Below are 45,932 nucleotides of genomic sequence, written 5' to 3'. Positions count from 1 at the left end.
CAGTTTATGTCTGGTGGCCATAGCGAGGTGGTCCCACGCCTTCCCATTCCGAACAGGACCGTGAAACGCCTCAGCGCCGATGATAGTGCAGATACCTGTGTGAAAGTAGGACACCGCCAGACTCCCCCACAAGAAGCCCAGCTTGAGAAATCAAGCTGGGCTTTGTGCTTTGGGCATGGGGAAAGCAGTAGCTCGTGCGACGCGGCACTGTCCTGTGCTGACGACGTCCACCAACGCACGCGGTGGCCAACCTTGCCCGCAAGCCGCCACCAAACAGAAAGCCCGCATACGCGGGCTTTGTTATTTGTGGCGCAGGCCGGATCTGGGCTTATTCGTCACGGGTCAGCACTTCCAGCAGTTCGATCTCGAAGATCAGATTGCTGTTCGGCTTGATATGGGCGCCGATCTGGCGGTCGCCATAAGCCAGGTGGGCCGGTACAAACAGCTTGCGCTTGCCGCCGACCTGCATCCCCATCATACCGAGATCCCAGCCCTTGATTACGCGGCCGGTACCGATCACGCACTGGAACGGTTTGCCGCGATCGTAGGACGAATCGAACTTGGTGCCGTCTTCCAGATAGCCACTGTATTGAGTGGTGATGAGTGCGCCTTTGACCACGGCCTTGCCGTCGCCAACTACGATGTCTTCGATCTGCAGTTCCGTGTCCATACAGTTAATTGCCCGTGAAAGAGTGTGGAGCGGATTTTACCGTGCGATGCCGGATGCGAAAATGCCCGTCTGCGCAGGGCAGACGGGCGTGTGCTTACTTCCATTCAGGCTTGTAATCAGGCGGTGGTGGTCAGCTGCTGGCGCAGGCGCTTGGTGACGTTGACCATCGCTCGCAGTGCGGCTTCCACCTCCGGCCAACCGCGGGTTTTCAGGCCGCAGTCCGGATTTACCCACAGGCGACGGGCCGGAATCACATCCAGAGCCTTGCGCAGCAGGTTTTCCAGTTCGTGTTCTGCTGGGATGCGCGGGCTGTGAATATCGTATACGCCGGGGCCGATCTCATTCGGGTAGTGGAAGCTGCCAAAGTCGCGCAGCAGCTCCATGTCGGAACGCGAGGTTTCGATAGTGATCACGTCGGCATCCAGCGCGGCGATGGCCGGCAGGATGTCGCCGAACTCGGAATAGCACATATGGGTGTGGATCTGGGTGCTGTCGTCCACCTTGGCGCAGGACAGGCGGAACGCTTCACCTGCCCAGGCGAGATAGGCATCCCAGTCGCTGCGTTTGAGTGGCAGGCCTTCGCGCACCGCCGGCTCGTCGATCTGGATCACCTTGATGCCGGCGTTTTCCAGATCCAGTACTTCGTCGTTGATGGCCAGCGCAATCTGGCGGCATACCTCGCTGCGCGCCAGGTCGTTACGCACGAAGCTCCATTGCAGGATGGTCACCGGGCCGGTGAGCATGCCTTTTACCGGGCGACTGGTAAGACTCTGCGCATACACCGTCCAGCTGACGGTCATCGGCTGCGGGCGCGCCACGTCGCCGTAGATGATCGGCGGTTTCACGCAGCGGCTGCCGTAGCTCTGCACCCAGCCGTATTCGGTGAAGGCAAAGCCGTCCAGCTGTTCGCCAAAGTATTCCACCATGTCGTTGCGCTCGGCTTCGCCGTGTACCAGCACGTCGATGTCCAGCGCTTCCTGCTTGCGGATCACCAGTTCGATCTCCGCCTTCATCGCCGCTTCGTAATTGGCCGCATCGATCTCGCCGCGCTTGAAGGCGGCACGGGCAGCGCGAATCTCGGCCGTTTGCGGGAAGGAACCGATGGTGGTGGTGGGCAGCAGCGGCAGTTTGAGCCAGCTTGCTTGTGCCTCGGCGCGTACTGCATAGCTGCTGGCGCGCTGGTCGCTGCCCGCCGGCAGCCTGGCCAGTCGCTGGGCGACGTCGGCACGGTGAATACGCGGGTTGCTGCGGCGCTGGTCGCGGGCAAAATTGCTGGCGGCCAATTCATTGCCGATGCTGTCACGGCCTTGTTGCAGACCGCGTTTAACCAGCTTCAGTTCGTTGACCTTCTGTACCGCGAACGCCAGCCAGCTCTTCAGATCCACATCCAGTTTGATCTCTTGTGCTAGGTCGAACGGGGTGTGCAACAGCGAGCAACTTGGCGCCAGCCACAACTGCTCGCCCAGTTGTGCCTGCAGCGTCTCGGCCTGCTGCAGCACGGCGTCCAGATCTGCACGCCAGATGTTGCGACCATCGATCAGGCCGGCGGACAGTACTTTGTGTTGCGGCCAACCCTGGGTAAAGGCCGCCAGTTGCTGGGGAGCACGCACCAGGTCCAGGTGCAGGCCGGCCACCGGCAACGCTTTCAACAGTGCCGCATGGGCGGAGACATCGCCGAAATAGGTGGCCAGCAGCAGCTTCAACGGGCTGGTGGCCAGCGCGGTATAGGTCGGGGAGAAAGCTTGCAGCCATGCGGCAGGCAGATCCAGACTCAGGATCGGCTCGTCGATTTGTACCCATTCCACGCCGGCCGCGGGCAGGGCAGCCAACAGCTGGCGATAGCTGTCCAGCAGTGCCGGCAGCAGGCTGAGGCGGTCGAAGGCGGCGCCCTTGCACTTGCCCAGCCACAGCAGCGTCAACGGCCCGATCAATACCGGCTTGGCCGTGACGCCCAGCGCGCGCGCTTCGGCAATCTGCGCCAGCAATGGTGCCGGGTTGGCGGCAAAAGTGGTGTCGGCATGCCATTCCGGCACCAGGTAGTGGTAGTTGCTGTCGAACCACTTGGTCATTTCCAGTGCGTGCTGCTGGGCATTGCCGCGGGCCAGCTGGAAATACTGCGTGCTGGAAAGGTTGGCCGCATCGAAGCCGAAGCGGCGCGGAATGGCACCGACCAATACCTGTGCGTCCAGCACCTGGTCGTACAGCGAGAAATCGCCGACCGGGCTAATGTCGAGGCCGGCGCCTTTTTGCAGCAGCCAATGCTTCTGGCGCAGTTCCCGCGCGCCAGCCTGCAGGGCGGCATCGTCGATTTCGTTTTTCCAGAATTTCTCGACCAGGAATTTCAGTTCGCGTTTGGCGCCGATACGGGGAAAACCCAAAAGATGAATGTGGCTCATGTGGAATGCCTCTGTTGATTAAATTTGTGCATTCAGCATGCGCCATCTACAATCATGCGGCAAATTCATTATTTTAAAGATCAACATGAGGCATATTCATGCAACAGAGTCTGCTGGAACTGCGTCACCTGAAAACCCTGCTGGCGCTGGCAGAAACCGGTAGCGTGTCGCAGGCCGCCAAGCGGGTATTTCTTACCCAATCGGCGCTATCGCACCAGCTGAAGGCGCTGGAAGAGCACTATGGTCTGCCGCTGTTCGAGCGCAAGACCCAGCCGCTGCGCTTTACCCCGGCCGGCGAGCGCTTGCTGACGCTGGCACGTGAGGTCGGCGCCCGCATGGCCGCCGCCGAGCGCGACATTACCCGCCTGCGTGAAGGCGAGGCCGGTGAACTGCGCATTGCGGTGGAGTGCCATACCTGTTTCGATTGGCTGATGCCGGCGATGGACGCATTTCGCCGCCATTGGCCGGCGGTGGAGCTGGATATCGTGTCCGGCTTTCATGCCGATCCGGTCGGGCTGCTGCTGACGCGCCGCGCCGATCTGGCGATTACCTCGGAGGCGGAGCCACTGGATGGCATCAGCTACCAGCCGCTGTTCGCCTACGACATGGTGGTGATCATGGCCAACGACCATCCGCTGGCCGGCAAGGCGGTGTGGCAGGCCGAGGATTTTGTGACCGAGACCTTGATCCAGTATCCGGTACCGGATGCGATGCTGGATCTGCTGTGCAAGGTGCTGAAGCCGGCGGGGATCAATCCGGCACGGCGCACCTCGGAGCTGACCATTGCCATCATCCAGCTGGTAGCCAGCCGTCGCGGCGTGGCAGCGCTGCCGTACTGGGCGGTGCAGCCGTATCTGGACAAGGGCTACGTGGCCAGCGCCCGCATCGGTGCTGACGGGCTGCAGAGCGAGCTGTATGCCGCCTTGCGCAGCGACGATGCCGCGCTGGGCTATATGCAGGATTTTCTCGACACCGTGCGCGAACAGAGTTTTGCCACCCTGCCGGGTCTGAGCGTACTGGCTTGACGGGGCCGGCTGCGGCCAACGTTGGCCGCATCAGGCGGCGAGGTCGTCTGGCGCAAGCTTGTGTGTATCACGGCAGGCTTGCGCCGGCGGACGTCGCCTCACACCTTGCGCGCAAGGCGGGCGGTGGTGTGCGGCTTTAGCGCGTTTAACGCCTGCTCAGCCAGGCAACAATTTATAAAAGTAGCGCGTGGCATGCAGCACGCCATCCGGTCGGGCGGCGTAAGCGGGGATATCGCCGGCGGGCTGCCAACCCCAGCCGGGATAGAGGCTGGCGGCGACGGACTCGCTGTCGGTGTCCAGCACCAGCAAGCTGCGGCCAACCTCGCGGGCCGCCTGTTCTGCCGCCTGCATCAGTTGGCGAGCGATACCGCGGCCACGGTGGCGGCTATGCACCAGCAGCTTCTGGATTTCGCCACGGTGGCGACCGTTGGCCTTGCCGCACAACGCAAGCTGCACCGTGCCGACGATGCTGTCGTCGTGCAGCGCCAGCCAGCAGCGCAGGCTGGTGGGATGCAGCTCGCGCGCCAGCTGTTGCCAGTAATGTGCCGCTTCCTGGCCGGAAAGCGGCGCGAGAAAGCCTACCGAGGCGCCGCCGTTGACGCAGTCCTGCAGCAGCGCAGCCAGTTGTTGCTGCTGCGTGGCGTCTAGGTGCCGCGGCTCGATGATATGCATCACTCGCTGCCCAGCTCCAGGCCCAGCTCCTGGATCTTGCGGGTCAGCGTGTTGCGTCCCCAGCCCAGCAATTGCGCCGCTTCCACCTTGCGCCCACCGGTATGGACGAGGCCGCTGCGGATGCAGGTGCTTTCGAAGCGGGCGGTCAGGTCATCGATGATGCCGGTTTCGCCTGCTGCCAGACGCTGGCTGACTTCACGTGCCAGCAGCTGGGTCCAGTCACCAGCGACAGCGGGGCCGGCCGGGGGCGCTGCCGTTGCTACGGCCACGCTGCCGGAGGTGACGGCTTCGCTGGCGGCCGGCTCGTGCTCGTTGCGGAACTCCGGCGGCAGATCGGTGGCTTCTACGGTTTGGCCCGGTGCCATCACGGTAATCCACTGGCACAGGTTCTCCAGCTGTCGCACGTTGCCCGGGAACGGGTAGTGGCGTACCAGTTCCATCGCTGCCTCGGTGAGGCGTTTCGGTTCGACACCGAGGTTGGCCGCACTGCGGGCCAGGAAGTGGCGGGTCAGCAACGGAATGTCTTCATTGCGTTCGCGCAGCGCTGGCAGGCGCAGCCGGATCACGTTCAGGCGGTGGAACAAGTCTTCGCGGAACTTGCCCTGTTTGACGTGTTCTTCCAGGTTCTGGTGGGTGGCGGCGATCACACGCACATTGGCCTTGATCGGGGTATGGCCGCCGACGCGGTAGAAATGGCCATCGGACAGCACCCGCAGCAAGCGGGTTTGCAGCTCGGTGGGCATGTCGCCGATTTCATCGAGGAACAGCGTGCCGCCTTCGGCCTCTTCGAAGCGGCCGCGGCGGGTGCCCAGTGCGCCGGTGAAGGCGCCTTTTTCGTGGCCGAACAGTTCGGACTCCAGCAGGTCTTTCGGGATGGCGGCGGTGTTCAGCGCGATGAACGGCTTGCCGGCGCGCACCGAGTGGCGATGCAGTGCCTCGGCGACGCGCTCCTTGCCGGAGCCGGATTCGCCGGTAATCAGCACGGTGACGCTGGACTGGCTCAAGCGGCCGATGGCGCGGAACACATCCTGCATCGCCGGTGCCTGGCCGAGCAGGGTGGGCATATCCACCGCCGCCTCGTTGTCGTTCTCGCTGCTGCGGCTCTCTGCCAGCGCGCGCTCGATCAGCGCCACTGCCTGATCGACATCGAACGGTTTGGGCAGGTACTCGAAGGCGCCGCCCTGGAATGCCGCCACCGCGGAGTCCAGATCGGAGTGCGCGGTCATCACGATCACCGGCAGGTCCGGGTGCTCCTGTTTGACCTTGGCCAGGAATTTGAGGCCATCGGTGCCGGGCATGCGGATATCGCTGATGATGACGCTGGGCGTGCTGTCATACAGTGCGTTCAGCGCATCGTCGGCGGTGGGAAAGCTGGTATAGGCAATGCCGCTGCGGGCCAGGGACTTTTCCAGTACCCAGCGGATGGCTTTGTCGTCGTCGATGATCCAGACTGTTTGCGTCATGCTGGCTTGGCCTTGTGTATTGATTCGGGTTATTGATCCGGGCCGAACGGCAGCAGCACCGTGAAGCAGGTGTGGCCGGGCCGGGAGTCGAATTCGATGGTGCCGCCGTGCTGGTGCACGAAGGTCTGTGCCAGGGTGAGCCCGAGGCCGGTCCCTTCGGCACGGCCGGTGATCAGCGGATAGAACACGTGCTCGCGGATTTCCTCCGGGATACCCGGGCCGTTGTCGATGATTTGCAATTTCAGTGCCAGGTTATGGCGCTTGCGTGCCAGCGTGACCTGGCGTGCCACGCGAGTACGCAAAATCAGCTCGCCGCTGCCTTTCATGGCCTGTACCGCATTCTTGCCGATGTTGAGTACCACCTGGATCAGCTGCTCCTTGTCGGCGGCCAACAGTGGCAGGCTGGTATCGTAGTCGCGGCGGATGTTCAGGTTTTGCGGGTACTCGGCCAGCATGATGCTGCGCACCCGTTCCAGCACTTCGTGGATGTTGACGTCGCTGGCGACATGGCGGCGATGCGGCGCCAGCAGGCGATCGACCAGATGCTGCAGCCGTAGTGCCTCTTCGCGGATGACTTCGGTGTATTCCAGCAACTCCGGGCGGTCGGCAATTTCATGCTCAAGCAATTGTGCTGCGCCGCGGATTCCACCCAATGGGTTCTTGATTTCGTGCGCCAGATTGCGGATCAGCTCGCGATTGGCTTGCTGCTGCAACAGGTGGCGCTCTTCGTTGACGATGCGCAGTTGCTGGTCGATAGGGCGCATCTCCAGCAGGGCCAGCCGTGGCGGGCTGTCGATCGGGGTGACGGTGAGGCCGACGTGGATGGCTTCGGCGCCATCGGGCAGCAGCTCCAGATCGTGCTCGATAAAGCTGCCGGCGTGGTCCAGGGCCATTTGCACCGCATTGCGCAGCGGCTTGTTGTTATGGAAGCGTTCGTACAGGGTGAGCTTTTTCAGCTCTTTATGGCTGATACCAAGCAGGTCTTCACAGGCGGGATTGACGAAGTGCAGCAGCCCGCTGCGCTCGACGATCAGGACCGGGGTATCGAGCAGTTCCAGTCCGGAATATGCATGCGTTGTCATGTGGCGGATGCCCGATGTTGGTGTGGCATGCAACTAGCAAGAAGCAAGCCCACTTGCGGGTGCTACAAACTAGTGCAGAAAAGGCTTATGCACTAGTTTAGTGCATTTATCCGCCCAGTTCCCGCTTCAATGCCTCAATATTGCGCTCGCGATCGGTAACCTCGTCGCGCAGGCGCAGTAACTGCTCGGGCTTGCTGCTGTTTTTCTGCTGCGCATCAAGCAAGGCGCCACGCGCGATCAGTAGTGCCTTGTGCTCGTTGGCAAGCTCTGTCTCCAGAATGCGGCGGCGGCTAACATCGCGCTGGCGCTGGGTGCCGGCATCGATGCTGGGCATGCCGGGCGCTGCGGGGGGCTGGGATTCGAGCGCGGCCTTGCGGCGTGGACTTGTGCTGGGTGTCGTGCCATTGGGGCTGACCATAATGGCATTGGCGCCTACTCTGGGCACATTGGTGAAGGTGACATGCCCGTCCTTGTCGACAAACTTGTAGATGGTGTCGGCATTGGCGGTGGTGCAGCAGGTTGCCAGCAACAGGGCGGTCAGATAGCGGGGCATCGGCGTTACGGAAGGTGGACCTGTGCGGATGATAGTAAATTACCGCGCTGCCGTCATGCTGCCGGATATGAAAAACCCCGCACCGTTGCCGGTGCGGGGTTTCAGCTGTACGCGGGGTCGAGTCGCTTACAGGCTGTAGTACATCGCGAATTCTACCGGGTGGGTAGTCATGCGGGTCAGGTTCACTTCCTTCATCTTCAGTTCGATGTAGGCGTCGATCCATTCGTTGGAGAATACACCGCCACGGGTCAGGAACTCGCGGTCTGCATCCAGCGCGGCCAGGGCTTCATCCAGCGAGGCGCACACGGTCGGAATCAGCTTGTCTTCTTCCGGCGGCAGATCGTACAGGTTCTTGTCGGCAGCATCGCCCGGGTGGATCTTGTTCTGGATACCATCCAGACCCGCCATCAGCAGGGCGGAGAAAGCCAGGTACGGGTTGGCCAGCGGATCCGGGAAGCGAGCCTCGATGCGGCGGCCTTTCGGGTTGGCTACGTGCGGGATACGGATGGAAGCGGAACGGTTCTTGGCGGAGTAGGCCAGTTTTACCGGCGCTTCGTAGTGCGGAACCAGACGCTTGTAGGAGTTGGTACCCGGGTTGGTGATGGCGTTCAGTGCCTTGGCATGCTTGATGATGCCGCCGATGTAGTACAGGGCGGTATCGGACAGGCCGGCGTAGCCGTCACCGGCGAACAGGTTCTTGCCGTCTTTCCAGATGGACTGGTGAACGTGCATGCCGGAGCCGTTGTCGCCAACGATCGGTTTCGGCATGAAGGTCGCGGTCTTGCCGTAGCTGTGCGCTACGTTGTGTACCACGTACTTCAGGATCTGGGTCCAGTCGGCACGCTGGGTCAGGGTGCTGAACTTGGTGCCGATTTCGTTCTGGCCGGCGGTGGCCACTTCGTGGTGATGTACTTCAACCGGTACGCCCAGCTCTTCCAGCAGCAGCACCATGGCCGAGCGGATGTCTTGCGAGGAGTCAACCGGCGGTACCGGGAAGTAGCCGCCTTTCACGCCCGGACGGTGGCCGGTGTTGCCGCCTTCGAATTCTTCGGCGGAGGCCCAGGCAGCTTCTTCTGCCTTGATCTTCACGAAGCAGCCGGACATGTCGGTGCCCCAGGTGATGCTGTCGAAAATGAAGAATTCCGGTTCCGGACCAAAGAAGGCGGTGTCACCAATACCGGAGGCCTTCAGGTAGGCTTCGGCGCGCTTGGCAACGGAGCGCGGGCAGCGGTCGTAGCCCTTGCCGTCGGCCGGATCGATCACGTCGCAGGACATGAATACGGTCGGCTCGTCGTAGAACGGGTCGATCTTGGCGGTAGCCGGGTCGGCCATCAGCAGCATGTCGGAGGCCTGGATGCCTTTCCAGCCAGCGATGGAGGAGCCGTCGAAAGCGTGACCGCGTTCGAACCACTCGTCGGCATCTTCCAGCAGTACGTGTGCCGGGATGGTTACGTGCTGCTCTTTACCCATTGTGTCGGTAAAGCGCAAGTCGACAAATTTAACGTCGTTGTCTTGAATCAGCTTGACTACGTCTGCAACCGCCATGGATATCTCCTAGTGAGAAAGCTATGTGCCGGGGATAGAAAGGCACTAAATACAGGTGTGCCACGGGTAAAGCATGAAGCGTGCCAGATTATTACGGCGCTATTTCTGGGCGTTTACGCAAGCGTGGTCCGCATCTGCCCCATTATGATGCACCAAATTGGGGTTTGCATGATGTTGATGCCTCAAGTTGGTGCTTTGCTCTGAGGCTTGGACGCTGGTTAATGGTGGCCATTATCATGCAGGAAAGACTGTGATGTCCCGATGACAATCCATTCAACCGCGGCGCTTGGCGCCAGTACTAGAAGGAAAACGACATGACAACAGAAAACCTGCTGGCTACCGCGCGTGAACGCGGCGCGCAACTGGGTCTTGCTTACAGTGGTGCCTTGCTGCCTGCAGAAGCCTGGGCGTTGCGTCAGGCATCGCTGGGCTGCGTGATTGTCGATGTACGCAGTGCTGCCGAATGGCAGTTCGTCGGCGTGGTGCCAGATGCGGTACGGGTGGAGCTGCGCACTTTCCCCGGCATGCAGCCAAATACCCAGTTTGTCGCCCAGTTGGAGGCTCAAGTCCCCAAGGACGCGACCGTGCTGTTCATCTGTCGCTCCGGTGCCCGCTCGGATGAAGCCGCCAAGTTGGCCGCAGAGGCTGGCTACCGCGATGCCTACAATATTCTGGAGGGTTTCGAGGGGGATCGTGATGCCGCGCAGCATCGTGGTTGCGTCAACGGCTGGAAGGCAGCGGGGCTGCCGTGGATTCAGGGCTGACAGCAAGGCGGGGCAACGGTTGCAGTTTCCTGTCCGACAAGGCAAAGTGTGCCTTCGGCCAAGCGGCTGCCACCGGCTTGCCCAATTACCCTTATCGGAAGATGTAAACCATGATTGATCGTTATGCCGTCATCGGAAACCCTGTGTCGCACAGCCAGTCTCCGTTTATCCATACCGAGTTCGCCAATGCCACCGGTCAGGCGCTGCAATATGAAAAACTGTTTGCCGATCTGGGCAAGTTTGAAGAAGTGGTTTCCGCCTTTGCCGCTGCCGGTGGCAAGGGGCTGAATGTGACCTTGCCGTTCAAGGGTGATGCCTTCCGTGTCGCCGACGAAGTAAGCGACAACGCCCGGCTGGCCGAAGCGGTCAACACCCTGACTTTCCGTGATGGCAAGGTCTATGGCGATAACACCGATGGCGTCGGTCTGGTGCGCGACATCGTGGAAAACCTCGATGTGCCGATGGCCGGCCAGCGCGTACTGTTGCTGGGTGCTGGCGGTGCCGTGCGTGGCGTGCTGCCGTCCATTCTGGCGGAAAAGCCGGCTAGCGTGACCATTGCCAACCGTACCGTGATCAAGGCCGATGCGCTGGCGCACCAGTTCCGCGAACTGGGCCATATTAGTGCCTGCGGCTATGAAGCACTGGCCGGCCAGCAGTTCGATATCATTATCAACGGTACTTCTACCAGCCTGTCCGGCGAATTGCCGCCGATCCCGGCCGGCATCTTTAGTGGCCGTTCGCTGGCCTACGACATGGTGTACAGCCGCGGGCTGACCCCGTTCCTGCGCCGCGCCCAGTCCGAGCATTGCGGCATGCTGGCCGATGGCCTCGGCATGCTGGTGGAGCAGGCGGCAGAAGCGTTCCGCATCTGGCGTGGCGTGCAGCCGGAGACCCGCAAGGTAACCAACCAGCTGCGCGAGGTGCTGGCCTAAGTGTTGCGCCTGGTTTTTCGAATCGGGGCGGTGCTGTTGGCCGCCCTTTTTCTGTACAACTTGTGGATATTTGCCCATATCGTCTACTGGCGGACTAACAATCCCTCGGCCAGCGCCTTCATGACCGAGCGGCTGGCTGCGCTGCAGGAAGACGATCCGAACGCCGAATTGCGTCACAAGTGGGTGCCGTACCAGCGGATATCCGGCAATCTCAAGCGGGCATTGATCGCTGCCGAAGATGCCAAGTTTGTCGACCACGAAGGTTTCGACTGGGATGGCATCGAGGCAGCCTTTGACAAAAATCTGAAGCAGGGGCGCATTGTGGCCGGTGGCTCCACCATCAGTCAGCAACTGGCCAAGAACCTGTTCCTGTCGAGCCGCAAGACACCGTGGCGCAAGCTGGAGGAGGCGGCCATCACGGTGATGCTGGAGGCGGTGATGGACAAGCGCCGCATCTTCGAGATCTATCTCAACGTGATCGAGTGGGGTAATGGCGTATTTGGTGCCGAGGCGGCTGCCAGACATTACTACCGCAGCAGTGCGGCGACGTTGTCGGCCGGACAGGCCGCCAAGTTGGCCGCAATGGTGCCAAATCCGCGTTTTTATGACGAGCATCGCAATGCGCCGGGGCTGGGCCGCAAGACCCGCATCATCCAGCGGCGCATGGCCTATGCCGACACCCCTTGAGCCCTCCGCAAACCAACTGAACGGCCGCCGGCAGCCTGCCTGCGGCCGTTTTTCTGTCAACAATCGGTAACCGCTGCCAGCAGGCGGCATGGTACAATGCGCGCCTCTTTCGTGATGGCTGCGCAGGGAGCGCGGTTTAACTCATGGACTTACCCAGTTATCACTTGCCCTATCTTTTAACAGCCAGACTGGCTGACCAATAACCCCGCCTTTTGCCGGACTGCGCGTGCGCTCCGCCTTGGGCGGAAGGAGACGTGCATGACGGTTGTCGACAAGAAACAACCTACCGATCGTCTGCAGGAAAACCTGCTCCAGGTGCAGCGCCTTATCGAGCGCCAGCGGCTGGTGGAGGAGCTCGTGCATCGCCAGGATATGCCGCGGCATGACCTGGTGGAATCGCTGGTTCACAAACAGAATCTGGCCGAGCTGGAGCATAAGCTGCAGGGACTGCACCCGGCCGACATTGCCTACATTCTGGAAGCGTTGCCACTGGAAGACCGCCTGCTGGTGTGGGATCTGGTGGATGGCGACGATGAAGGCGACATCCTGCTGGAAGTGTCCGACGCGGTACGCGAATCGTTGATCGAGTCGATGGAGCAGCATGAGCTGGTGGCGGCTGCCGAACAGCTGGACGCCGACGAGCTGGCGGACCTGGCTCCCGACTTGCCGCGCCAGGTGGTGTACGAGGTGATGGGCAGCCTCGACGAGGAAGAGCGCCAGCAGCTGCAATCCGCACTGTCCTATGAAGAGCACCAGATCGGTGCGCTGATGGACTTCGATCTGGTGAGAATCCGCGCCGACGTGAGCTGCGAGGTAGTGTTGCGCTACCTGCGCCGCTTCGACGAGCTGCCGCACCAGACCGACAAGATTTTCGTTACCGATGAAGACGGCGTGCTCAAAGGCGTGCTGCCGATCCGCAAGCTGCTGATCTCCGATCCGGAAGCACTGGTGGCCGACATCATGGCCACCGAGGTGGTGAGTTTCAGCCCGGAAGAAGAAGCGGTGGATGCGGCGCTGGCGTTCGAGCGTTATGACCTGGTGACCGCGCCGGTCGTCGACGACAAGGGCGTGCTGGTTGGCCGCCTGACCGTGGACGAGATGGTGGACGTGATCCGCGAGGAATCGGACACCGAGGCGCTGAACCTGGCCGGTTTGAAGGAAGAGGAAGACCTGTTCGCACCGGTCATCGACTCGGTGAAAAACCGCTGGTCGTGGCTGGCGATCAACCTGTGTACCGCCTTTGTTGCCAGTCGGGTAATCGGCGCATTCGAAGGCTCGATCGAGAAACTGGTGGCGTTGGCGGCCTTGATGCCGATCGTGGCCGGTATCGGTGGTAACTCCGGCAACCAGACCATCACCATGATCGTGCGTGCCCTGGCCACTGGCCAATTACAGGCCGGGCAGGCGCAGCGGCTGTGGCGCAAGGAACTGGGTGTCAGTGTCATCAACGGGCTGGTATGGGGCGGCATGCTCGGCCTGCTGGCCTGGATGATGTATGGCAACTTCTCGCTGGGGCTGGTGATGCTGGCCGCTACCACGCTGAATCTGATGTTGGCCGCCACCATGGGGGTGCTGATTCCGACCACCATGGAACGCTTTGGCAAGGATCCGGCGGTAGGCTCCAGCGTGCTGATTACCGCCTGTACCGACTCCGGCGGATTCTTCATCTTCTTGGGGCTGGCCAGCCTGTTCCTGCTGTAAATCATGCCGACACTTAACGACGCACTGCGCCATTTCGAGCTGCCGCGCCTGGAGGCGCGGCTGTTGCTTAGTCACGTGACCGGCCTCAGTCATGCGGGCATGGTCTCGGCTGGCGCTGACGAATTGCCAGCAGCGCAGTGGCAGGCATTTTCCCAACTGGCATCGCGGCGGCTGGCCGGCGAGCCGGTTGCCTATTTGCTCGGCTGGCGCGAATTCTATGGCCGCGAATTTGCGGTATCGCCGGCGGTGCTGATTCCGCGGCCGGAAACCGAACATCTGGTCGAGGCGGTGCTGGACAAGGTTGGCCGCAAGCGTGCGGCCAACGTGGTCGACCTGGGCACCGGCAGCGGCATCATTGCCTGTACCCTGGCGCTGGAAGCGCCGCAGTGGCAGTTGTCGGCGGTGGATCTGTCGCCGGCGGCGCTGGCCGTGGCGCAGGGCAATGCGGCCAACCTGGGGGCGGCAGTGCTGTTCTATCAAGGCAGCTGGTTGACGCCGTTGCCGGAGTCGATGCGTTTTGATGCCATTGTCAGCAATCCGCCGTATATCGAGCGGCATGATCATCATCTGGCGGAAGGAGACGTGCGCTTCGAGCCGCGCATGGCGCTGACCGACGAGCATGACGGGCTGGCCTGCCTGCGCGAGATTGCGGCCACGGCGCCGGCACGCTTGCTGCCGGGCGGCTGGCTGCTGGTGGAGCATGGTTATGATCAAGGCGCGGCCTGCCGCGAACTGTTTGCCGCTGCCGGCTTGCAGCAGGTGGCGACCTTGCCGGATCTGGCGGGAAATGACCGGGTGACGCTGGGAAACAAGCCTTGAGCAATGTGCTGTTGGCCGCAGTGTGGGCCGGGCTGACGCTGCTATTGCTGGTCAGCGGGGCGAATCAGCCGGTATTCCTGTTACTGCATCACGCTTCGCATGCGCTGCCGGCAGTGTGCTGGCGCCTGCTGAGCATGGCAGGGGAGTGGACGCTGGTGATCGCGCTGCTGCTATGGCGTGCGGCTTTGGTGCCGGAGAAGTTGCCGCGTTATGTGCTGGCCGTGGTCGCAGGCATCGCTGCCGCGATTGCGCTGAAGGCGGGTTTTGCAGTGCAGAGGCCGCCATTGGTGTTGCCGCAAGGCAGTGTGCAGTTGCTGGATGTGTTGCCGGGAAATGGTTCGTTTCCCTCCGGCCATGCCATGGCGGTTGCGCTGATGTGCGGCCTATTGGCTGGCCGCTCGCATCGTGGCTGGCAAGTTGCGGGCTTGTTGCTGGTGGCGCTGGTGTGCCTGTCGCGACTGGCGATTGGCGTGCACTGGCCGCTGGATGTGTGTGCCGGCGCAGCGGTGGGATATTTGCTGGCAGTCGTGGCATCTTGTGTGCCGGCTAAACGTTGGCCGCGGGGGCGGCAACTGCTGGTGCTGCTATTGCTGCTGTCTGTCTCCGTGGCGCTGTGGAAGCTGCGGCTTGGCGTGCCTAACGAGGCCTACCTCGGTTACAACCTGATGGTGTTGGTGCTGGCACTGCTGGCGTGGCGGCAAAACAAAAACGGGGCCTGAGCCCCGTTTTGTCAGCAGGCCACTGGCTGCTTAGTGGTGATGGCCGTGTTCGCCGTGGGCGTGGCCGTGGGTGATTTCCTCCGGCGTGGCCGGGCGTACTTCTGCCACGGTGGCCACGAAGCGGATGGTCAGGCCGGCCAGCGGGTGGTTGCCGTCCAGTACGGCTTTGCCGTCGGCCACGTCGGTGACGCGGAACAGGATGATGTCGCCGGTTTCCGGATCATCGGCTTCGAACATCATGCCGACTTCGGCATCTTCCGGCAGCGCATCCAGCGGCTCGACGCGGATCAGTTCTTCTTCCGGATCACCAAAGGCATCGTCCGGGCTCATGGTCACGGTAACGGATTCGCCAACCGCTTTGCCGTGCAAGGCTTCTTCCACCATCGGGAAGATGCCGTCGTAGCCGCCATGCAGATAGGCGATCGGATCTTCGGTCTTGTCGAGCAGGTTGTTGTCAGCGTCGTACATTTCGTAATGGAGAGTCACGACCGAGTTTTTAACGATTTGCATGAGGCGGTACCGTCGTAAGGAAAAATGAAGGGAAGTTTGCGACATCGCATGCCGCAATGGCGGCGGATGCGCCAGACTTCTGCGAAAAAAACGCTGTTGATATTGTAAACCATTGCCTGATGGCACAACGAGAAATTGCCATGAAACCAATTGACCTTCTGGGCGGCATGTCTGCCGAGACCTTTTTGCAGGATTACTGGCACAAGAAGCCGTTGCTGATCCGTGGGGCGCTGAAGGATGTCGGCGAGCTGGTCGACTTTGACGTGCTGTCCGAGCTGGCCACGCAGGAAGAAGTCGAATCGCGCCTGATCGAGTTTCGCAACGGCCAGTGGAAGCTGGAACGCGGGCCGTTCCGGCCTACCCGCTTCAAGCGCCTGCCGGAAAGCGACTGGACCATCCTGGTGCAGAACGTGAATCACCACCTGCCGCATGTGGCCGAGATCCTGTGGCGATTCAATTTCATTCCGTATGCACGACTGGACGATTTGATGATCAGTTATGCGCCGCCCGGCGGGACGGTTGGCCCGCATTTCGATTCCTATGACGTATTCCTGTTGCAGGTTGGCGGGCGCAAGCGCTGGCAAATCTCCACCCAGCAGGATGAAAGCTTTATCGAGGATGCACCGATCAAGGTGCTAAAGGATTTCCAGCCGGAGCAGGAGTTCATTCTCGAGCATGGCGACATGCTGTATCTGCCGCCGCGCTGTGCGCATCACGGCGTGGCTCTGGAACCGAGTATGACTTATTCCATCGGCTTCCGTGCGCCGTCGGCACAGGAACTGGCGACGGAATTTCTGGTTTATCTGCAAGACCGCATTTGTATGGATGGCAGATATGCCGATCCGCAGTTGACGGTGCAGACCGATCCCGCTCGCATTGATAACGCAATGGTGGAACAGGTTGGCCGCATGTTGCGCGGGATCCGCTGGGATGAGGCGACAGTCGCCGATTTCCTTGGTCATTACCTTACCGAGCCCAAACCGCACGTATTCTATGATGCGCCGGATGAGGAGCTGGATGAGGACGAATTTGCCGATGCAGTTCAACAACATGGGGTGTGGCTTGACCTGAAGAGTCAAATTCTTTATGTCAATGGAATGCTGTATTGCAACGGAAGCGTGTTGGAATGCGAACCTGATGACTTACAAGCTTGGCAACAATTTGCCAATGCGAGACAGCTGGCAGGAGCGGCAATTGCAGACAGGATGTTGCCGACATTGTATGAAGGCTACCTGACTGGCTGGTGGTTGCCTCGGGCAAAGGCTGGCTAATTGCTGTATCATGCCAATATCCTTGCAGGATCGAAAACGAAGAAAATTAGCATAGCTGCGGTGTGGTAGAAGGGTTGTTTGCTGCGTCGCAACATAGATGTGCGAAATATCTGGAATAAATTAGTGCATCACCTCTTCCCAGCAATTTTATTCGTGCTACAATCCTGCGCACTGACAGTATCTACACCGCTTCTCAAGTAAGCGTATTACTGGGATGTGGTGAACCAGACGTCTTGTTCAACTTACTTTCAAAGGTAATAACCAAATGAAACAGTCGCTCCTCGTTGCTGCCCTGCTGGCCGTTGCTCTGTCCGCTTGCGGTAAAAAAGAAGAAGCTCCGGTAGAAGCTTCCGCTCCGGCCGTTGAAGCCTCCGCTCCGGTTGAAGCATCCGCTCCGGCCGCTGAAGCTTCCGCTCCGGCAGCTGACGCATCCGCACCGGCTGCCTCCGCAGCTCAGTAATCACTTTTGTGATTGCAAAAAAACCGGCCTCTGGCCGGTTTTTTGTTGTCTGTTGCTCGATTGAAACAGCAAAGGACAAAAGAAAAGCCCGCGCTAAGCGGGCTTTTTGTTATGGCGGAGCCGTTACTTAGTTAAGTTCGACAGCCATTTTTTGCAGCAATTGCTCTTTCTGCTTGGCGGGTAGTGGCGTATTGCCTTCCGGCCGTACATCGATGTTGACTTGCTGTTCGCCTACTGCGGTCAGCTGTACGCGCAAGCTGGCGCGTGCATCATCGGCAGGCTTGGTGTTGTCGCGCCAGAAAGCCAGGCTGCTCCAGAAGCCGCCGCTTTCTTTTTCTTTTGCTTTGGCATCTTCTTCCGACGGCGTGACAAAATAGACGCCCATGGAGCGGTCGCGATCGGTAATGGTCAGGCCATTGTGTTCCAGAACCAGGCCGACACGGCGCCAGGCGCGGTCAAAGCTGTCGTCAAGGCGAAGAACGCCATTCTCAATGCGGGTTTTGCTTGCTGGTGAGGCTGCGGTAGCCTGTGCCAGCTTTTGGGTGGCGACTTTCTCATCTACGCCCAAACGGACCAGGAAACGCTCAAGGAAGACTGCCTCCAGTTCCGGATCTGTCGGACGTGGCTGCCAGCGTGTTTCTTCCTTGGCTTCGTTGATGTAAATCTCATACATGCCGCGATGGCTGAAGAATACATCAGTGCCGGTGGCGGTTTTTTCGATACGGATACGGAAGCGGTCACGCTCCGGGGTAGACATCACCGAGCCAAGGCCGACGGTTTCCAGCATGTTGCGGATAGCGCCTGCGCCGAGTTTGGCGCGGTTTTCCGCCCAATCGGTTTCCATGTAGCCGATTTCCGGATCTTCGTTCTGGATCACGAAGCCGTTGTCCTGCCAGAAGGCCTTCAGTAGTGGCCAAAGCTCGGCCGGAGATTTGTTCTGCACGCTCACCCAGCGCTGGCTGCCGGCGCGTTCAAGGCTGGCATTGGCTGGTTGTTGCAAGATCGCCTGCCCTGCGGGTTTGCTGCCAGCCTGGGTGGCGGCCTGCTGCTGGGCCAGGGCACTGGTAGTAGCAGGCAGCGGATAACGGTCCTGCTGGCTGGGTAGGCTCAGATCAGGCGGTACTTCCAGTCCGGCTTTCGCTTTGGGAGAGTCGGATTTGAAATCGTATTTGCTGTCCGGGTTGCTGCTGGCGCAAGCGGATAATAGGCCTGCACACAGCAGGCCGGTGATCAGGGTCTTGTTCATTGGCATATTCGGCTGGTTACAGAACGCCGGCCTGGCGCATGGCGGCTTCGACGATGGATTCGGCACCGCTACTCAGCGGAGTGAGTGGCAGGCGCAGGCCGGCAGGCATCAGCCCCATACGGTGCATTGCCCACTTGGCCGGAATCGGATTGGGTTCGATGAACAGCTGCTTGTGCAGGCCTTGCAGCTGGTCGTTGATCTTGCGGGCGGTCTGTGTTTCGCCGCTGCGGGCGGCCTTGCACAGCTCGCTCATAAGGCGGGGGGCAACGTTGGCCGTAACCGAAATCACGCCATGGCCACCGCACAGCATGAAGGCCATGCCGGTTGCATCGTCACCGGAGTACAAGGCGAAATCGGCCGGAGCACGCAGCACCAGATCGCATGCACGACCGATATCGCCGGTAGCATCCTTCAGGCCAACCACGTTGTCGATCTGCGCCAGACGCAGTGCGGTATCGTTGCTCATGTCGGCAACGGTGCGGCCCGGCACGTTGTACAGGATCACCGGAATGTCTACCGATTCCGCAATGGCGCGGAAATGCTGATAGATGCCTTCCTGGGTCGGCTTGTTGTAGTACGGCACGACAGACAGGGTGTGGCTGGCACCGGCGCCTTTGGCCAGACGGGCCAGTTCGATGGCTTCGGCAGTGGAGTTACCGCCGGTGCCTGCAACTACGCGGGTACGGCCGGCGGCATGTTTGACCACGGCCTCGACTACCTTGATGTGTTCTTCCACGCCCAGAGTGGCGGATTCACCGGTGGTGCCGACAGCGACAATGCCGTCAGTGCCGTTGGCGATATGGAAGTCTACGAGACGATTGAGCGATTCAAAATCGACCTGGCCGTCCTCGAACATCGGGGTGACCAGTGCAACAAGGCTGCCGGTGAGCATGGGTCTGCCTATCTGGATAAGAGTTGAATAGAGATGGCTGATTGTAGCGGAATTCCCGTTGCCGGGCGCAAGCAATACGTACAAGGCGCAAGCCGCTGATTGTTAGGAGCTTTGTGCTAAAATGCACGGTTTTCCGGTACACATCAGAGACTGGTATAAGGAATTAGCCGCGTGATTACGACAAGCAACATTACCATGCAGTTCGGCGCCAAGCCGCTTTTCGACAAGGTTTCCGTGAAGTTTGGCGAAGGCAACCGCTATGGCCTGATCGGTGCCAACGGTTCCGGCAAGTCCACCTTCATGAAAATCCTGGGCGGAGACCTGGAGCAGACCAGCGGTGAAGTCGCGATCGAAAGCGGCCTGCGTCTGGGTAAGCTGCGCCAGGACCAGTTCGCCTACGAAGACCAGCGCGTGATCGACGTGGTACTGCAGGGGCATGTGGAAATGTGGGCCGCGATGAGCGAACGCGATGCCATCTACGCCAACCTGGAAGCCACCGAAGACGACTACATGCGTGCCGCCGATCTGGAGGCCAAGTTTGCCGAGTACGACGGTTACACCGCCGAAGCCCGTGCCGGCGAGCTGCTGATGGGCGTCGGCATCCCTGTCGAGCAGCATTTTGGTCCGATGAGCGAAGTGGCGCCGGGCTGGAAACTGCGCGTACTGCTGGCGCAGGCACTGTTCTCCAATCCGGATATCCTGCTGCTGGACGAACCGACCAACAACCTGGACATCAACACCATCCGCTGGCTGGAGCATGTGCTGAACGAGCGCAATTCCACCATGATCATCATTTCCCACGACCGCCACTTCCTGAACGAAGTGTGTACCCACATGGCGGATCTGGACTACAACACCATCCGCATCTACCCGGGTAACTACGACGACTACATGATCGCCTCCACCCAGGCGCGTGAACGTCAGCTCAGCTCCAATGCCAAGGCCAAGGAGCGCATTCAGGATCTGCAGGAATTCGTGGCCCGCTTCTCGGCCAACAAGTCCAAGGCACGCCAGGCCACCAGCCGTCTGAAGCAGGTGGACAAACTCAAGGCCGAGATGGTGGAAGTGAAGCCTTCCAGCCGCCAGAGCCCGTTCATCCGTTTCGAGATGGATGAAAAGATGAAGCTGCACCGCCAGGCCGTGGATGTTTCCGGCGTTAATAAAGCCTATGGCGACAAGGTACTGTTCAAGGATCTGAACTTCATTCTGGAAGCCGGTGCGCGTCTGGCCATCATCGGCCCGAACGGTGCCGGTAAGTCCACGCTGGTGAAACTGCTGGCCGGCGCTTTTGAACCCAAGTTTGCCGAAGGCGTCACTGCCGACAGTGGCAGCATCAAGTGGGCCGAAAAAGCCCAGGTGGGTTATTTTGCCCAGGATCACGAAGCCGACTTCGACCTCGACTGGACGCTGACCGAATGGATGCGCCAGTGGGGCCAGGAAGGCGACGACGAGCAGGTGATTCGCGGTACGCTGGGCCGCCTGCTGTTCGGCAGCAACGACGTGGACAAGGCGGTGCGCGTACTGTCCGGTGGCGAGAAAGGCCGCATGCTGTATGGCAAGCTGATCCTGCAGAAGCCGAACGTGATGATCATGGATGAACCGACCAACCATATGGATATGGAGTCGATCGAAGCCCTGAACATGGCACTGGAAAAGTACAAGGGCACCCTGATCTTCGTCTCGCATGACCGCCAGTTTGTCAGCTCGCTGGCCACCCACATCATCGAACTGGATGGCAACGGTGGTTACGATTACTACACCGGCAATTACGAGGACTACCTGGCCAGCAAAGGTCTGGAATAATCAGGTAGCAAGGGTTGCGAAATGCAAGAAAAGGGTGGCGAAAGCCACCCTTTTTGCATGTTTTACCCAAGTTGCCACACAAGGGGCAGTACCGGTAAATCCACTAGAGCGATTGCTTTACCTTCGCGGCAACCATGCGCTATATTGCACCGCACGATAGGTTGTGCGCTGCAATAAATTGCTGTGGCCAACCCGTATAACAAATACAAAGACAGATAAAAACAGGGATAGCTATCTCGAAGGTCGGTGGTGGAGGACGCAACCGGTCGACATCGGGTCGCCTGCAATTTCAGCAAAGGAAGAACTATGCGCTTGAAAGGGAAAGTCTCCATCATTACCGGTGGTGCCAGTGGCATTGGTAAGGCCACTGCCGAAAAATTCGCCAAGGAAGGCGCGATCGTCGCCGTTTGTGACATCAATCTGGACGCGGTCAATACCGTGGTGGAGGAGCTGAAGGCCAGCGGTGCCGAAGCGGTGGGTTACAAGGTTGACGTTACCGACAAGGCGCAGATTGCCGACATGGTTGGCGCGCTGAAAACCCAATTCGGCCGTATTGACGTTCTCGTCAACAACGCCGGCATCGTGATGGATGCCCAGCTGATCAAGATGACCGAAGACCAGTTCGACAAGGTGATCGATATCAACCTGAAAGGCGTTTACAACTGCACCAAGGCCGTGGTCGATACCATGATCGAACAGGGTGCCGGCGTGATCCTGAACGCCTCCTCGGTGGTGGGCGTGTACGGCAACTTCGGCCAGACCAACTATGCCGCTTCCAAGTTCGGCGTCATCGGCTTCGTCAAGACCTGGGCCAAGGAACTGGGCAAGAAGGGCATCCGCGCCAACGCGGTGTGCCCGGGCTTTGTGGCCACCCCGATCCTGAAGTCCATGCCGGAAAAAGTAATCCAGGCCATGGAAGACAAGGTGCCGATGAAGCGTATGGCCCAGCCGGAAGAGATCGCCAACGTCTACGCCTGGCTGGCCTCCGACGAAGCCAGCTACATCAACGGCGCCGCCATCGAGGTAACCGGTGGTCTGACGCTGTAAGGTTGGCCGCAACGGCAAACACCACACGGGGCTGCGGCCCCGTTTTTTCATGCTATCCGCCTGAAAATACAGTCATTTACAGTGCCAGCTTTCGGCTGGTGCAAAAATTTTCAAAATAAAATTTAAGACTTGCTACCTGACCGTCGCCTTGTGTCAGTGAGGGCATGCAACGCTGCCCGCATCCGACAACATACAAGGAGTTAGTCATGCTCAGTCTGCACACCAATGCCGCTTCCCTGTCCACCATGTCCGCGCTGGCAGGCACCCAGAAAGACCTGTCCACTTCCATGCAGCGCCTGGGTACCGGCTTCCGCATCAACTCCGCCATGGACGATGCTGCCGGCCTGCAGATCGCAACCCGCCTGAACGCCCAGGTGAGCGGCATGAAAGTGGCGATGCGCAACACCCAGAACGACATCTCCATGCTGCAGACCGGTGAAGGCGCACTGAACGAAGTGACCAACATCCTGGTGCGCATGAAGGACTTGGCCACCCAGTCCGCTGACGGCTCCTCCAGCACCGCTGACCAGACCGCGATGCAGGCTGAATATGACCAGCTGGGTCAGGAAATGTACAACATCATGAACAACACCACCTTTGGTGGTGCCGCGCTGTTCAAGGCCGGTGGCAAGTTCACCGCCGCTGTTGACTTCCAGATCGGTTCCAGCAGCGCCGAAAAAATGACTTTCAATGCCACTACCGAGTTGACCGCGCTGACTACCGCGCTGGGTGCTGCCAGCACCAACTACGCTGCGGCACCGGGCGCGGCAGGTACTGAAATTGCATCCGCTGCATCGGCCAATACCATGATCGACACCCTGGCCAACACCCTGGACACCGTCGGTGCGTTGCGCGCCAAGATGGGTGCTGCGGCCAACCGTCTGGATCACGTCTACAACAACCTGGGTAACATGAGCAGCAACGTTTCCCAGGCCAAGGGTCGCATCATGGATACCGACTACGCGTCGGAAAGCGCCAACATGACCACCAAGCAGATGCTGCTGCAGGCCAGCACCTCGATGCTGAAGCAGTCCGGCAGCATGTCCTCCATGGCCATGTCCCTGCTGCAGTAATTCCACGGCAAATCTCACGGTTTGCTCACTGACGCCAGCTGCCCTGCAGCTGGCTTTTTCCGTTTCCAGCCGTAGCAGGAATCAGACATGATCGTGGAGCCATCGCTCGGGGCGCAGGCCCTGCGTGCCGGTTTGCAGGCGGCCGAGCCGCTACTGCCGTTGCCGGCGGTTGGCAGCACGCTGCAACTGTCGGTGCTGTCGCGCGATCAGCTTGGCGTGCGGGTGGCGACCGAGCAGGGGCTGACGCTGCTGCTGCCGGGGCAGGTGGCCGCTGGCTTGCCACCGGGGGCGCAGCTGCTGCTGCGGGTGGTGGCGACCGAGCCACGGTTGCAGCTGATGACGCTGCCGGCGCCCGAGCAGGCCGTAGCGCCGCAGAGTGTGGCCACGCGGCAGTTGCCGGCGGCTGCCGAGCAGGCCCGGTTGCACGGCTGGCATGCGGAAAAACCTGCCGCGGATACCCTGGCCGCCGGCTGGCGCGGGGTGCTGCAGGCCGCGGCCAGCACGCCGGCAGCGGAAGGTACGCCACTGCTGCCGGCCATGTTGCTGGCCGGGGTGCGGCCGGATAACGATCCGCTGGCCCTGGCGCGGCGGCTGGCCGAGCAGGGCTGGCAGCTGGCGCATTGCTGGCCCGGGCAGACGCTGCGGCTGGCAGTGGCGGATGATGAGCAGGGCGAAACCTTGGCCGCCGCAGGCGGCAGCCTGCTGTTGCAACTGCAGCTGCCGTTCTGGGGCGAAGTGCTGCTGCGGGTGTGGCCAAGCTCTGCCGGTCTGCTGTTGCAGCTGCAAAGCGCTTCCGCCGCCGTGGTGGCGCAATGGCAAGCCAGGCTGGCGCACTGGCAGCGGCGTTTGCTGGCCGCCGGTTTCAGCCTGCAGCTGCAAATGCGGCATGCCCCGTTCGATAAACTCCGCCCCGCGCTACCCGGCCGCCGCAGCGTGCCGGCACCGGCGCAATTCCAGCTGGCGGCCCAGATGATCCTGTTGCTGCAGGCCGCCGCCGAGGACGAGCTGGCGGCGGAGGCAGCGCAGAGCGCAGAAAGTAGCCATTCATGAGCGATGTCGACAGCGCGGTGCCCGCCGGGGTACTCAGCGCGGCCAACGATAACCGGCCACAACGCATTGATGACCGCGCGGAAATCGCCGCCTTGCTGGCCATGCTGCAGCAGGACATGGCGGCGCTGTACCTGTATCCGCCGGACAGTGACCGTGCCTTTGAGGGCACCCGTTTGCTGCCAACGGACGGCCAGCAGCTGCAACTGTTATTGCCGCCGGGGGCGCCGTTGCCGTTACCGTGGCAGGCGAGCGGCTGGCGCATGGTACTGATTGCGGCTGGCTGCATCGTGCAATGCGAGCTGCCGGCGCTTGAGTTGCAGGACGAGTGCCTGTGCTGCGCATTGCCGCTGCAGCTCAGCCGCTGGCAGCGGCGTGCCTTCCTGCGGCTGGACGCGCCGCTGGGGCGCAATTTCAGCGCCAGCTTCACCCTGCTGGGCGAACAGTACCAGGCCAATGTCTACGATCTGTCGCTGGGCGGCATCGGCCTGTACGCCTCGCCGTGGCAGCTGCCGCAGCTGCTGCCGGGACGGCAGCTGTCCAAGGTGCGCATCGAGCTGGGCGCCGGGCGGGTGATGCAGGCGGAGCTGGAAGTCCGGCTGTGCCGCAGTTTCCGCTCGCGGCTGCTGGGCGAGCAACTGCATGTCGGTTGCCGTATCCGCGCGCTGGGCGAGCGCGATGCCGCGCTGTTGCGCCAGTGCCTGGCCGAGCTGGCGGCGGTGCAGTTGCCGCCCGCCTGAGTGCGGCCAACGTTGGCCGCGTGTTCATCAGCCGAGGGTGCCGATGATGCTGACGTCCTTGTTTTCCGGAATCTCGTTGTAGGACAGCACCGCCAGCCCCGGCGCAAACAGCCGCGCGTAGCGTGCCAGCAGCGGGCGGATTTGCGGCATCACCAGCAGCAGCGGCGCGCTGGCCTGCTGCTTCATCTGCTCGCGGATCACCGGCATGTTCTGCTGCAGCTGCGCCAGGATGTTCGGCTCCACCGGGTAATTATCCAGCGTCACCTTGCCGCTTTGCTGCGCCTGGCTCAGCGCGCCCAGCAGCATGTTTTCCAGTTCGCCGCCGAGATTGAAGGCGCGCATCTCCGGCTGCGGGCCGATCAGCCCGGCCACGATCTGGCGCCGCAGCGCACAGCGCACTTCCGCCGCCAGCAGGATGGCGTCCTTGGTGGCCTCGGCGTTTTCCAGCAGCGTGCTGGCAATCGGCACCACGTCCTTCAGCGACACGTGCTCGGCCAGCAGCACGCGGAACACTTTCAGCAACTGGCTGTGGGTCAGCGCCTTGTCCAGCGCCGCGGCCAACTTCGGCGCCTGCGCGGTGAGACGCTCCAGCCACGCCGCCACATCGTCGTGGCGGAACAGTTCCGGCAGGTAGTCGCGCACCGTCTTGGCCAGATGGGTGGCGATCACGCTGGCGGCATCCACCACCTGGTAACCCAGCCCCAGCGCGTGCGCCTTGTCGTCGGCGGCAATCCAGATTACCGGCATACGGTAGGCCGGATCGACACCGGGCATGCCGTCCAGTTCGCCGTACACGGTGGGGGAGGGAATCGCCATCAGCCGCTCGGCCGGAATCTCGGCCTGCGCCACCACGGTACCGCCGAGCTGGATGGTGTACTGGTTGGGTTTCAGCGCCAGATCGTCGCGTAGCGGAATCTGCGGCAGCAGCAGGCCCAGCGCCTCGCTCTGGCTCTGGCGCATGCCTTTTACCCGCTTGGACAGCGGTGCGCCCTGCGCCGGGTCGAGCAGGCCGACCAGCTTGTAGCCCACCTGCACCGACAGCAGCTCGACAAACGACAGGCTGTGCCATTCCAGCTCGCTGCGGTTTTCCGTCAGCAGCGCCTGGCCCAGTGCCTCGTGGCTGTTGTCGGCCGGTCGCGGTTCGCGCTGGCCGATGCGCCAGCCGACATAGGCCAGCAGCGCGGCAAACAGCAGGAAGCTGAACCACGGCATGCCCGGAATCACCGCCAGCACGAACATCACCGCCGCGGCGCTGTACAGCACGCCCGGCGAGGCCAGCAGCTGCGAGCCGACCTGCTGTTCGAAGTCGCCGTCGTCGCTGATGCGGGTGACGATGATGGCGGCGGCGGCCGACAGCAGCAGCGCCGGAATCTGCGCCACCAGGCCATCGCCGATGGTCATCAGCGCGTATTGCTTGAACGCCTCGGCAAAGCTCAGGTCGTGCATCGCCACGCCGATGGCGAGGCCGCCCAGCATATTGATCAGCAGCACCAGGATGCCGGCCACCGCATCGCCGCGCACGAACTTGGAGGCACCGTCCATCGCGCCGTAGAAATCCGCCTCCATCGCCACGTCCTTGCGGCGTTGCTGGGCTTTTTCCTGGTTGATCAGGCCGGCGTTGAGGTCGGCGTCGATCGCCATCTGCTTGCCGGGCAGCGCATCCAGCGTGAAGCGCGCCGACACCTCGGAAATCCGCTCGGCACCCTTGGTCACCACCACGAAGTTGATGATCATCAGGATGACGAACACCACCAGGCCGACCACGAAGTTGCCGCCGATCACCACCTGGCCGAAGGATTCGATCACCCGGCCGGCGGCATGGGTGCCTTCATGGCCGTGCAGCAGCACCACGCGGGTGGAGGCGACGTTCAGCGTCAGCCGCAGCAGGGTGGTGGCGAGGATGATGGTGGGGAATACCGAGAAATCCAGCGGCCGCTTCACGTTGACGCTGACCAGGATCACCACGATGGCCAGCACGATGTTGAAGGTGAACAGCGCGTCCAGCACCGCCGGTGCCAGCGGCAGGATCACCATCGCCAGCACCGCCAGCAGGAACAGCGGCGTGGCGAACTTGTGGCGCCGCAGTGCGGCGAGCAATCGGTTGAAGGCAGTCATGATCAGCGTGGCTCGGTCAGTTCTTGGGGAAGGTTGAAGTCGGCCGGCAGTTGCGGCTCGCGGCGGCGGCGGCCGTTACGGAACGCCTTCAGTTGCAATACATAGGTGAGCACCTGCGCCACCGCCTGGTACAGCGCGGCGGGAATCTGCTGGTTCACCTGGCTGGTGTTGTAGATGGCGCGCGCCAGCGGCGGCAGTTCCAGAATCTCGATGCGGTGGCTGCCGGCCAGCTCGCGGATCACCTGCGCCATTTCGTCCACCCCCTTGGCGAGCACGAACGGCGCCTCGGCGCGCTTGTCGTCGTACTTCAGTGCCACCGCGTAATGGGTCGGGTTGACGATCACCACGTCGGCCTGGGGCACGGCTTTGCGCAGACCGCGCATGGCGAACTGGCGTTGCAGCTGGCGGATACGGTTTTTCACTTCGGGGCGCCCCTCGTTGCTTTTGTGTTCTTCTTTCACTTCCTGCTTGCTCATGCGCTGGCCGCGCTGGAACAGCAGCCACTGCAGCGGCAGGTCCAGGAGCGCGAACAGCACGAACACCGTGCCCAGCGCCAGCGCGCCATCCAGCATCATGCCGGCGCCCAGCACGATGGCGTCGGACAGCGGCAGCGACTGCAACCGCAGGTAATCCACGCGGCTGTCCGCCGCCAGATGCCACAACAGCAACGCCAGCACCATCGCCTTCAGCAGCGAGCTGCCGACCTGCAGCAGCTGTTTGCCGGAAAACATGCGGCCAAGGTTGGCCGCAGGGCTGAGGCGTTCCAGCTTGGGCTGCCAGTGCGCCATGCTGAACATCCAGCCGCCGGGAATCATCGAGCCGGCAACGATGGCCAGCGGAATCACCGCCAGCGGCAGCAGCATCTTGGCCAGCAGCCACAGCACGGCGGGGAAGGCCTCGCTCAGCGCGTTGTCCAGCGCGCCCTCGCTGCCGCCGTGGGTCAGCCCGAGCGCGAACAGGCGGCGGAAGTCGTCCAGCCAGCCCGGCATCAGCAGCAACAGCAGTTTCAGGCTCAGCACGATGCCGATGGCGGTGGCGACATCGCGCGAGCGCACCACCTGGCCGGCTTCCCGCGCCTTGCGCAGCTTCTGTTGCGAGGGCTTTTCGGTCTTGTCGCCGCTGCTGTGCTCAGCCATGCGTGGCCTCCAGACTGCGATCGAGCAGTTCCAGCATGTGCTGGGTGAATTGCAGGTAGTGCGCCGGCAGGGTGCGTACCAGCAGCGCCAGCATGAACAGGCCGAACACGGTGACCACCGAGAAGCCCAGCGAGAACAGGTTCAGCGTCGGCGCCACGCGGTTGAGAAAACCCAGCCCCAGCTGCACCACCAGGGTGGAGAAGATGATCGGCAGCGCCAGCAGCAGCGCGGCGGAAAACACCCAGCCCACCTGGTAGACCAGCAGTTTCAGCGAGTCGACATCCAGGCCGTGGCCCACCGGCCACACGCGGAAGCTGGCGTACACCACGTTGACCAGCACCAGATGGCCGTCGATGGCGAAGAACACCAGGATGCAGAGAATGGTCAGCAGGCTGGAGACCACGTCGGAGGAGGTGCCGTTGACCGGATCGTTCATCACCGCCATCGACAGCCCCATCTGCGACGACATCAGGCTGCCCAGCAGCAGCGGCAGCGCCATGGTGAGCTGGAAGATCAGCCCGAACACGCTGCCGATGATCACCTGCTCCAGCGCACCGGCAATACCGGCGAGCGAGAACGGGTCGATGGCGTTGGCCGCACTGCCGCTGGCCGGCAGCGTCACCACGGCCAGCGCCAGCGCCAGCAGCAGGCGGGTGCGTACCGGCACCATCGCGTCACCGACAATCGGCGACATCGACAGCGCCGCCATGAAGCGGCAGAACGGCCACCACACGGCCAGCAGCAGCTGCGGCAGCTGGTTGAACAGCGCTTCCATGCCCGGCTTAGCCCACCAGCTGCGCGGCGCGGCGGAAGATATCGACGCAGAAGTCCATCAGCGTCTGCGCCAGCCAGTGGCCGCTGACGCAGATCACCAGCAGCGTCACCATCAGCCGCGGCAGGAAACTCAGCGTCTGTTCATTGATCTGGGTGGCTGCCTGGAACAGGCTCACCAGCAGGCCGGTCACCATGCCCGGCACCACCAGCACCGCGACCAGCAGCATCACCACCTGCAGCGAGTCGGTCACCAGATCGACCGCGATTTCGGGAGTCAGCATCTCAATACGCCTGAATGCTGGAGACCAGCGTGTTGACGGTCAGCGTCCAGCCATCGACCAGCACGAACAGCAGCAGCTTCAGCGGCAGCGAGATCACCAGCGGCGACAGCATCATCATGCCCATCGCCATCAGCACCGATGACACCACCAGATCGATGACCAGAAACGGGATGAACAGCAGGCAGCCGATCTGGAACGCGGTTTTCAGCTCGCTGAGCATGAAGGCGGCCAACTTGACCGGAAAACTGTGCTGCTGCGGCTGGCTGATATTGCTTTCGCCGGACAGGCGGGCGATCTGCGCCAGTGCGGTCTTGCCGGTCTGCGCCAGCATGAAGCGCGACAGCGGTGCCTCGGCCACCTGCAGTGCCTGCTGGAAACCGATTTTTTCCTGGTCGTAAGGCACAAACGCCTTTTCCCACACGTCCAGTCCCACCGGGCGCATCACCAGAATGGTCAGCACCATCGCCACCCCGGTAATCACGCGGTTGGGCAGGCCCTGCTGCAGTCCCAGTGCCTGGCGCAGCAGCGACAGCACGATGACGAAGCGGGTGAAGCTGGTCATCATCAACAGCAGCACGGGCAACAGCCCGAGCAGCGTCATGATGATCAGGATCTGCGTCTTGACGGTGAAGTCCACCGGCGCACCGGCGGCGCTGCCGGACAGCAACGGCACCGATGCCGCTACGGCGGCACCCGAGAATAGCAACGCCGCGCCCGCGGGCACGGCGTAACGCCAGCGGCGAAGCATCATGGCTGCAGCGTATCCAGATCCAGCGCTGCCAGCTCCACCACCTTCAGGCCGTAGTTGTCGCCGGCCACCACCACCTCGGCCTTGCCGACCGTGGTGCCGTTGACCTTGATCAGCAGCGGCTCGCCGGCCAGCCGGTCCAGTTCCACCACCGAGCCCGGGCCGATGCCCATCAGCTCCAGCAGCGATACTTTGGCGCTGCCGACTTCCAGCGTCAGGGTGACCGGAATCTTGCGCAGCATCTGCAGGTTGTCACGGCGCGGCGCCTGCTCGGCAGCCGCTTCGGTGGCGACATCGGCCGGTGCGGCCAACATGGCGTCGATATCGAAAGCGTCGGTAGGCTCCATGCCTTACTCCACATCTTGAAAAGAGGTTAGCCACAGCTTGCCGTCGTGTTCGGCCACGGCGGCATCGAAAAGATGGGCGTCGCCCACCTGCACCCGCGCCAGCGGCGGCAGGCGTACCGGCAGGGTGTCGCCGGGGCGCAGCGCCATCAGCTCGCCCAGCGGCAGCTGCAGTTGCAGCAGCTGGGCATCGAGTTGCAGTTGCAGCTGGCGGCCCAGCGGCAGCACGGCGGGGTCTTCTGTCGCAGCCGGCAACGCGCGTGGCGCCACGCTGGCCAGCAGCCGGCCCAGCCAGCGCTCGTCCAGCGCCAGCCACATCATGCCGCTGAGCTGGCGGGTGTTTTCGTGCAGGGTGATTTGCAGCAGCTGGCTGCCGGCGGCGGGGGGCTGCAGCAGCAGCGGGCCGGCATCGGCCTCGCCGGCCTCCGGCTGGATGCTCTGCTGCAGCAGTGCGGCCAACTCGCGGCCCAAGAGGTCCAGCAGGCGCAGTTCGCTTTCGGTTTCCGGGGCGGTGTCGGCGCCCGGCGGCAGCTCGCCGCTGCCGCCGTAGCGGTAGTCCAGCAGCGTCAGCAGCAGCGAGCGCTTCATCGCCACGCTGATCTGGCCGCCGGCGGTGCGGTAGCTGCACCACTGCATGCCGGGCGGCGTCTGCGCCTGCTGCAGGCGCACGCTGCCGATGCTGAAGGCGCAGCCGTAACGACGGTTGAAACGCTGCGAGAAGTAGCGGCCCAGCGCCTCGCCCAGGCGAACGGTGAAATCCTGCAACTGGTGGAACGGCCGACCCAGCGTGCGCGGGTCGAGCACCGGACAGCGGGAGGCAACTTCCGGTGCGAGCAGCTTGCTTCTGGCGCTGCTCGGGGATTGCGTGCGTTTTGTCACTTACTGCGGTCCATCAAGTCGAGTTAAGAGAGCCGGTGCGCACCTGGTTGGCCGCCTCCTTCCCGCTGTTGTTTTTTCGCTCACGACGCTGGCTGCCCGCGCGTTTTGTGCACTGGCAGGGCGTCTTTTCCCCTGTTTTCAATCATTTTTGTCGATGAAGTATTGCTACTTTCGACGTTGTATTCCGCTGGCTATGTGTTCGGTTTGCCACACTGCAAACCCATGCGGCTCAAGGGTTTATTGCCATCTTTAAACTTTAAGTTAAAGAAATGACTCCTCAGTTGATGGGTAAATTGTAATATCCGGATGGTTGTATGTAAAATGTGTCCAGTCAGTAGTACTTGCGTTCCTCGTTTGTTGCGTTTTGTGACTGCCCTGGAAGTTGTATTACGTACGCGTAATTCGTTTTATTTGATGAATTTGGATGGCACGGTTTACCCGCTGTGGCCATCGCAGGGGATGTCATGTTCGAGCAGTCTATCCAGCTCATTCTTGCCGACCGTTCGCGTATCCAGACCGATATGGCGGCGCTGGGCGGCGACGCCATTCAGCCGGCCATCGCCGGTCATGCCGGCAATGCCAGTTTTGGCGACAGCCTGCGTCAGGCCTTTGTCAATGTGGATGCCCGCGAGCACGAGGCAGCCGAGCGCCTGGCCGCGGTGGACAGCGGCCGCAGCGACGATCTGGTGGGGGCGATGCTGGCCAGCCAGCAGGCCAGCCTGTCGTTCTCGATGCTGACCCAGGTGCGCAACAAGGTCGTTGGCGCCGTGGACGAGCTGAGCAAACTGTCGCTGTAAGGTGGACCGGACGTGATCAATTCGCTGAAATCCAGGGCTGGCCGCATCGCGTCGGTACGCAGCCTGTTGTCGCCATCCAATGTGCGCATGCTGCTGCCGATGCTGCTGCTGGCCGCCGGTATTACCGCACTGGCGATGATGTACCTGTGGCATGACGATGCCCGCTACAAGCCGGTGTTCGGCGCGCAGGAGCGCGTGCCCGCCGCCGAGATGATGGCGGTGCTGGATGCCGAACAGATCCACTACCGCATTCACCCCACCAGCGGTCAGGTACTGGTGCCGGAAGACGAGCTGGGCCGCGTGCGCATGCTGCTGGCCGGCAAGGGCGTGGTTGCCAAGCTGCCGGACGGGCTGGAGCTGGTGGACAAGAACGATCCGCTGGGCGTCAGCCAGTTCGTGCAGGACGTACGCTTCCGCCGCGGGCTGGAAGGCGAGCTGGCGCAAAGCATCATGGCGCTGGGGCCGGTAGCCAATGCCCGCGTACACCTGTCGCTGGCACGCAGCACGTCTTTTGTCAGCGCTGACGGCGAGAAAAGCTCCGCCTCGGTCATGCTGACCCTCAAGCCGGGGCAGCAACTGAATGCCGAGCAGACCCTGGCCGTCATCAATCTGGTGTCCGGCAGTGTCGCCAGCCTCGACCCGCAGCGGGTGAGCGTGGTGGACCAGGACGGCAACTTCCTGTCCGCCCATGTCGATCCGAGCGAGGGCGTGGCCGGTCTCGGTGCCGGCAGCGAGGCAGCCGAGCGCTTCCGCAGCGAGGCGCTGCGCAATGTGCGCGACCTGCTGGCGCCGACGCTGGGCGACAACAACTTCAAGGTCAGCGTTACCGCCGATGTCGACAACGACCGGGTAGAAGAAACCCGCGAGCAGTACGGCCAGGCACCGAAAGTCACCAACGAGGCGGTACGCGACGAGCAGGACCAGGAGCCGCTGGCGCTGGGTGTGCCGGGCTCGCTGAGCAACCGTCCGGTCAATATCGATGCCTCGGCCCCGGCGGGTGCCGCGCCGAGCACCTCGCGCAAGAATGCCGCCACCCGCCAGTACGCCTACGACCGCACCATCACCCAGGTGAAGCGCAGCCGTGGCTCGCTCAAGCGCCTGAGCGTGGCGGTGGTGCTCAACAACAGTGCCGCACCGACACCGGCCAACGGCTGGAGCGCGGCGCAGCTGGCCAATATCGATCGCATCCTGCGTAACGGTCTGGGGCTGGACGCCACCCGCGGCGACAACCTGGTGGTGTCGGCGCTGAACTTCCCGGCCCGCGAGACGCCGCTGCCGTGGTGGCAGGAGCGCAGCACGGTGGAAAGCGGCATCTCCTACGGCGCTACCGCGCTGCTGGCGCTGTTCGGCTGGCTGCTGGTGGTGCGTCCGCTGCTCAAGATCCTGCGCCAATGGGTAGCGACCCGCCAGCAGGAAGTGGAACTCAACGAAATCGCCATGGAGCCGCAGGCGGCACTGGCCGCGCCGCAAGACAGCGCAGAGCTGCTGGCGGCGGCCAACCCTGGCTCGGTTCTGGCCGCGCCGTCGGCTGCCGCGCTGCCGATGGTACCGCTACTGGAAAACTACGATCTGCCGCCGGCTGGTTCCAGCGTCGATGTGCTGGTCGATCACCTCAAGACCCTGGCCGGCAAGGAGCCGGAGCGGGTAGCCGAAGTCGTCAAACAATGGGTGCAGAAACGTGGCTGATCCGCTGAACCTTGCCGCTAATCCGGGCGAAGAACTGTCGCCGGTGGAACGGGCCGCCATCGTCTTGCTGAGCATGGGCGAGGAGCCGGCGGCCGCCGTGCTGCGCTGCCTGTCGCTTATACACATTCGACGCCGCCGACGATACGCAGAGTGGACGCATCAGTTGCCGCCGACACATATACACGAATCACCTTTCCCGCGAAGAGCTGCTGGACGTGACCCAGGTGATGTCGCGCATGAGCGGCATCAAGGTGGACGCCGTACGCCACAGCCTGCAGCAGTTTTTTGACGAATACCGCGAGCAGAGCGGGGTGCATGGCGCCTCGCGTTCCTTCCTGCAGCGCTCGCTGGAAATGGCGCTGGGCAACGACATTGCCAGCAGCGTGCTCAACAGCATCTACGGCGATGCCATCCGTCCGAAAATGGCGCGGCTGCAGTGGGTGCAGCCGGCCTGGCTGGCCGAGCGCATCGCCAACGAACACGTGCGCATGCAGGCGGTGTTTCTCGCCTTCCTGCCGTCGACGCAGGCCAGCGAAGTCATCGAGGCGCTGCCGGTGGCGCAGCGCGACCAGGTGCTGGTCAACATCGCCCGCTTGAAGGAAATCGACCGCGAATTGCTGCAGGAGCTGGAGCAGGTGGTGAACCGCTGCCTGGAAAGCCTCGGCACGCAGAGCGCCAGCGTGGAAGGCGTGCGCCAGGCCGCCGAGATCATCAACCGCATGAGCGGTGACCGCACGCAGATGGTGGAACTGCTGCGCGCGCACGATCCGGGCGTGGTGTCCGCGATCGAGGAAAGCATGTACGACTTCTTCCTGCTGTCGCGCCAGAGCGAGCAGGTGATCCTGCGCATCGCCGAAGAGGTGGCGCTGGAGCAGTGGGCCATCGCGCTGAAAGGCGCCGAGCCGTCGGTGCGCAATGCCATCGTGCAGTCGATGCCGCGCCGCCAGGCACAGTCGTTCGAAGACAGCATGCGCCGCTCCGGTCCGGTACCGATCAGCCGCGTGGAGCAGGTGCGCCAGGAAATCATGCAGCGCGTGCGCGAGCTGGCCGAAGCCGGCGAGATCGACCTGCAGCTGTTCGCCGAGGACGTGGTCGAGTGAACGCCTTCCGTCCATACCGCTTCCCGCCGCTAGCGCTGTCCGGCCCGGGGGCCAGCAGCGGCACTGACGCCATGCAGCAGCAGGCACAGCTGACGCAGGGTTTCCAGCAAGGCATGGAAAGCGGCTTCCGCGAGGGTTACGACACCGGTCTGGAGCAGGGCCAGCGCGACGGTTATGCCGCCGGCCACAGCGAAGGCTGGCAGCAGGGCCAGAGCAGCGCGCAGCAAGAGGTTGCCGCGCGTTTCGACAGCCTGGCCCAGCCGCTGGACGCCATGCTGCAGGCCCTGCAGCAGATGCAGGGCGACTACCAGCAGGCACTGCGCCGTGAAGTGGTGGAGCTGGTGGCCAAGGTGGCGCGCCAGGTGATCCGCTGCGAACTGGCGCTGCAACCGGTACAGCTGCTGGCGCTGGTGGATGAAACCTTGGCCGCACTGCCGCCGGTGGCGGACGAGCAGGTCAGCGTGTTCCTCAATCCGGAAGAGTGCCAGCGCATCCGCGAACTGGCGCCGGAGCGCGCCGCGCGCTGGGCGCTGACGCCGGACGTACGGCTGGAGCCGGGCGAGTGCCGCGTGCGCGCCGGCAACCACGAAGCCGATGCCGGCTGCCGCCAGCGGCTGGAGGCCTGCATGGAGCAGGTGGCCGAACAGCTGGCCGACACGCCGCCGCCGGAGGCCGCCGCATGATTTCCGCCGCACTGCGCCAGCTGGAGCTGGGCGACGTACCGGTGGCCCGCCGCACCGGCCGCCTTACCGGCGCCGCCGGCCTGCTGCTGGAAGCCACCGGCTGCCCGTTCGAGACCGGCCAGCGTTGCCTGATCGAGACCGGCAGCGGCCAGTGGCTGGAGGCGCAGGTGGTGGGCTTCCGCGACGAAATTTCCTATCTGATGCCGTTCAAGCCGGCACGCGGTCTGGCCACCGGCGCCCGCGTGTTGCCGGCCGGCGAGCAGGGCGGCTTGCAGATCGGCCCGTCCTGGCTCGGGCGCATCGTCAACGGCCTCGGTGAAGCCATCGACGGCCTCGGCAAGCTCGGCGGCGACGCTCCGCTGGAGGTGCATCCGCCGCGCGTCAATCCGCTGAAAAAACAGCCGGTGCGCGAGGTGCTGGATGTCGGCGTGCGCGCCATCAACGGCGTGCTCACCATCGGCCGCGGCCAACGTGTCGGGCTGTTTGCCGGCAGCGGCGTCGGCAAGAGCGTGCTGCTGGGCATGATTACCCGCCAGACCGCCGCCGACGTGGTGGTGGTCGGGCTGATCGGCGAGCGCGGCCGCGAGGTGCGCGAGTTCGTCGAGCACGCGCTGGGGCCGGAAGGGCTGGCCAAGGCCATCCTGGTGGTGGCACCGGCCGATGAATCGCCGCTGATGCGAATGATGGCCACCGAGCTGTGCCATGCCATCGCCGCGCATTTCCGCGACCGCGGCCAACATGTGCTGCTGCTGGTGGATTCGCTGACCCGCTACGCCATGGCGCGGCGCGAAGTGGCGCTGGCGCTGGGCGAGCCGCCGGCCACCCGCGGCTACCCGCCGTCGGTATTCGGCCTGCTGCCGCAGCTGGTGGAAAGCGCCGGCAACGGCGAGGGCGAGGGCAGCATGAGCGCCATCTACACCGTGCTGGCGGAAGGCGACGACCAGCAGGACCCGATCGTCGATACCGCGCGCGCCATTCTCGACGGCCACATCGTGCTCAAGCGCGAACTGGCCGAACGCGGCCATTACCCGGCCATCGACATTGCCGCCTCGGTCAGCCGCTGCATGAGCCAGCTGGCGGGCGGCAACCATCTGCGCGCCGCGCGGCTGCTGAAAGACCTGGCCGCCCGCTACGCGCAGGTGCGCGAACTGATTCCGCTCGGCGGCTACGTGCCGGGCGCCGATGCCGCCACCGATCGCGCGGTACAGCTGTATCCGCAGATCGAGGCGTTCCTGCAGCAGGACACCCATGAAGCGGCGCCGCTGGCGCGCACGCTGGCGCAACTGGAGGCACTGGCCGCATGAATCCGCACGCGACTCCCGCCAATCTGCAAAGCCTGGCGCGCCTGGTGGCGCTGCGCCAGGACGAAGTGGCGCAGCTGGGCATCAGCCAGGCGCAGAAAGAAGCGCTGCGCCAGCGCTACCGCAACAACCTGTCGCGCATGGCGGCGCTGTGCGCCGGCAGCGGCAGCAGCGGTGCGCTACCGCCGGCGCTGGCGATGAACTGCGCCAACTACAAGCACGGCGTGCTGGTGACCATGGCGCAGCACCAGCAGGAGCTGGCACTGCACGAGGCCGACATGGCGGTAAGCCAGCGCAAGCTGCAGCAGCTGACGCGGCAGTGCGAGGTGCTGGATCACAGCTTCCGCCAGCGCCGCAGTGCCTGGCAGCTGGAGCAGCAACGCGGCGAGCAGAAGCGCCAGGACGACATGGCCACCCAGGTGTGGCTGCAGGGGCGTGCATGATGCCGGCGCCGATTTCAGTTTCCGCTGCTGGCGGTCGCCTTGAACGGGTGACAACCACGTTCCATTCCGTACAAGGGGAATCAAGATGAGCGACGTTTCCAGCATCAATCCGTCCCAGCTCGCCCAGCAGCTGGCGACTGCCTACATCCAGGATACGCAGTCGCTGCTGGACAGCCAGAGCCAGCGCGCCAGCAGCGCCAGCAAAGCGCTGACCACGCTGCAAAGCGCGCTGCAGGCATTCCAGACCGCCATCAGCGGCCTGTCCGGCAAGAAAACCGTGCTGCAGCAGACCGCCACCGTCTCCAACACCGCGGTGGCCAATGCCAGCACCAACGGCAGTGCCCAGGCCGGCAGCTACAACTTTTTCGTCACCCAGCTGGCCAGTGCCAACCAGCTGGCCTACCAGGGCATTCCCACCAGTGTCACCGCCAGCAGCGCCGGCACGCTGGGCGTGAGTCTGGCCGATGGTTCCAGTTTCTCGGTGTCGCTGGCTAGTGGCGACCTGGACGGTGACGGCAATCTCACCCCGGCCGAGATCGCCCGCGCCATCAACCAGGCCGCCGGCAACAGCAGCAAGGTGGCCGCCAGTGTGATGACCGTCAACGGCGCACCGCAGCTGGTGCTCACCGCCGGCCAGACCGGCGCCGGCAGCCAGATCACGCTGGATACCAGCGCGGTGGGCGACAGCAGCCTGCAAAGCGCGCTGAACGCCGCCCCGGTGCAGCTGGTGGCGGCACAGGATGCCGACATCTGGCTGGGCGCCGAGAACAGCGGCATCCATATCCAGCAGGCCAGCAATACCTACAGCGGCATCAGCGGCGTCACCATCAACTTTACCCAGGCCATGACCAGCGGCAGTGCGCCGGTGACGCTGACCGTGGCATCCGACAATGCCGGCACCGCCAAGAACGTGCAGGCCTTTGTCGATGCCTACAACACGCTGAAGCAGAAACTCGACGATCTGACCGACACCGGCGATGCCGCCAGCGGCAAGTCCGCCGCGGTATTTGCCAACGATGCCGGCATCCGCAGCCTGCGCAACAAGCTGGAATCCATGCTGCGCCAGAGCTTCAACAGCCAGACGCTGTTCAGCTACGGCGTCAGCGCCGACCGCAACGGCACCCTGTCGCTGAACCAGAGCAAGCTGGATGCGGCGCTGGCGGCCAACCCGAGCGGGCTGGACCAGCTGCTGGGCGGCAGCAGCGGCCTGCTGGCCGGCAACAGCAACTATCTCAAGCTCTGGCTGAGCTCGGTGGGCGGCCAGCTCAAGCAGCGCCAGGAGTCGGTGGGCCGGCTGCAGACCGATCTGGCCCGCCGCCAGGACCAGCTGAGCGTGCGCTATGACCAGGCATATAACCGCTATCTGCTGCAGTTCACCCAGCTGCAGACCCTGCAATCCCGCATGAGCGATACCAGCGGCATTCTCGCCAACCTGGGCAGCTGAGCAACACCGTAACAAGGGAGTGGATGTTGGATTACGAAGGCTACCGCAGCTATCACGCTGTCAATCTGGACGCGCAGACCGCCAGCGCCTCGCCGGTGCAACTGGTGCTGGTGCTGATGAACGGCCTGCTGGAAGAGATGGCGCGCGCGCGCGCCCATATCGAACAGAAGCGTTTCGAGGCCAAGGGCAACAGCATCAACAAGTGCATCGACATCCTTAACGGCCTGTCCAGCGCACTGGAGATGGAAACCGGCGGCGAAGTGGTGGCCAACCTGGCGCGGCTGTACGACTACTGCGCCTGGCGGCTGAACGAAGCCGGCCTGAAGCTGGACACCGCCATGATCGACGAGGTCACCAGGCTGGTGGCCACGCTGAAAGGCGGCTGGCAGCAGGTGGAAGCCGCCAATGGCTGAGGCCGCGCTGCTGCACTCGCTGGCCCGGCGGCTGGAACAGGCCAGCCTGCGCCAGGACTGGCAGGCGTTGGCCGCGGCCGACGCCGAGCTGGCCCAGCTGGCGCAGCGCCTTCAGCAACGCCAGCTCAGCAGCGCCGAGCGCAGCCTGCTGCCGCGCCTGCAGGCCGCCCACCGCCAGGCCCGCCGCAGCTGCGACACCGAGATGCAACGGCTGGGCGAGCAGCTGGCCGGCTGGCAGGACAACCGTGAAGGCTGGGTCGCCTATGCCCTGGCCGCAGAAGAGATGGAGTAAGCAACGCATGCTGAGCACGCTTTCCGTTGCGGGCAATGACGCCCGCCCGGCACCGCTGCACGACAGCACGCTGCCGGCGGCACAGCCGGAGGCCGCCGCGAGCCCGTTTGGCGTGGCGATGACTGCTGCCAGCCCGGACGCACAGGCGCCGGTGCCGGCCACCGATGTTGCCAGCGTGACCGACGACAGCGTGGCCGCGGCCGACGCTGCGCCGGCCGATGGCGACAGCGACAGCAGCAGTGACAACGCTGCGGCCAACCTCGCGCAACCGGCAACCACGCCGTCGCCATTGCTGGCGCAGTTGCCGCAACTGCCGTTGCCGCCAGCACCGTTGGCGGAAGCCAAGCCGGCTCCGCAGGGCGCTGCAGGCGATGACAGCAGCACCGACGATGCCGCGCGGCTGCGTGTCGTGGCGGCAGCGCTGCCAGCCAGTGCGCCAGCGGTACCGGCGCTGCCGGCCGGCGGCCGCCATGCCGGCGACAACATCACTGCGGCCAACCTGGCGCCGGGCGCTGCCGATGCGGCCAACCCGCCGCTGCGTGCCGCTGCGCCGCTGCCAGTCGCCGCCAGTCGCGAGCAACTGGCCGGCATGCTGGCCGCCGGCAGCCGGCTGAGCCAGGACCACGCCAGCGAGCCGGGCAGCGATGCCGTGACCACGCCGAGCGGTAGCAGCAGCGTATCGGCCACGGCGCTGCCGCAGGGCGGCCAGAGCGTGCCGCCGGCGCAATGGGCGCCGCTGAAACTGCCGGCGGCTCAGCCGGCACAGTGGGCCCAGCCGTTGCAGCAGGCACTGGGCGAACGCCTGCACGTGCAGGCCGCCAACGGTATCGACAACGCGGTGATCCGCCTCGACCCGGCGCATCTGGGCACGCTGGAAATCGCCATCCGCCACGAGGCCGGCAGCCTGCAGGTGCAGCTGACGGCCGGCAACAGCGAACTGCTGCGCCAGCTGCATGCCATCAGCGACAACCTGCGCCAGGGGCTGGGCAACCGCCAGTACGGCGAGGTGGCGGTGTGGGTGGCGGATAGCCGCCAGCAGGGCGCCGGCCAGGGTGGCCAGGGCCGTCAGGGGGACGAGCCGCGCGAGCAGCGGCCGAACCGCGCGCTGTACCAGGCCGGGCAGGACAACGGCCATAACGCATTCACGCTGGCCTGAGCCAGCAATAACCAACAGGCAGCGAGCAAAGCATGGCGAAGAAGTGGGTAGTGATGGTGGTGATGGCGCTGACGGCGCTGCTGGCGGGGGCCGCAGGCAGCTGGTTCCTGCTGCAGGCGCAGGGCAAGGCGCCAGCGTTGGCCGCCGCCGAGCCGGTCGAGGCGAAGGAATACAAGGACGTGAGCCTGGACAAGGGGATCGGGATGCTGCGCGACCATGCCGGCGCGCCGCTGAGCCATTACCTGGCGGTGGATCTGGTGTTCAAGACCGCGCTGGAAGACGAGGCCACCACCAAGGAGCACCTGCCGCTGCTGCGCAGCATCGCGCTGCGCGCGCTGTCGGCCTACCCGATGGAGCAGGCGCGGCTGATGAACATCGACCAGTTCTCGGCGGTGGTGAACAAGGCGTTTGCCAGCGCCTACGCCCGCGAGGGACGGCCCAAGCCGTTCCGCGAGGCGATGATCGGCAAGCTGATCATCGAGTAACCGCATGGCGCTGGTAATGGAATACGCGGCGATGGCCCCGCTGGATGGCCAGCTGGCCGAGCGGCAGGTGCTGGGCGATTACGCGCCGCTGGTCAAGCGCGTGGTACGGCAGCTGTCGTCGCAGGTAGGCGGCGCGCTGGACCGCGAGGACATGGAGCAGATCGGGCTGATGGGCCTGCTGGACGCGCTGCGCCGCTACGGCGGCGTGCCGGACGAGCGCTTTGGTGCCTATGCCGCGGTGCGGGTGCGCGGCGCGATTCTGGACGAGCTGCGCCGCCAGGACTGGCGGCCGCGCTCGGTGCGGCAGGAAGCGCACCGCCACCGCGACGCGCTGCGCGAGCTGGCGCGCAAGCTGGGCCGCGAGCCGAACGAGGCCGAGGCCAGTGCCGCGCTGGGGGTGGATGCCGCCGGCTACCAGGACTACCTGCTGGCGGAAAACGCCGAGAGCCTGGCCAGCTTCGACGAGCTGATGCACGACGAGGCGGGGCAGCAGGTGACCGGCAGCGTGGAGTCGCAATACCTGGACCGCCGCAGCCTGGAGCAGGCGCTGCTGGTACTGGATGCGCGCGAGCAGCGGGTGATCCAGCTGTATTACGAGTTCGAGCTGAGCCTGAAGGAAATTGCGGCGGTGCTGGAGTTGACCGAGGCACGGGTGTGCCAGATCAACAAGGCGGCGCTGAAGAAAATGCGGGCAGTCCTGGCGGACGCCTGAAACGGAAACACTAACCAGAGTAAGCACAGATGCAGCAGATTTTCGGCGTTTTCATCGTACTGGCCTGCGTGTTCGGCGGCTTCGTGTTCATGGGCGGCAGCTTCCATGTGATCTGGCAGCCGGTGGAAATCATCATCATCGTCGGCGCGGCGCTGGGCGCCATCGTGTTGGGCAACCCCAAGCACGTGCTGGTGGAAATGGTGGGGCAGATCCGCAAGATCATCACCCGCCGCAAGCGCGACTCCGAGTTCCAGCGCCAGTTGCTGCTGCTGATGTACGAATTGCTGCAGACCGCCAGCCGCGGCCTGAAGGCGCTGGACGAGCACGTGGAAGCACCGCGCCAGAGCGCGCTGTTCCAGCGTTATCCGCTGGTGCTGGAGAACCCCAAGCTGCTGGCCTTCATCGTCGACAACTTCCGGCTGATGGCGATGGGCAAGATCAGCTCGCACGAGCTGGAAGGCGTGCTGGAGCAGGAGCTGGAGGCGATTCACGACCAGCTGGTGCAGCCGTCCAAGTCGCTGCACAAGATCGCCGAGGCGATGCCGGGCTTCGGCATTCTGGCGGCGGTGCTGGGCATCGTGATGGCGATGAACACCGTCAGCTCCGGCGCTTCCGCCGCAGAGATCAGCGAGCGCGTGGCCGCCGCGATGGTGGGCACCTTCATCGGCATTTTCTTCTGTTACGGCGTGCTCGATCCGATCTCCAACGTGATGAAGCAACTGGTGAACACCGAGCTGTCGGATTTCGAGTGCGTGAAAGTGGTGCTGGTGACCCATGTGTCCGGCAAGCCGGCGCTGCTGGCCATCGACGCCGGCCGCCGCCTGGTGCAGCTGAACATCAAGCCGAGCTTCGCGCAGCTGGAAACCTGGATCAACACGCTGGAAGCCGCCTAAGCCATGGCCATCAAAGACAAGCACGACGAAGAAGCCATCGTCAAACGCGTGTCGCGCGGGCACGAGGAAGACGAGCACGGCGGTGCCTGGAAAGTGGCGTTCGCCGACTTCTGCCTGGCGCTGATGTGCCTGTTCCTGGTGCTGTGGGTGTTGGCCGCCCGCAATCAGGAACAGCTGGAAGCGGTGATGAACACCAATGGCGGCAGCGTGATTGCCGAGGGCAACAACAGTGTGCTGGATCACATCAGCTACCCGCCGGGCAGCCTGATTCCGCGCGAGCCGGTACCGGGCATGGCGGCAGAGGCCAAGGCGCCGGGCAAGCACAGTGCCGGCGATACCGATAACGGCGACATCCGCCTGAGCAAGACCCGCTTCGATACCGCGGCCGACATGCAGGAACTGGCGCAGGCGCTGGCCGACATGAGCGAGCAGGCCGGCCTCGCCGGCAACCTGCAGACCATGATCACCCCGTACGGCCTGCGCGTGATGCTGCACGACACCGACAAGCAGGGCATGTTCCAGCGCGGCAGTTCGGTGCCCAGCGACCCGTTCCGCAAGCTGCTGCTGCGCATCGGGCCGATGTTCGCGCGTATCGAAAATCCGCTGGTGATCGTCGGCCATACCGATGCCGCGCAATACCGCGGCCAGACACCCGGCGGCTTCTCCAACTGGAGCCTGTCCAGCAGCCGCGCCATGAGTGCGCGCGCCAACCTGCTGCAAGGCGGGCTGCCGGCCGGCCAGGTGCTGCAGGTGGTGGGCATGGCCGAGCGCGCGCCGCTGGATGCCGCACAGCCGTTGGCCGCACTCAACCGCCGCATCGAGCTGCTGGTGTTGACCACCAGCCAGGCCAAGCTGATTGCCAGCATGTACGGCGTGCCGCAGCAGGTGGTGCCGCTGACTGCCGGCGTCGACACCGTGGCACCCAACGGCAAGGCATTGCAAGCGCTGCAGCAGAAGCTGCAGGCCACGGCGCCATGAGTCGCCGATTTAAGGTTTGTCGCGTTTGCGTCGCTGTGTCGGCACGACACAGCTAACTGCCAACGCAAGGAATAACAGCATGAAGATCACGAGCAGCAGTACCGGGATTCCGGAAATCCGCGACGCCACCCCCGCCGCCGGCAATAGCGCCGACAGCGGCGCTGCCGGTCGTACCGTTGCCGCCGCCGCACCGGCCGCGCCCAGCGCGCCGCTGCAGTCCGCGGTGATGCAGCCGGCGCAGGAGGCGCTGGCGGCGATGCCGGACATTGACGCCGAGCGCGTCGCCGACATCAAGGCGGCACTGGCCGAAGGCAAGATCAATTTCGATGCCGGTAAGCTGGCCGGGTTGATCCGCCGCTACCACGGCGGGCGCGGATGAGCGCGCGCGAAGCCGCCAAAACGTTGCTGGCCGATGTCGCCAGCGACCGCAACGACTACCGCGTGCTGGAGCAGCTGCTGGAGCAGCAGTTTGCCGCCGCGCTGCGCCATGACGCTGCCGCCGTGGCCGACATCAACCAGCGCATCGAGCCGCTGCTGGCGCGGCTGGACGCGCACCGCCGGCTGCGGCCAACGTTGGCCGCACAGCTGCTGGGTGCCGGGCGCGCGGTGAGCATGGCCGCGGTGATCGACATGCTGCCGGAGGTGCCGTCCACGGCACTGGCCGGCTGGTGGCGCGAGCTGGAGCAGGCGGTACGCCGCTGCAAGGAATTGAATGCCCGCAACGGCCGGCTGATGAGCAGCCAGCAGGAAATCATGCAGCGGGTGCTGCATGGCGAGAGTGATACCTATGTGGCGGATTGAAGCAGGCAGCGCGGCGGCCTACGCCGGCGACGACGTGGCATTGCCGCTGGGCGGCAGCCGGGCGGGGGTGAATTTTGGCCGCCTGGTTGGCGATGCGCAGCAGGAGATTGCCGCCATCGTCGCCAACGGTTTCGAGAGCAGCGGCGCGCCCGGGCTGAGCGCCGCGGCACAGGCCTGGCGGCTGCGTAGCCAGGGTGCGGCCAACGTGGCGGCACCGGCCGGCGATGCCGTGCGGCAGGAGTTTCTGTCGGCGGTGGCGCCGTGGGCCGGCGAGGCCGGCGCCAGGCTGGGTGTGGCACCGGAGCTGGTGATGGCGCACGCGGCGCTGGAGTCCGGCTGGGGGCAGCGCCCAATCATGGGCGCGGACGGCAACAGCCACAACCTGTTCAGCATCAAGGCCGGCCGTGGCTGGCAGGGGGCGGTGGCGGATGTGCTGACCACCGAGCATGTCAACGGCGAGGCGGTAAAGACGGTAGAGCGTTTCCGCGCCTATCCGGATTACCGCAGCGCCTTTAACGATTACGTGCAGCTGTTGCAGGGCAATCCGCGCTATGCGGCGGTGCAGGGAGTGGGCAGCGATGCGCGCGCTTTTGCCGCCGCGCTGGCGCGTGGCGGCTACGCTACCGATCCGGCCTATGCCGACAAGTTGCAGCAAGTAGCGTCGCGCCTGCTGGCGCAACGCTGAGTTTGATTACGGCGCGGCGTTGGCCGCGTCAGCCGGCGCCACGGTGCCGGCATCCAGTACCACCGCGCTGATGATGCGTTTGCTGGTGCTGTTGCGGACGCGGATCACCTCGTTGCGGCCGCCGCTTTGTAGCGCTTCGCCGGGCACGCTGACTTCGATGCCGCCCTGGCGGGCGACGATCTGCACCGCCTGGCCGCGCTGTACCAGCAGTTGCGGCTGCAGGAAGCGCTGCTGCAGTACCTGACCAGTGCGGATCGGCCGGCGGGTGCGCTGGCCGGCGAGGGCGGCGAGGTTGCCCAGCGCATCGGGTGTGGCAGACAGGCTGCGGGTTTCCGCCTTGACGCTGGCGGGGTCGATGTTCTGGCCGGCGGGGATGTCCTGCTGCGCCACCAGCACTGCGGCGCTCAGCTCGGCGCGCACGATGATCTCGCCGGCGCTGGTCTGGCCGGGGCAGCGCAGGCTGAAGCGCAGCCGCTGCCAGAAGCGGGTGTCGGCGGCGGTGATGGCGTACGGCGCGCTGCAGGCCGGCAGGCTGCGCTGCGGCGGTAGCGCCTGCACCGTGATGCGGGCATCGGCCAGCTGGTGGCTGCTGGCGTAGTCGGCCAGGTAGCGGTAGGCGGCCTGCTCGGTCTGCACGCCGGCAGACAGTGGCGGTGCGGCCAGGGTGAC

48 protein-coding genes and 1 rRNA gene (1 of these 49 running past the window's edge) are annotated in these 45,932 nt (G+C 63.7%); 31 read left to right on the top strand and 18 right to left on the bottom strand.

Translation table 11 applies throughout. The features are described from left to right. Positions 1–9: 9 nt before the first annotated feature. A 5S ribosomal RNA gene (gene rrf / locus HU218_RS05500) occupies positions 10–122 on the top strand. A gap of 206 nt (positions 123–328) precedes the next feature. On the opposite strand, the gene HU218_RS05495 is transcribed toward rrf, so the two are convergent. Beyond that, on the bottom strand, positions 329–670 hold the full coding sequence (locus HU218_RS05495; RefSeq protein ID WP_174873933.1) for an FKBP-type peptidyl-prolyl cis-trans isomerase: 342 nt from the start codon (positions 668–670) through the stop codon (positions 329–331). Positions 671–786: 116 nt separating this feature from the next. Next, positions 787–3,066 (bottom strand): 5-methyltetrahydropteroyltriglutamate--homocysteine S-methyltransferase, encoded by a 2,280-nt coding sequence (metE, locus tag HU218_RS05490; protein WP_174873932.1) that lies wholly within the window; start codon positions 3,064–3,066, stop codon positions 787–789. A 98-nt stretch (positions 3,067–3,164) separates the two neighbouring features. Between metE and HU218_RS05485 the strand changes: the two genes are divergently transcribed. After that, positions 3,165–4,091 (top strand): LysR family transcriptional regulator, encoded by a 927-nt coding sequence (locus HU218_RS05485; RefSeq protein ID WP_174873931.1) that lies wholly within the window; start codon positions 3,165–3,167, stop codon positions 4,089–4,091. Positions 4,092–4,247: 156 nt separating this feature from the next. Here the strand turns inward: HU218_RS05485 and HU218_RS05480 are convergent, their stop codons facing one another. The 5 genes from HU218_RS05480 to glnA form a co-directional block, all read right to left on the bottom strand. Beyond that, the gene (locus HU218_RS05480) at positions 4,248–4,763 is read right to left on the bottom strand and encodes a GNAT family N-acetyltransferase (RefSeq protein ID WP_174873930.1); all 516 of its coding nucleotides are present in this window, start codon (positions 4,761–4,763) and stop codon (positions 4,248–4,250) included. Further along, positions 4,763–6,226, bottom strand: a complete 1,464-nt coding sequence (ntrC, locus tag HU218_RS05475; protein WP_174873929.1) for a nitrogen regulation protein NR(I) — start codon at positions 6,224–6,226, stop codon at positions 4,763–4,765. The genes HU218_RS05480 and ntrC overlap by 1 nt, the downstream gene beginning before the upstream one ends. Positions 6,227–6,255: 29 nt before the next feature. After that, positions 6,256–7,308 carry a nitrogen regulation protein NR(II) gene (gene glnL / locus HU218_RS05470; RefSeq protein WP_174873928.1) on the bottom strand — a complete coding sequence of 351 codons (1,053 nt, stop codon included), beginning with the start codon at positions 7,306–7,308 and terminating at the stop codon, positions 6,256–6,258. Positions 7,309–7,414: 106 nt separating this feature from the next. Then, positions 7,415–7,861, bottom strand: a complete 447-nt coding sequence (locus tag HU218_RS05465; RefSeq protein ID WP_174873927.1) for a DUF4124 domain-containing protein — start codon at positions 7,859–7,861, stop codon at positions 7,415–7,417. A 126-nt stretch (positions 7,862–7,987) separates the two neighbouring features. Continuing rightward, positions 7,988–9,406 (bottom strand): type I glutamate--ammonia ligase, encoded by a 1,419-nt coding sequence (gene glnA / locus HU218_RS05460; RefSeq protein ID WP_174873926.1) that lies wholly within the window; start codon positions 9,404–9,406, stop codon positions 7,988–7,990. 314 nt (positions 9,407–9,720) lie between these two features. On the opposite strand from glnA, the gene HU218_RS05455 reads away from it, so the two are divergent. From HU218_RS05455 to HU218_RS05430, 6 genes are all read left to right on the top strand, one after another. Next, positions 9,721–10,170: a rhodanese-like domain-containing protein gene (locus tag HU218_RS05455; protein ID WP_174873925.1), complete on the top strand. Its 450-nt coding sequence runs from the start codon at positions 9,721–9,723 to the stop codon at positions 10,168–10,170. Positions 10,171–10,280: 110 nt separating this feature from the next. Next, a complete protein-coding gene (aroE, locus tag HU218_RS05450) occupies positions 10,281–11,102 on the top strand; it encodes a shikimate dehydrogenase (RefSeq protein WP_174873924.1) in 822 nt (273 codons plus the stop codon). Next, on the top strand, positions 11,103–11,789 hold the full coding sequence (mtgA, locus tag HU218_RS05445) for a monofunctional biosynthetic peptidoglycan transglycosylase (protein WP_174873923.1): 687 nt from the start codon (positions 11,103–11,105) through the stop codon (positions 11,787–11,789). Between the two features lie 258 nt (positions 11,790–12,047). Further along, a complete protein-coding gene (gene mgtE / locus HU218_RS05440; RefSeq protein ID WP_174873922.1) occupies positions 12,048–13,490 on the top strand; it encodes a magnesium transporter in 1,443 nt (480 codons plus the stop codon). A 3-nt stretch (positions 13,491–13,493) separates the two neighbouring features. Next, a complete protein-coding gene (gene prmC / locus HU218_RS05435) occupies positions 13,494–14,309 on the top strand; it encodes a peptide chain release factor N(5)-glutamine methyltransferase (RefSeq protein ID WP_174873921.1) in 816 nt (271 codons plus the stop codon). 5 nt (positions 14,310–14,314) lie between these two features. Further along, positions 14,315–15,028, top strand: a complete 714-nt coding sequence (locus tag HU218_RS05430) for a phosphatase PAP2 family protein (RefSeq protein ID WP_246210727.1) — start codon at positions 14,315–14,317, stop codon at positions 15,026–15,028. Positions 15,029–15,058: 30 nt separating this feature from the next. On the opposite strand, the gene HU218_RS05425 is transcribed toward HU218_RS05430, so the two are convergent. After that, positions 15,059–15,538: an FKBP-type peptidyl-prolyl cis-trans isomerase gene (locus HU218_RS05425; RefSeq protein ID WP_174873919.1), complete on the bottom strand. Its 480-nt coding sequence runs from the start codon at positions 15,536–15,538 to the stop codon at positions 15,059–15,061. A 140-nt stretch (positions 15,539–15,678) separates the two neighbouring features. Between HU218_RS05425 and HU218_RS05420 the strand changes: the two genes are divergently transcribed. Further along, a complete protein-coding gene (locus tag HU218_RS05420) occupies positions 15,679–16,809 on the top strand; it encodes a ribosomal protein uL16 3-hydroxylase (RefSeq protein ID WP_174873918.1) in 1,131 nt (376 codons plus the stop codon). 587 nt (positions 16,810–17,396) lie between these two features. Here HU218_RS05420 and bamC read toward each other — a convergent pair. Continuing rightward, entirely contained in the window at positions 17,397–18,515 is a 1,119-nt protein-coding gene (gene bamC, locus HU218_RS05415; protein ID WP_174873917.1) for an outer membrane protein assembly factor BamC, read from the bottom strand. A 16-nt stretch (positions 18,516–18,531) separates the two neighbouring features. After that, positions 18,532–19,407, bottom strand: coding sequence for a 4-hydroxy-tetrahydrodipicolinate synthase (gene dapA, locus HU218_RS05410; protein ID WP_174873916.1), 876 nt, complete (start codon positions 19,405–19,407; stop codon positions 18,532–18,534). Positions 19,408–19,578: 171 nt separating this feature from the next. Here dapA and HU218_RS05405 point away from each other — a divergent pair, with 171 nt between their 5' ends. The 5 genes from HU218_RS05405 to HU218_RS05385 all read left to right on the top strand — a co-directional run bounded on the left by HU218_RS05405 (position 19,579) and on the right by HU218_RS05385 (position 25,117). Further along, entirely contained in the window at positions 19,579–21,210 is a 1,632-nt protein-coding gene (locus HU218_RS05405) for an ABC-F family ATPase (RefSeq protein ID WP_174873915.1), read from the top strand. A gap of 306 nt (positions 21,211–21,516) precedes the next feature. After that, positions 21,517–22,257, top strand: a complete 741-nt coding sequence (gene fabG / locus HU218_RS05400) for a 3-oxoacyl-ACP reductase FabG (RefSeq protein WP_174873914.1) — start codon at positions 21,517–21,519, stop codon at positions 22,255–22,257. 206 nt (positions 22,258–22,463) lie between these two features. Beyond that, positions 22,464–23,330 (top strand): flagellin N-terminal helical domain-containing protein, encoded by an 867-nt coding sequence (locus HU218_RS05395; RefSeq protein WP_174873913.1) that lies wholly within the window; start codon positions 22,464–22,466, stop codon positions 23,328–23,330. Between the two features lie 87 nt (positions 23,331–23,417). Next, on the top strand, positions 23,418–24,380 hold the full coding sequence (locus HU218_RS05390; protein ID WP_174873912.1) for a hypothetical protein: 963 nt from the start codon (positions 23,418–23,420) through the stop codon (positions 24,378–24,380). Next, the gene (locus tag HU218_RS05385; RefSeq protein WP_174873911.1) at positions 24,377–25,117 is read left to right on the top strand and encodes a PilZ domain-containing protein; all 741 of its coding nucleotides are present in this window, start codon (positions 24,377–24,379) and stop codon (positions 25,115–25,117) included. Before HU218_RS05390 ends, HU218_RS05385 begins: the two co-directional genes overlap by 4 nt. A gap of 27 nt (positions 25,118–25,144) precedes the next feature. On the opposite strand, the gene HU218_RS05380 is transcribed toward HU218_RS05385, so the two are convergent. From HU218_RS05380 to HU218_RS05350, 7 genes are read right to left on the bottom strand one after another with little or no spacing between them, the layout of a single operon-like run. Next, entirely contained in the window at positions 25,145–27,232 is a 2,088-nt protein-coding gene (locus HU218_RS05380; protein ID WP_174873910.1) for a flagellar biosynthesis protein FlhA, read from the bottom strand. A 2-nt stretch (positions 27,233–27,234) separates the two neighbouring features. After that, positions 27,235–28,368 carry an EscU/YscU/HrcU family type III secretion system export apparatus switch protein gene (locus tag HU218_RS05375; protein ID WP_174873909.1) on the bottom strand — a complete coding sequence of 378 codons (1,134 nt, stop codon included), beginning with the start codon at positions 28,366–28,368 and terminating at the stop codon, positions 27,235–27,237. Then, a complete protein-coding gene (fliR, locus tag HU218_RS05370; RefSeq protein WP_174873908.1) occupies positions 28,361–29,143 on the bottom strand; it encodes a flagellar biosynthetic protein FliR in 783 nt (260 codons plus the stop codon). The genes HU218_RS05375 and fliR overlap by 8 nt, the downstream gene beginning before the upstream one ends. Before the next feature lie 7 nt (positions 29,144–29,150). After that, a complete protein-coding gene (fliQ, locus tag HU218_RS05365) occupies positions 29,151–29,423 on the bottom strand; it encodes a flagellar biosynthesis protein FliQ (RefSeq protein ID WP_174873907.1) in 273 nt (90 codons plus the stop codon). A 1-nt stretch (position 29,424) separates the two neighbouring features. Then, positions 29,425–30,174, bottom strand: coding sequence for a flagellar type III secretion system pore protein FliP (gene fliP, locus HU218_RS05360; protein ID WP_174873906.1), 750 nt, complete (start codon positions 30,172–30,174; stop codon positions 29,425–29,427). Beyond that, positions 30,171–30,518 (bottom strand): flagellar motor switch protein FliN, encoded by a 348-nt coding sequence (gene fliN, locus HU218_RS05355; RefSeq protein WP_174873905.1) that lies wholly within the window; start codon positions 30,516–30,518, stop codon positions 30,171–30,173. The genes fliP and fliN overlap by 4 nt, the downstream gene beginning before the upstream one ends. Before the next feature lie 3 nt (positions 30,519–30,521). Further along, entirely contained in the window at positions 30,522–31,394 is an 873-nt protein-coding gene (locus tag HU218_RS05350) for a FliM/FliN family flagellar motor switch protein (RefSeq protein WP_174873904.1), read from the bottom strand. 464 nt (positions 31,395–31,858) lie between these two features. On the opposite strand from HU218_RS05350, the gene fliE reads away from it, so the two are divergent. The 17 genes from fliE to HU218_RS05265 all read left to right on the top strand — a co-directional run bounded on the left by fliE (position 31,859) and on the right by HU218_RS05265 (position 45,263). Next, positions 31,859–32,191: a flagellar hook-basal body complex protein FliE gene (gene fliE, locus HU218_RS05345; RefSeq protein WP_174873903.1), complete on the top strand. Its 333-nt coding sequence runs from the start codon at positions 31,859–31,861 to the stop codon at positions 32,189–32,191. A 12-nt stretch (positions 32,192–32,203) separates the two neighbouring features. Continuing rightward, entirely contained in the window at positions 32,204–33,877 is a 1,674-nt protein-coding gene (fliF, locus tag HU218_RS05340) for a flagellar basal-body MS-ring/collar protein FliF (protein ID WP_174873902.1), read from the top strand. A 215-nt stretch (positions 33,878–34,092) separates the two neighbouring features. Further along, a complete protein-coding gene (locus HU218_RS05335) occupies positions 34,093–34,977 on the top strand; it encodes a FliG C-terminal domain-containing protein (RefSeq protein WP_246210725.1) in 885 nt (294 codons plus the stop codon). Further along, positions 34,974–35,660, top strand: coding sequence for a flagellar assembly protein FliH (gene fliH, locus HU218_RS05330; protein WP_174873901.1), 687 nt, complete (start codon positions 34,974–34,976; stop codon positions 35,658–35,660). Before HU218_RS05335 ends, fliH begins: the two co-directional genes overlap by 4 nt. Further along, positions 35,657–36,964 (top strand): flagellar protein export ATPase FliI, encoded by a 1,308-nt coding sequence (gene fliI / locus HU218_RS05325; RefSeq protein WP_174873900.1) that lies wholly within the window; start codon positions 35,657–35,659, stop codon positions 36,962–36,964. Before fliH ends, fliI begins: the two co-directional genes overlap by 4 nt. Beyond that, the gene (locus HU218_RS05320) at positions 36,961–37,404 is read left to right on the top strand and encodes a flagellar FliJ family protein (protein ID WP_174873899.1); all 444 of its coding nucleotides are present in this window, start codon (positions 36,961–36,963) and stop codon (positions 37,402–37,404) included. The genes fliI and HU218_RS05320 overlap by 4 nt, the downstream gene beginning before the upstream one ends. Before the next feature lie 85 nt (positions 37,405–37,489). Further along, entirely contained in the window at positions 37,490–38,848 is a 1,359-nt protein-coding gene (gene fliD / locus HU218_RS05315; RefSeq protein ID WP_174873898.1) for a flagellar filament capping protein FliD, read from the top strand. 23 nt (positions 38,849–38,871) lie between these two features. Continuing rightward, positions 38,872–39,261, top strand: a complete 390-nt coding sequence (gene fliS / locus HU218_RS05310) for a flagellar export chaperone FliS (protein ID WP_174873897.1) — start codon at positions 38,872–38,874, stop codon at positions 39,259–39,261. Further along, complete coding sequence (locus HU218_RS05305) at positions 39,254–39,553, top strand: hypothetical protein (RefSeq protein ID WP_174873896.1); 300 nt, start codon at positions 39,254–39,256, stop codon at positions 39,551–39,553. The genes fliS and HU218_RS05305 overlap by 8 nt, the downstream gene beginning before the upstream one ends. A 7-nt stretch (positions 39,554–39,560) precedes the next feature. Continuing rightward, positions 39,561–40,709, top strand: a complete 1,149-nt coding sequence (locus HU218_RS05300) for a flagellar hook-length control protein FliK (RefSeq protein WP_174873895.1) — start codon at positions 39,561–39,563, stop codon at positions 40,707–40,709. 32 nt (positions 40,710–40,741) lie between these two features. Beyond that, entirely contained in the window at positions 40,742–41,194 is a 453-nt protein-coding gene (locus HU218_RS05295; protein ID WP_174873894.1) for a flagellar basal body-associated FliL family protein, read from the top strand. 4 nt (positions 41,195–41,198) lie between these two features. Then, a complete protein-coding gene (gene fliA, locus HU218_RS05290) occupies positions 41,199–41,906 on the top strand; it encodes an RNA polymerase sigma factor FliA (RefSeq protein ID WP_174873893.1) in 708 nt (235 codons plus the stop codon). Between the two features lie 29 nt (positions 41,907–41,935). Continuing rightward, entirely contained in the window at positions 41,936–42,799 is an 864-nt protein-coding gene (gene motA / locus HU218_RS05285) for a flagellar motor stator protein MotA (RefSeq protein WP_174873892.1), read from the top strand. A gap of 3 nt (positions 42,800–42,802) precedes the next feature. Then, a complete protein-coding gene (locus HU218_RS05280; protein ID WP_174873891.1) occupies positions 42,803–43,777 on the top strand; it encodes a flagellar motor protein MotB in 975 nt (324 codons plus the stop codon). Between the two features lie 79 nt (positions 43,778–43,856). After that, positions 43,857–44,156: a flagellar biosynthesis anti-sigma factor FlgM gene (gene flgM, locus HU218_RS05275; RefSeq protein WP_174873890.1), complete on the top strand. Its 300-nt coding sequence runs from the start codon at positions 43,857–43,859 to the stop codon at positions 44,154–44,156. Continuing rightward, a complete protein-coding gene (locus HU218_RS05270) occupies positions 44,153–44,578 on the top strand; it encodes a flagellar protein FlgN (RefSeq protein WP_174873889.1) in 426 nt (141 codons plus the stop codon). Before flgM ends, HU218_RS05270 begins: the two co-directional genes overlap by 4 nt. Then, positions 44,565–45,263 (top strand): glucosaminidase domain-containing protein, encoded by a 699-nt coding sequence (locus HU218_RS05265; protein ID WP_174873888.1) that lies wholly within the window; start codon positions 44,565–44,567, stop codon positions 45,261–45,263. The genes HU218_RS05270 and HU218_RS05265 overlap by 14 nt, the downstream gene beginning before the upstream one ends. Positions 45,264–45,269: 6 nt before the next feature. On the opposite strand, the gene flgA is transcribed toward HU218_RS05265, so the two are convergent. Then, a protein-coding gene (gene flgA / locus HU218_RS05260; protein WP_174873887.1) for a flagellar basal body P-ring formation chaperone FlgA crosses the window boundary here: on the bottom strand, positions 45,270–45,932 show its 3' portion. It continues 51 nt past the right edge of the window; 663 of the gene's 714 nt are visible here — the last part of the coding sequence; the start codon falls outside the window, past its right edge; its stop codon occupies positions 45,270–45,272.

The organism is Vogesella oryzae (genome assembly GCF_902829295.1).
In the GTDB taxonomy this organism is placed as follows: Bacteria; Pseudomonadota; Gammaproteobacteria; order Burkholderiales; family Chromobacteriaceae; genus Vogesella; species Vogesella oryzae.
This window is presented reverse-complemented; position numbering and strand designations above follow the sequence as displayed.

Excerpts from the sequence above, each read along its gene's own strand:
- HU218_RS05495 (WP_174873933.1), bottom strand. The coding sequence starts at position 670 with ATGGACACGGAACTGCAGATCGAAGACATCGTAGTTGGCGACGGCAAG.
- metE (WP_174873932.1), bottom strand. The coding sequence starts at position 3,066 with ATGAGCCACATTCATCTTTTGGGTTTTCCCCGTATCGGCGCCAAACGC.
- HU218_RS05485 (WP_174873931.1), top strand. The coding sequence starts at position 3,165 with ATGCAACAGAGTCTGCTGGAACTGCGTCACCTGAAAACCCTGCTGGCG.
- HU218_RS05480 (WP_174873930.1), bottom strand. The coding sequence starts at position 4,763 with ATGCATATCATCGAGCCGCGGCACCTAGACGCCACGCAGCAGCAACAA.
- ntrC (WP_174873929.1), bottom strand. The coding sequence starts at position 6,226 with ATGACGCAAACAGTCTGGATCATCGACGACGACAAAGCCATCCGCTGG.
- glnL (WP_174873928.1), bottom strand. The coding sequence starts at position 7,308 with ATGACAACGCATGCATATTCCGGACTGGAACTGCTCGATACCCCGGTC.
- HU218_RS05465 (WP_174873927.1), bottom strand. The coding sequence starts at position 7,861 with ATGCCCCGCTATCTGACCGCCCTGTTGCTGGCAACCTGCTGCACCACC.
- glnA (WP_174873926.1), bottom strand. The coding sequence starts at position 9,406 with ATGGCGGTTGCAGACGTAGTCAAGCTGATTCAAGACAACGACGTTAAA.
- HU218_RS05455 (WP_174873925.1), top strand. The coding sequence starts at position 9,721 with ATGACAACAGAAAACCTGCTGGCTACCGCGCGTGAACGCGGCGCGCAA.
- aroE (WP_174873924.1), top strand. The coding sequence starts at position 10,281 with ATGATTGATCGTTATGCCGTCATCGGAAACCCTGTGTCGCACAGCCAG.
- mgtE (WP_174873922.1), top strand. The coding sequence starts at position 12,048 with ATGACGGTTGTCGACAAGAAACAACCTACCGATCGTCTGCAGGAAAAC.
- prmC (WP_174873921.1), top strand. The coding sequence starts at position 13,494 with ATGCCGACACTTAACGACGCACTGCGCCATTTCGAGCTGCCGCGCCTG.
- HU218_RS05425 (WP_174873919.1), bottom strand. The coding sequence starts at position 15,538 with ATGCAAATCGTTAAAAACTCGGTCGTGACTCTCCATTACGAAATGTAC.
- HU218_RS05420 (WP_174873918.1), top strand. The coding sequence starts at position 15,679 with ATGAAACCAATTGACCTTCTGGGCGGCATGTCTGCCGAGACCTTTTTG.
- bamC (WP_174873917.1), bottom strand. The coding sequence starts at position 18,515 with ATGAACAAGACCCTGATCACCGGCCTGCTGTGTGCAGGCCTATTATCC.
- dapA (WP_174873916.1), bottom strand. The coding sequence starts at position 19,407 with ATGCTCACCGGCAGCCTTGTTGCACTGGTCACCCCGATGTTCGAGGAC.
- fabG (WP_174873914.1), top strand. The coding sequence starts at position 21,517 with ATGCGCTTGAAAGGGAAAGTCTCCATCATTACCGGTGGTGCCAGTGGC.
- HU218_RS05395 (WP_174873913.1), top strand. The coding sequence starts at position 22,464 with ATGCTCAGTCTGCACACCAATGCCGCTTCCCTGTCCACCATGTCCGCG.
- HU218_RS05390 (WP_174873912.1), top strand. The coding sequence starts at position 23,418 with ATGATCGTGGAGCCATCGCTCGGGGCGCAGGCCCTGCGTGCCGGTTTG.
- HU218_RS05385 (WP_174873911.1), top strand. The coding sequence starts at position 24,377 with ATGAGCGATGTCGACAGCGCGGTGCCCGCCGGGGTACTCAGCGCGGCC.
- HU218_RS05380 (WP_174873910.1), bottom strand. The coding sequence starts at position 27,232 with ATGACTGCCTTCAACCGATTGCTCGCCGCACTGCGGCGCCACAAGTTC.
- HU218_RS05375 (WP_174873909.1), bottom strand. The coding sequence starts at position 28,368 with ATGGCTGAGCACAGCAGCGGCGACAAGACCGAAAAGCCCTCGCAACAG.
- fliR (WP_174873908.1), bottom strand. The coding sequence starts at position 29,143 with ATGGAAGCGCTGTTCAACCAGCTGCCGCAGCTGCTGCTGGCCGTGTGG.
- fliQ (WP_174873907.1), bottom strand. The coding sequence starts at position 29,423 with ATGCTGACTCCCGAAATCGCGGTCGATCTGGTGACCGACTCGCTGCAG.
- fliP (WP_174873906.1), bottom strand. The coding sequence starts at position 30,174 with ATGATGCTTCGCCGCTGGCGTTACGCCGTGCCCGCGGGCGCGGCGTTG.
- fliN (WP_174873905.1), bottom strand. The coding sequence starts at position 30,518 with ATGGAGCCTACCGACGCTTTCGATATCGACGCCATGTTGGCCGCACCG.
- fliE (WP_174873903.1), top strand. The coding sequence starts at position 31,859 with ATGTTCGAGCAGTCTATCCAGCTCATTCTTGCCGACCGTTCGCGTATC.
- fliI (WP_174873900.1), top strand. The coding sequence starts at position 35,657 with ATGATTTCCGCCGCACTGCGCCAGCTGGAGCTGGGCGACGTACCGGTG.
- HU218_RS05320 (WP_174873899.1), top strand. The coding sequence starts at position 36,961 with ATGAATCCGCACGCGACTCCCGCCAATCTGCAAAGCCTGGCGCGCCTG.
- fliD (WP_174873898.1), top strand. The coding sequence starts at position 37,490 with ATGAGCGACGTTTCCAGCATCAATCCGTCCCAGCTCGCCCAGCAGCTG.
- fliS (WP_174873897.1), top strand. The coding sequence starts at position 38,872 with ATGTTGGATTACGAAGGCTACCGCAGCTATCACGCTGTCAATCTGGAC.
- HU218_RS05305 (WP_174873896.1), top strand. The coding sequence starts at position 39,254 with ATGGCTGAGGCCGCGCTGCTGCACTCGCTGGCCCGGCGGCTGGAACAG.
- HU218_RS05300 (WP_174873895.1), top strand. The coding sequence starts at position 39,561 with ATGCTGAGCACGCTTTCCGTTGCGGGCAATGACGCCCGCCCGGCACCG.
- HU218_RS05295 (WP_174873894.1), top strand. The coding sequence starts at position 40,742 with ATGGCGAAGAAGTGGGTAGTGATGGTGGTGATGGCGCTGACGGCGCTG.
- fliA (WP_174873893.1), top strand. The coding sequence starts at position 41,199 with ATGGCGCTGGTAATGGAATACGCGGCGATGGCCCCGCTGGATGGCCAG.
- motA (WP_174873892.1), top strand. The coding sequence starts at position 41,936 with ATGCAGCAGATTTTCGGCGTTTTCATCGTACTGGCCTGCGTGTTCGGC.
- HU218_RS05280 (WP_174873891.1), top strand. The coding sequence starts at position 42,803 with ATGGCCATCAAAGACAAGCACGACGAAGAAGCCATCGTCAAACGCGTG.
- flgM (WP_174873890.1), top strand. The coding sequence starts at position 43,857 with ATGAAGATCACGAGCAGCAGTACCGGGATTCCGGAAATCCGCGACGCC.
- HU218_RS05270 (WP_174873889.1), top strand. The coding sequence starts at position 44,153 with ATGAGCGCGCGCGAAGCCGCCAAAACGTTGCTGGCCGATGTCGCCAGC.
- HU218_RS05265 (WP_174873888.1), top strand. The coding sequence starts at position 44,565 with ATGTGGCGGATTGAAGCAGGCAGCGCGGCGGCCTACGCCGGCGACGAC.